This is a genomic window from Streptococcus suis (assembly GCF_046032115.1).
GTDB classification, from domain to species: domain Bacteria; phylum Bacillota; class Bacilli; order Lactobacillales; family Streptococcaceae; genus Streptococcus; species Streptococcus suis_AJ.
In genome coordinates this window covers 1-55753 of the sequence record NZ_JARQOZ010000004.1, presented here as the reverse complement: position 1 = coordinate 55753, position 55753 = coordinate 1, and the positions used below count along the sequence as shown (strand labels likewise).

Sequence of the window (55753 nt, the reverse complement as noted above, 5' to 3'; positions counted from 1 at the left end):
ACTTCTGCCTTAGCTGCGGCTTTTTCACCTGCAAGAGTTGCGGTGTTAACATCAGCTGGTGTTGCTGCTTTATCGATTGCTTCGGTAGCTTTTGCAACTTCTGCATCTAATGCATCTTTAGCAACTTGCTTCTCTTCTGGTGTCAAGTTAGGGTTGGCATCGATTGCTTTCTTAGCATCGTCGGCTGCGGCTGCAACTTCTGCTTTAGCTGCGGCTTTTTCACCTGCAAGAGTTGCTGTGTTGACATCGGCTGGTGTTGCTGCTTTATCGATAGCATCGGTAGCTTTTGCCACTTCTGCATCTAATGCATCTTTAGCAACTTTTTTCTCTTCTGGTGTCAAGTTAGGGTTGGCATCGATTGCTTTCTTAGCATCATCTGTGGCTGCTTTAAGCTCTTCTTTAGCAAGATCCTTATCAGCTTTCTCTTCCACTGCTTGAACTGCTTCTGGTGTCTCAGCAGTCATAATGTCAGATTTAGCGTCGTCAGCAAGGTCTTCTGCCTTAGCGATTGCTGCTTTTTTCTCGTCCTCTGTCAAGTTTGGATTTGCTTCGATAGCTGCAATCGTTTCTTTTGTATCATCTTCAAGCTTGTTAAGAGCATCCAATTGAGCTGCATCAAGAACATCGCTTGCGATAACATCTACACCCTTGTCTTCAGCTGTTTGAACTGCTTCTGGAGTCGTTGCAGCATTAACAGCATCCTTAGCTTTAGCAAGATCTTTTTCAAGGTCTGCGAGGGCTTTGTCTACTTCCTTATCAGACAAGTTTGGATTTGCAGCAATAGTTTCCTTAGCTTTGGCAGCATCATCTTCAAGTTTGTTCAATGCATCTTGTTTCGCTGCTTCAAGAACTGCCGCATCAACAAGTGGAGTAGCAGTGTCAATTGCTACTTTATCAGCATCTTTTTGAGCTTTCTTAGCTGTTTCAAGGTCTGCAAGTGCTTGTGCATTTTCAGCTGCTTCTGTAGCTGTCTTAGCATTATCAGCAATAGCTTTCAATGCGTCCTCTGTTGCTTCATTTACCTTATCAATTGCTGCTTGTTTCTCAGCGTCTGACAAGTTTGGATTGTCATTGATAGCTTTAATCGCATCATCAGTAAGCTTCTCTGCTGCTTTAGTAGCTTCTTCTGCTTCTGTGCGGATAGCTTCTTTAGCTAACTCTTTGTCCTTAGCCAATTCAACAGCTTTTTCAGCTTCTGAACCTTTTTCTGTCAAGTCATCTTGACCTGCTTTGGTTGCTCCTGCTACATCTGCTGGAGTTGGTGCTGCATCAATTGCGTCTGTCGCTTTCTTAGCTGCGTCTTCAAGCTTATCTTTTTCAGCATTCACAACATCTTGGAGAGCTTTCTTAGCTGCGTCTTGCTCTTCTGGTGTCATAGTTGACGCATCGATAGCTTTTTCTGCTTCTGCTTGTTTCGCTTCGAGGTCTTTGATCTCATCTGCCAACTTGTTAGCAATAACATCTTTTGCTGCTGTCTTAGCAATGATCAAGTCGATTGGCTCTTCAGCTTTTTTACCTGCTTCTGTCAAGGCAGTTTCACCTGCAATTTCAGCTGCTTTAACATCTGCTGGAGTTGTCGCTGCATCAACTGCATCTGTCGCTTTCTTAGCTGCGTCTTCAAGTTTAGCTTTCTCTGCATCTACAACATCTTGGAGAGCTTTCTTAGCTGCGTCTTTCTCTTCTGGTGTCATAGTTGACGCATCGATAGCTTTTTCTGCTTCTGCTTGTTTCGCTTCGAGTTCTTTGACCTCATCCGCTAACTTGTCAGCAATAGCATCTTTCGCTTCTGCCTTAGCAGTAATCAAGTCAAGAGCCGCTTCTGCACCATTTTCTAGATCAGCTAGAGTAGTTTCACCTGCAGTTTGTGCTGCTTTTGCTTCTTCAGGAGTAGTTGCTGCATCAACATTATCTTTAGCAACACCAGCTGCATCGTTCAATGCTTTCTTAGCAATTTCAGCTGCATCCGTGATGTCTTTAACTGCCGCATCTTTTTGATCTGGAGTCAAGTCAGGATTGTTGGTGATAGCTGCAATTTCAGCATTCTTCTTATCTTCAAGGGCTTTCGTTTCGTCAGCCAATTTCTTGTCGATTGCTTCTTTCGCTTTCAACTGAGCCGTGTCTTTTTGGTTAACCTTGAACGGTACGCTCACTGAATCTGTTGTCTTATCTGGGTAAGTCACCGTTACAGGAACAGCAATGTCCGATTCTTGACCAGCAGGTGCTACTACAGATACATTTCCATTCGCATCTACTGTAATTGTGTAACCAAGTGCTTCTTTCACAGCAAGGAAGGTTGGATCAACCGCATAAGTTGTGCCTGCAGGTGCAGTTGTTGCAGTACCTGTAGCATCATTGATAACGATTGGTTGTGTCGCAGCATTGCCACTTCCAGGTACCAAGCTAGTATTTTCATCTGCTGCTGGTTCCAAAACATCCTTATAAGCTTCAATTATCACTTTAACAGTAACATCTTTGTAGACGTTTGATGCTGTTACAACACGAACAACAACATTATGTTCACCTGGTGCTGTCGGAAGAGTTTGTCCTGGAGCCAAATCTCTACGGAAGATACCATTTTCACTGTACGGTACCACAACCGGTTGTCGGTTTGCACTTGTCAATACCTGAATTTTATCAAAAATTTCATCTTTGGTTGGAGTTTGTCCAGCTTCTTTTGTTACATCACCAGTCACTTTAGTATCTAAAATGGTAGAAACTTGGCGATTTGGACTAGCAAATACAACCTCGGTATTATTGTTAGTATCTGTCACTTGGAATGAGCGACTATATGCACCTTGAATATCAACTGATGGTACACCTGAAGCATAACCTTCTATTGTTCCATCTGTTGCATTATCTTGTTTCGTAAGTGCAATGCCATTAATTGGGGCTACTACATTGCTTGGAGTTTGATAGTAAGTAAATGCAGCTACACCGTCTTTATCCTTAACAGTCACTACTTTGACTTTATTGACACCATCTGCTTCATAAGTACCTGCTGACACTGTTTGAATAGGTGAGTTGTTAAAGGCATAAAGGTCTGATTTATCAATTCCAACTGTACGTGTATCGTTTACTGGTACCCAGTTGTAGATGGTCTGACCGTAAACATTGGTTGTTTTGACTTTAACATGGTATTCCGTACCACGAGGGAAGTTTGACAAATCTTCATTTTGAACTTCTGTCACCGCATCTCCCACACGGTAGCCTACAATGGTACGAGTGTAGTTGCTTGGGTCAACAGTGAGGTTATCATTTGAAGATCTATGAGTGATTGTATCAATAAGTAACTTGTTTTCAATTGCTGCCTTAGTCAAATCAGAAGCAGTGGCCACCGTTAGAGCGGTGGTGTCTTTCAACTTATCTGTATAAGTAACAATATAGAATGGATTGCTCTTAGTAACATTACCAGCTGCATCTGTTACGATAATGCGACGACCAACTAAATCACCTGCTGACCATGGGAAACGCCCTGTTAAATGACCGTCTTGAGTAAGGGTAGCAGTTTTTGCCATTGGTTCATCCAAATGTGCTAATTTAGCAGTACTGTTATTATTGTAAGTTGTTGCACTTGGGTCATCCAAATCATAAGTTTTAATGTCTGCTGGAATATCATATGTAATCGTTACGGTATCATTTTCTGGGTCTGTGATTGGGAAGGTTTTGGTTGCTTGAGTAGGATCGATAACTGGTGCTTTTTCCCCATTTACTCCAGTTTCTGTAGTCCCTGTAACATTACCAAAAACATGTACGACACGAAAGGCTTTGGGATCGGTTTCCTTAGCATTCACATACTGATCATTCACTTTATTAGGAAGATCACCAATTGTAGGGATAGTTGCTTTCAAGTTGTAATCAACTTTTACCCAGTTGTAGATAGTTTGACCATAAACGTTGGTTGTTTTAACTTTAACTTGGTAGTCTTTGTCAGTTGGGAATTGAGCAAGGTCAGTTTGTTCAACAAGTTCGCCCTTTGTAACGTTACCATAGGCATCTTCAGTTACAAGACGGTAACCTACGATTGTACGAGTGTATTCATCAGTAGGAACTGTTGGAATGTTTTTACCAGTATTTGGGAAACGCGTACTTGTAGTAGCGATTGCCATCTTGCCAAATACTTCATCCTGAGTTAATGTTTGGCCTTCCAATTTCTTAACTGGTTCGCTAGATGCTTTATCCGTGTAAGCATAGGTTGTGAAGTCATTACTTCTTTGAGTACCTGTATCAGTAGTCACAAGTAACTTACGAGTGTAAGCACCACCTGCTGTATGGTTGTATGAACCGTTAAGGAAGCCATCAGTGTCCATTGTCAAGTTACTTCCCAAAGTGCCATTGGTAAGGTTACTAGTACCGTCATTATAGACAATATTTGTGATTGTTCCTGCAGGTACAAGAGCACGTGATGCATTTATTTTATCAGCAACTGGTGGTGTTCCTTTCGCTCCCCAGGCATCTTCAGTATCTCCCTCTGAAGTACCGAAGACAAAGAGATATCTCGTAAGATTCGGTTTATTTTGGTGGAAAGGACCTGCCTCAGTACCAACTTCTGAGTAGCTATCTGGGCGTGACACTTGAGTCGCATCCAACATCGCCGTCAAGATTCCATCTTTATCGACTTTCAACATTTCAGCCGCAAGGTTTTGTGTGCTTGTGCGTACTGTGTCGATTTGGGCATCGAGTTCTACTTCTGTTGCAGCTGCATTTGCCAAGACTTGGTTAGCTGCTGTTGCTGCGGCTTTTGTATCGTTAGCAGCTGTTTCAAGGGCAGTGTTACCGGCTTGCTCTTTCGCTACTTGGCGTAGTGCCTCGTCCGCAAGTAAGTCTGCTTCTAAAGACAATCGCATCAAGACATCACGGTTTGACAATTGTGATTCTGCAATCTCTTCTTCTTTAGATTTTTTGGTAACAGCAAATACCAAGACGTTTGTTTGTTTTTCAACCAATTGAAGAACCACTTCTGCCTTATCTTGAGCCAATTCGTAACCAGAAGGCATATTCTCAGATGCTGAAACTGTTACTTGTTTTTTAGCAGTATCATCAGTCGTTGTTACAGCTACAAGGTGACCTCTTCTGTCAACAGTTTCGTTTGCTTCATTGACGTAATGCGTGATGTAGCTAAGGTATGCTGTACGTTCTGTTTTGTTAGGAACTGTCTCAGCGGCTGCTGCAGCAACCGCAGCAGTATTCGCTACTTCTGAAGTTGCTTTTGTTGAAGTTTCAGATGCTGCTACAGTTGTTGAGCTTACTGTTTCAGAAGTCGCTGTTGATGTCTCTTCTGAAGTTGCTGCCGTTGTCGAGGTTTCAGATGCTGAAACTGCTGCCGAATCCTCAGTTGATGCTACTTCTGAAGTTGCTTTCTCAACGACAACTGTAAATACATTTTCAGCATTTTCAGTAACTGTTTCTTGACCCAAACCTGATACAAGTGCGTACCCTTCTGGGACAAGATCAGTTGTCAAATTAGCGGTTGCTACGGCTGTTGCTTCTGTTGTTTGAACTGAAACATTTTTTGTTTGCGTATTGATAACTGTGCCTGCTTGATCCACCACATTTACTGTGTAGGACACTGAGGCTAACCGCTCGCTTGGTACAACTGTTGATGTCGGTTCTGCTGTGTTCGCATGCACAATAGGGCTACTTGCGATTGCTCCTCCAAAAATCACGTTAGCAATGACCGCCGAAGCTAAACCAAAGCTAAACTTACGAAAAGAAAAACGTTGTTCCTTTCTAAACATATCTTTACTAGACATGAATTTCCTCCAATATTATAATAAGTTATACTATGTGTAGCTATTAGGATATCATCATACTTTAAGCCAAACAAAAATACCCCCCCCTGCTTTAAAAAGTTAGCAGGGGAGGTATCTTCTGCGGTATGCTCATTTCCGAACATGGTTTGTCGGTCATCAGTAACAATTGCTCTGCAAAAATCTACATAAGTATAACGATTAAATTATAGCACAATTATATCTGAAAAAGCAAGAAAAATGCTTGGAATTCTCGTGTATTTTAACTTTTTTTGTAAAAATTTTACAGTTAGAATTTGACTTGGTTTTCTGAGCGCGTTTTCATGTTATTTTTCTGAAAATGGGTGTCTTGTTTTCTTGGGTGGTTAACATCGTTTTCCGAATGTTTTCTGTATTCTTTTGTGTATTTTCCAAAAAAGAGCGAACAAGAAGGGTCGGAGCTCCATGTAGGAAGGAGAGAGAGGGGGGTGGTGATTGGATGTATGCGTTTAAGCAGAAGAAGAATGGTGTTGCATATATATATGCTAGCAGAGGGGTGGAGCGGGGTGGTGGTGCATGGATATGTATTGACGGATGGAGGGACAGGTAGATGCTTTGATATATATGTCCAAGAAGAGTGCCGGGAGATTTAGGAGTTGTGTGTTGATGATGGAGACTTGGATATATGAGTATCTACAAAAGGGTGAGATCATGGAGGTATAGGTGGGAGTGGAAAAGATGGTGTCGCTTGGATATGTATGTTTGAGTAGAAAAAGGGGCATGGATATATTGGTTCAGATAAGGGAAGGATGTTGGTGGTTGGATATATATGTAAGTTGTATACTTTTATATCTTTACATATCGAGGTTGGTTATGGTGAATACAGGGGATTGAATTAAGAAAGGGACAGTTTTAGGTTATCGTATCAGTAGCCCACTCCCAAAATATAGTCATTTAGTTTATCTTTGATTACTTCGTTAACTCGCTTTGCCGCACTCCAGTACAGCCTGCAGCTCGTTGCCTTGTACTAAAAGAAAACTAAACGACTATAACTGTAGGATTCTCAAATTTACAAACATAGATGCGTCCTGTTTTTGATTCATCTGGCTATACTAGTACAAAACACAAAAAACCTCGAAATAAGCAGTTTCCGAGGGAGTTGATAGATTCTGTAAATTTCAGGGCATGTTCTATCTTGTCGGGTTGAATGGTAAAGTCACGATTGCCGAAAAACTCGAACCATTTTTTGACATCGTAATCGGAAATGGTTTCGGGTTATATGGAGAGCAGATGTTAGCTATTTGCGTTCAACTCACTTTGAAGTTGAAGAACTCGCTCGAGAGGGAGGTTTAAACTGTTCGATATGATATCAATATTAACTCCAGCTAACAATAAATTACGTGCAGAGGTGATTTGAAGTTCTTCTCGTGCTTCCTCCTGTGCAGTCACCAAAGTGGCGTAGCTAACCTCAAGGCTATCAATTTGCTTATCCCACATGTCTTTTTCCTCCTTTGTCCAGGTTGTAAAGTCTAGGGCGTGTTCTGCCTGGGAGATAATCTTGTCAGGCTGAATGGTAAAATCTCGGTTACCGAAAAACTCGAACCATTTTTTGACATCGTAGTCAGAAATGGTTTCGGGTTGGTATTTTTCTAGCTCCAGAAATGCCATCTTCAAGAGGCTGTGGTGTTTGGAGCTGTTTTTGGGTTTGACTGTCAGCTCTTCATTGGTCTCCTCTTCACGCAAAGAAAAAACATGGAAGGGCTTATCGTCGTCGAAATAATTTTTCTCCAAGAGAGCGATACCGTAAACGGGGTAAATTCTCTCGTGTGTGAAGTGGGTGTGACCGTGACCGTATTCTTGCCGAATTTTTTCAACATTATCATGCACCTGCGTACAAATGTAGGCCCACAAACGATTGACGAAAGTCTTTTGCTTGGCAATCTGGATTTCAATGACTACTTGGGTCCCGTCGTCCAGCTTGACTAGAATGTCGGTCACAGTGTAAAAGCCCTTGGGTAAATCATCATTTGGCAGACGAATCTGATGACCGTCCAGCAGTTCCACTTCTTGAACAGGCAAGTCCAAAATATCTGAAATAAAGGCCTTGGTCACTTCCGTGTTTTGAAAAATTTTCTTGGCAACCGTGTCTTGTGTTGGTTTTAATAGGGTATGTCTCAAAATACCACATCCTTTCATTTGATTTTTCGTGATAGAGCCAGTTTTTTGTCTCTACTTATTTATTCGAAATCAAATGAAAAAATTCTCTAGTTAGGCGTTTGTGTTCAACTCGCTTTGAAGTTGGAGAACACGATCGAGGGGGAGGTTTAGATTTTCAGCTATTGCGTCCGCTGGAAAACCAGACCTCAAGAAATTACGAGCAGAGGTGATTTGAACTTCTTCACGACCTCGCTCCAACCCCTCTTCAAATCCGTCTTCTAATGCTGTCATCAGTGTAGCATAACTAACCTCAAGGCTATCTATTTGCTTATCCCACATGTCTTGTTCCTCCTTTGTCCAGATTGTAAAGTCTAAGGCGTGTTCTGCCTGGGAGATAATCTTGTCAGGCTGAATGGTAAAATCTCGGTTGCCGAAAAACTCGAACCATTTTTTGACATCGTAATCGGAAATGGTTTCGGGCTGATATTTTTCTAACTCCAGAAAAGCCATTTTCAAGAGACCGTGCTGTTTGGAGCTGTTTTTGGGTTTGACTGTCAGCTCTTCATTGGTCTCCTCTTCACGCAAAGAAAAAATGTGGAAGGGCTTATCATCCTCGAAATAATTTTTCTCCAAGAGAGCGATACCGTAAACGGGGTAAATTCTCTCGTGTGTGAAGTGGGTGTGGCCGTATTCTTGCCGAATTTTTTCAACATTATCATGCACCTGCGTACAAATGTAGGCCCACAAACGATTGACGAAAGTCTTTTGCTTGGCAATCTGGATTTCAATGACTACTTGGGTCCCGTCGTCCAGCTTGACTAGAATGTCGGTCACAGTGTAAAAGCCCTTGGGTAAATCATCATTTGGCAGACGAATCTGATGACCGTCCAGCAGTTCCACTTCTTGAACAGGCAAGTCCAAAATATCTGAAATAAAGGCCTTGGTCACTTCCGTGTTTTGAAAAATTTTCTTGGCAACCGTATCTTGTGTTGGTTTTAATAGGGTATGTCTCAATATACCACATCCTTTCATTTGATTTTTCGTGGTAGAGCCCGTTTTTTTGTCTCTACTTACTTTATTCGAAATCAAATGAAAAAACTTTTCTATATATAGTATACCACAAATGAAAAAAGTAACCCACCACAAAATGTGATGAGTTCGTTTCTAGGTATGTACAAAATTTTCTTTACAAATTCTCAAAAGCTAGACTTGGTTTGGCATTCAAATCCCAACCAGCAAAGTTTTTCTTATTGTATTCACTAACGGCTGCCAAGGCAATCATGCCTGCATTGTCACCGCAGAGGCGAAGCGGGGGAATGATGACCTCCACATCCGTGATTTCAGCCGCCAACCGCTCTCGCAAGCCCTGATTGGCTGCCACACCGCCCGCTACGACCAAGGTTTTAACAGGGTATTGCTCCAAGGCCTTCTTGGTCTTAGCCATGAGAATGTCCATAACACAAGCTTGGAAAGAGGCTGACAGGTCCGCATTGGACAAGCTTTCCCCTTTCTGCTGGGCATTGTGGTAGAGGTTGATAAAGGCGGATTTCAAACCTGAGAAAGAAAACTCCAGATTATCCTCCTTAATCATAGCCCGAGGGAAGTCATAAATATCTTGCCCCTCATGTGCCAACTCATCAATGACCCGACCAGCTGGATAGGGCAGACCCATGACCCGCCCCACCTTATCGTAGGCCTCGCCGACCGCATCATCTCGCGTTTCACCGACAATCTTGTAGTCACCCGCCTCTGACACATAGACCAACTCCGTGTGCCCACCGCTGACCAAGAGGGCCAAGAGGGGAAACTCCAACTCCTTGACCGCCCGTGCCGCCATCAAGTGCCCTGCCATATGGTTGACAGGAATGAGCGGCAAGCCATTAGCCCAGGCAAAGGCCTTGGCAGCCGAAATCCCGACCAGCAAAGCACCGACCAAGCCAGGCCCATAGGTCACAGCCACAGCCGTCAGGTCCTCTGCCGTCACCTCCGCCTCCAACAAGGCCTCCTCGATGCAGGCCGTAATCACTTCCACATGGTGACGGCTGGCCACCTCAGGCACCACCCCACCAAACCGCTGGTGGCTGGCAATCTGGCTAGCAATGACATTGGACAAAAGCTCCGCATCATTTCGCAAAACAGCCACCGAAGTCTCGTCACACGAAGTCTCAATCGCCAAAATCAATCTATCTTTCATTCCGTTCTCTCTTCATTAGTACCGCGTCCTCGACAGGATGGCGGTAGTAGTCTTTTCGTTTTCCTATTTTGGTAAAATGCTGGCGTGCATAGAGGGCCTGAGCGACCCTATTGGACTCCCTCACTTCGAGGAAGATATCCCCATCCCAGTCCATCACAGCAGCCATCAGTTGACTGGCGATTCCCAACCTCTGAAAATCAGTCTTGACAGCAATCTGCAAGATTTCCATTTCATCCAGCACCGTCTGCACAGCCAAAAAACCGACTAGCTCCTGACCCTCATAGGCCAGATAGTAGTCCTCATCCTGACTAGCCATGCTAGAGGCAATCTGTTCCAAGGTCCATGGAGATTGGTCATAGACCGACTGCATAACTGCCAAAACAGCCTCTGCCAGATTTTCCTGACCGTCGTAGTGTTTAATCTCTATCATACACGTTTGATATAACTTTCTGAGCCAGCTTTGTTGTCCTTGAGCCAGTTCTCCTCTGCCTCTACTCGTTTGAGATAGTTGGGCTCAAAGCTGGTGACATCTGCCGCTGGCAAGTCTTGACCAAGCACCGCCAGCTGATAGGCAGACGGCAGACTGGTTTGATACTGGGCAGTTGGCAGAACTTGCTCGATTTGCTCCTTAAAGTTCTCAACTTCTCCGACAAAGGTGATGTTTGCCTTGCCAGACAGGCTAGATAGCAAGTCTTCAAAAGACCAGTAGCGGTCTGCCTCGACTGCTCTGCCATTTTCATAAACACCTGCATAGACGCAGTTACGGCGGGCATCGATGAGGGGAACCACCAGACCCGTCAGGCTGGACGGAACCAGAGACTGAAGACTGGATAGCCCCACCAAGTCGATCTTGAGGGTGTAGGCCAAGGTCTTGGCAGTCGCCACCGCCACCCGCAGACCCGTGTAGGAGCCAGGTCCCTGAGCGACCACAATCCGCTCCAAGTCTTTGGGCGTCCAGCCCACCTGTGCCACCAAAAAATCGACCACAGGCATGAGGCTGATACTATGATTTTTCTTGACGGCCAGCAGGGTTTCCGCCTGCAAACGACCGTCCTCCACCAAGGCCACCGACAAGGCTTGGTTGGAGCTGTCTAAAGCTAGTATTTTCATAAGTTTCTCTTTCCTTACAATGCTACTCTCTATTGTAAGCTAACTTGGGGAATTTTTCAAATATAGAAAACCTCCTATGAGTATAGGAGGCAAAAAAATCTCATCAAAAATGAATACTACCGAAATATCCCAGTGTAACAAACAGCATCAACCAGATTGAAAATACAATTTGAAAGAGGGACGTTACGACGACAAATCCTTTTTGTAGCTTGGAAGTAGCCTTAGCAAAGTACCTTGTCGAAAAATAGACTTGAACTCCAACAATAAGGACAACGAACACAATTGAAATTAATTCCATCTAACACCTCACATTTGAGTCGGCAAAATTAACAAGGCAAGAATAACCAGTAACACGTCCGTTACAACGATGTACCGCATATAAGCACCCCGCACCTCACTCTCTTTTCTCGCGGTGAGTATCCCTAGGATTGTCTGGAAAACAAGAAGACCTATCAGAGATAGAGAGAGCACTGTGTAGCTGTTATTTACCAAAGCTTGATGCGTTTCATAACCAGCCAACAATGGAGACTGCTTGCTCTTCACAGACCGTGCACTAAAAAAGTCATCTAGTTGCTTGGTGATTTCTGCATCGGTTTGTCCGACGGAGAGCAAGTGGGCAATTGTCCCCGAAACAAAGGCCGTGCTAAAAGAGGAACCCTCGCTTCGTACAATCCTGTTTTCCATTGACAGCGTTTCTTGAGAGTACGGTGCGTAGTAAGCAATCTCTTCCTGCGGATTCAATAACGTAAAAAATTCATTGTAGGTACCTACGGAGACAACCCCTTCAATCGTCAAAAGAGGGTTTAGGGCCTCTACCTTTTTCAAATCATAAGCTGGGACAACCATATAGCCACCTTGTTGAAGGTAGGCTTCAACCACATCTTCCAATTCTTTACTTGGATTGGTCACCACCATACTCAGATTCACAACATCAACATGATCTTCAATAGCCTGCTGAACAGCTTTGACAAGGTAGTCATTTTTTATCGTCCCGTCATCATCCGTTACCTTGTAGGAAAACAATCTTGCTTCCGGGCTCAATCCCAGCGTTAGCACATGATTATTCTTAGCACCAATGATACTGGCAATCTTTGTCCCGTGACCAATGGTATCAAAGACAGAGGTTGAAGTGGAAAAAACTTGCATATCCTCAACATAAAACTCATCTACCGCTTCTTCCCTTATACCAGAGTCAATGATAGCAACTCTGACCTCCTGAGTCGGCTTTGCTGTCGGATCAATGTTGGGATAATAACGCGATGTTCCCCAACCTGTATGCTGGTGGTTAAGTGGAAAACCCGAAAATTGACCAAGTGGATTGGAAACCAGCCCCTCTCTAAATACCACCGCACAAACCAAGGCAAGAAGACAACTAACAAGCCCAAACAGTCTTAGTATTTTTTGAATCAACCTGCAACTCCTTCTAATTTTATACAAACACATTTATTAATGTCTATGCCAATATGGACTGTGACCAATCCTAGGAGAACAATTTCTATATAAATCCGCTCTACAGTAACGCAAATTGGGATTCTTAATGATAGATTCATAAACACATTGGCTAACAACTGCCATAGCTATGTTACAATCTGAGGTAATAAAATTTTGGTATCCCCAACCATTATTATCTAAACAGTATGGAAGACCACCGCCTGAAAGAATTGCATCTGAATTTTCTGCGGTCTTATCAATATATACCATTGATAACGGTACCTTCATATCAGAATGATTGTAATCCATAGTGGCTTCAATCATACCTTTAATACTCTCCACCTCATCAGGAGTCGCATTCGGAAAAGCCTCATTTGGTAGATCTAAGATTTCTTCAAAACTATATAGAGGCTCCGTCTGTGCTGCAACCTCTATTTGTTGCTCCACAATCAACTGACCTTCAGCCATTTCACTAATAACAACAGCCTCAGAATGGTCTCCGTGACTAGAGTGGTCTCCATGAGACTCAGCAAACACTAAAGAAGCTGGAAAAACCAATGAAAACAGCATAGTAACTGCTAAGAACTTCTTTTTCATAAGACTACTCCTATCTTTTTATAGTACATCTACATTGTATCATCTTCAAAACGAAATAAAGTCCACTTACAAATCTGTAAGTCAATTTTTTAAACTTACAAATATGTAAGTCATTTTAACAAATAAAATGTTGTGCTATACTAAAAAGAAAAAGAGGTGCGTTCTATGTAAAAGAATATATCAATTATTGTACTCGCTTTGTTGCTATCAATTCCAATCGTTATTGACCCATTATCCAATCCTGTCCCCATTCTCCTAACTTCTTATTTTTAAGACTCAAATCTTAAAAAATGAACCCGGATAATCGAAGCTGTCTGATCATCTATCAATTCCTGTATAGATTGAATGTAGGTTTCGATTATCTCTTTTTCTTTGTCTGAACGACCATTTTCGATATAGTCCAATAGCAGACGATAATAGCGAGCCATTATCTTTACAAAGGTATCTTTAAAACTAATCATAGACTCCATTTTATCTAAGTAATAGGAAACTTGAGAGTATATTCCTCTATCAAATAATTCCGAAATCGTATTGAGTAACGTAGATTTTATAAGTTCCTGATGTTTCCTAAGTTTATTAAAAGATTTTTCTTCCTTACATAAGTCATGAGCAAAATACAATAACATCCGATTATTCAACAACATCTGTGCATTCATAAATAGATAAAGCTCAAAACTTGTCCACTCCTCAATAGCAAAGAGATAATCTGAGAGAAACTTCCTATCCTCCTCGTCAAAATCAGTTCGTCCATCTAAGGCAGCCAGCGCCACCTTGATGACTATTCCATTTAACCGAGCATAGAGTTCGCCCTCAGCTTTCAAGAGGTCTGACTCCAACAAAGCCTCTAGCCCATCCCTATCCTGTCGGTAATACAAATCTGAAATCAGATTAGCCAGCTCAATATGGGGCGCTTCTTTATATCCATGGTATTTGTAGGTGAACTCCTCCATGGTCATGTTAATCCCTTCAACTGCCAGTATCAACTTATCCGCTGCCAACATGGATTTCCCTGATTCAAAGCGTGATAGCTGAGCTGCTGTAAAGTCTCCACCGACAACATCCTTTTGTTTGACCAAGCGGGAACGACGGAGTTCCCTGTAAAATTCGCCTAAATTCATTTGTGGTACTGTACCCATGGCTCATCTCCTTTCTTGATGCATTGAAAATCCGCTTACATTTATTATAATATCCAAATATATTTTTGTCAATTTACATTATTATTCTATCAATTAAGCTCTAATTTCTGAAAACCATAACACTTTTCCATTTTCCTACCAAACCCTTTTACCATCAGCATATTTTATGGTATAATGAAGAGTACATTTAGACTGAATAATTTGACAACTCGAGAAAATTGAATAGGCATTACCAAACAGACCCAACTGTTTGGGGCTTTTTTCATAGTTGCCAGTCAAAAAGAAAGGAACTATACTACACATGATTTATAAAGTATTCTATCAAGAAACAAAGACCAGCCCACGCCGTGAACAAACACAAGTTCTCTATGTGGAAGTGGATGCAACTTCTGAGCGAGAGGGACGCATCAAAGTGAAGGAACTAGTTGAAACCAAATTCCCAGCCTACAATGTCGAATTTGTAGACCTTCTCTCTGATAAGCACCTCGAATACGAGAAAGAGCACGCAGATTTCAAAATTACGGAGTTTTAATCCATGTCATCAGTCAATCTAAAACCTCATGAAGTTGGCGTTTTCGCCATCGGTGGTTTGGGAGAAATCGGGAAAAATACCTACGGTATCGAGTATAAGGATGAAATTCTCATCGTCGATGCCGGTATCAAGTTCCCAGAAGATGACCTATTGGGTATCGACTACGTTATCCCAGACTACTCCTACATCGTTGAAAACCTAGACCGTGTTAAAGGTCTGGTCATTACCCACGGGCACGAAGACCACATCGGAGGCATTCCCTTCTTGCTCAAGCAAGCTAATGTCCCAATCTATGCAGGTCCATTAGCCCTCGCCCTTATCCGTGGCAAATTGGAAGAACACGGACTACTCCGTGATGCGACTTTGCATGAAATCAATCATAAGACTGAGTTGACTTTCAAGCACCTCAAGGTCAGCTTCTTCCGCACCACCCACTCCATTCCAGAACCACTTGGTATCGTCGTTGATACCCCTCAAGGAAAAATCGTCTGTACCGGTGACTTCAAGTTCGACTTCACTCCAGTTGGCGAGCCAGCAGACCTTCACCGCATGGCTGCCCTCGGTGAAGAAGGCGTTCTCTGCCTCCTCTCCGACTCGACAAATGCTGAAGTCCCAACCTTCACCAACTCGGAAAAAGTGGTCGGCCAGTCCATTATGAAACTGATTGAAGGTATCCATGGACGTATCATCTTTGCTTCCTTTGCCTCCAACATCTTCCGTCTCCAACAAGCTGCGGATGCAGCGGTTAAGACCGGACGCAAGATCGCTGTCTTTGGACGTTCCATGGAAAAAGCCATTGTTAACGGTATCGAGCTCGGATACATCAAGGTGCCTAAGGATACCTTCATCGAGCCAAACGAAATCAAAGAATACCCTGCCAGCGAGATCATGATTCTCTGTACAGGTAGCCAGGGGGAGCCAATGGCTGCCCTATCTCGCATCGCCCACGGTACTCACCGTCAGGTTCAACTCCAGCCGGGTGACACAGTTATCTTCTCGTCCAGTCCTATTCCGGGAAATACCACAGGTGTTAACAAGCTGATCAATATCTTGATTGAAGCCGGTGTTGACGTCATTCATGGTAAGATTAACAACATCCATACCTCTGGGCACGGCGGTCAGCAAGAGCAAAAACTCATGCTCCGCCTGATCAAACCAAAATACTTCATGCCTGTCCATGGTGAATACCGCATGCAAAAAATCCATGCTAGTCTGGCAGTTGATACAGGCGTGCCAAAAGACAACATCTTCATCATGGAAAACGGCGATGTCCTAGCATTGACTAAGGATTCTGCCCGCATAGCAGGGCACTTCAACGCTCAGGACATCTATGTGGACGGAAACCGTATCGGTGAAATCGGCGCAGCTGTCCTCAAAGACCGCCGTGACCTATCTGAAGACGGGGTCGTCCTTGCAGTCGCAACTGTTGACTTCAAGTCCAAGATGATTCTGGCAGGTCCAGATATTCTCAGCCGCGGTTTTATCTACATGCGTGAATCTGGTGATCTGATCCGTGAGAGTCAACGTGTCCTTTTCAATGCTATCCGAATTGCCATGCGCAACAAAGATGCCAATATCCAAACGGTCAACGGTGCCATCGTCAACGCCCTACGACCATTCCTATACGAAAAAACAGAACGTGAGCCAATCATTATCCCAATGATTCTGACGCCTGACCGATAACACACTAAAATCCCAGAGGTAAAACCTCTGGTATTTATTTTATATTAATACTCTTCGAAAATCAAAATTATCCGTTGTCAACTTGCCTTGATGAACTCCAGTTCTATCTTCGGCTTCGTTTCCTAGGCTACTTTTGATTTTCATTGAGTATAACAAGATAACCCAGCTTGAAAAAGACCGTCTTCAAGCTCATGTCCATCCTCTCGTCCTGCTATTTCTGAGCTCAAGCTGAAATAGTCTCTTCCCAGACTACTTCACTCCACTGGACCATTACTCGCTCTCTAATTTTCAAGCTCATGAACAAGAGGCTGGACAAAAAGCCCTGGCCCACTTCTCAGTGTTCGTGTCAACATCTCAGCGCAGTGGTTGATTGGCAGATTTGTTCGTGTTTCACACTCCAAATCTAACCTAATCAACTGTGCGGGGGTGGGAAGACGAACTCTTTTTGACTTAGTCGAGTTCTTTCCCACTCCCAATTCGCTATCTGGTTTTCAAACTCATGAAAAAATGGTCCACCGGACCATTACTCGTTTTCCAATTTCCGGACTCGTGAAAAAATGGTCCACTGGACCATTTTTTTAATACATATCCAAATAGTTGTCGATTTCCCATTGGGAAACGTAAGTTGCGTAGCTTGCCCATTCAATTTTCTTGGCTTCTACAAAGTTAGTATAGATATGATCACCTAGAGCTGCACGAACAACTTTATCTTTACGAAGTGCCTTCAAAGCATTGTGAAGTGTTGAAGGAAGATCTGTAATTCCTGCCTCTCGACGTTCTTCATCAGACATGGCATAAATATTAGATTCAACTGGCGCTGGAGCCTCAATTTTATTTTCAATTCCTGACAAACCAACTTCTAAGAGCACTGCCATAGCCAAATATGGGTTGGCAGTTGGATCAACCGAGCGCAATTCCAAACGAGTTCCCATTCCGCGTGATGCAGGTACGCGAACCAATGGTGAGCGGTTTTTACCAGCCCAAGCAATATACACAGGAGCTTCAAAGCCTGGAACCAAACGCTTGTAAGAGTTCACTGTCGGGTTTGTAATAGCAGTATAGTTATAAGCATGCTTAATCAAACCACCAAGGAAATGGTAAGCAGTTTGAGACAGCTGCATACCGCGAGGATCTTCTGGATCAAAGAAGGCATTATTCCCATCCTTATCAAAGAGTGACATGTTGCAGTGCATACCTGAGCCAGCAATACCAAACTTAGGCTTGGCCATAAATGTCGCATACATACCATGCTTACGAGCAATTGTTTTAACAACTAACTTGAAGATTTGAATATTGTCACAAGCTTTTAAGACATCCGCATATTTGAAGTCAATTTCATGCTGACCTACTGCCACTTCGTGATGGCTCGCTTCAACTTCAAAGCCCATCTCTGTCAAGACATTGACGATTTCGCGACGTGTATTATCAGCCAAGTCCGTTGGTGCGAGGTCAAAGTAACCACCTTTATCATTTACTTCAAGCGTTGGATTTCCTTGTTCGTCCATCTTAAAGAGGAAGAATTCTGGTTCTGGACCAAGGTTGAATGAAGAGAAACCTGCCTCTTCCATGTGACGAAGCGATTTCTTCAAATTTCCACGTGGGTCACCAGCAAAAGGCTTAGCATCTGTTGTATAAATATCACAAATCAAGCCAGCTACACGGCCATTTTCATCACCCCAAGGGAAGATAGTCCATGTATCCAAGTCTGGGTAAAGATACATATCTGATTCATTGATACGAACAAATCCTTCAATAGATGAACCATCAAACATGACCTTATTTGACAAAACCTTTTCGACCTGCTCATCAGTTGCTGGAATTTCTACGTTTTTCATCACTCCCATGATGTCTGTAAACATAAGACGTAGGAAGGTAACGTTTTTCTCTTTGATATCGCGCTTGATATCTGCCACTGTGAATGTCATTATTTTTCTCCTCTATTTTAAAAGCTAATTACGACGAACGGAAAATGGAACTAGGACTTGAAAATCGTCCCTGACGACTGAATTCATCATGTAAGATACGACGGACATCTTCATCAGTCAAGGTTTTCTGCTGTTTTTTGACCTTAGCTTTCGCTTCCCGATTTGCATATTCCTTCTTAATCGCAGCAATATTCAAACCTTCATCCAGAAAATCCTTGATTTCTAAAAGTAAGTCCATATCGTTTAGAGAATACAAGCGACGATTCCCTTCGTTGCGATCGGGCTTAATCAAGCCTTGATCTTCATAGTAACGAATTTGACGAGCAGTTAAATCTGTCAACTTCATCACACTACCGATCGGAAAGATGGCTAAGGAACGACGAAACTCTTTTTCTCTCATAATGAACTCCTTTCTGCTCACTATTATAGGGGAAATTCTTATATCGGTCAATAGGCTATGTTAGATTTTATGACATCAATTCTTTTGAAACCGTTTTTTCAAAAGATTCAAATCATAATTGACCAGAATTGCAATAAAAACGCCAATAAATGTTTCAAATACCCGTATAAAAACATATTGGATTGTATCACCTGCAGGGATCGACAAAGAAATAATAAGCAAGGCAGAGACTGCACCAATAATCCCAGCCTTGTTATTCATAGCCACATTGGTCATAATAGTCAACATGACAAAGATGGGGACAAATACTGCAGTTACCCAGAAATGATTAGAAAATAATCTATCTAGCAAAAAGAAAATCAAGGCATAGAAACCACCGATAGTATTTCCTAATACACGAGAAGTGCCGAAATGCACACTTTGGTCAAAGTCTTCACGCAGGCTAAAGACCGTTGTCAAGGCAGCAATCTGAATACCCTGCCAGCCCATATAACCAAAAAGCACTATAACTAAAAAAACAGCTAGACCGGATTTAAAGGTCCGCATTCCCAATCTAAACTTTTTCGGATCAAATGCATATTTTTTAAACATATCTCTATTCTAACATGATTTTAAGTAAAATGAACCCATTATCCCAAGAAATGCAGAAAAGAGTTGGTAACCCAACTCTTTTCGTCGTAATTTTTACTTTTCAGTCAAAGCTGCAAGTCCTGGAAGCACTTTACCTTCGAGGAGTTCCATTGATGCGCCACCACCTGTTGAGATCCATGAGAACTTGTCTGCACGGCCAAGGTTGATAGCAGCTGCTGCTGAGTCACCACCACCGATGATTGATTTCACGCCTGGTTGTTTCACGATAGCGTCCATTACACCGATTGTACCAGCTTGGAAGTCTGGGTTTTCAAATACACCCATAGGTCCATTCCAAACAACTGTTTTTGCACCAGTCAAAGCTTCGTCAAACTTAGCGATTGACTTAGGACCGATGTCAAGACCAAGGAAGCCTTCTGAAACTGCTTCGCCCTCAGTGTCACGAACTTCAGTGTATCCAGCAAATGCGTTAGCTTCTTTTGAGTCAACTGGCAAAATCAATTTACCGTTAGCTTTTTCAAGAAGTGCTTTTGCCACATCAAGCTTATCTTCTTCTACAAGTGAGTTACCGATTTCGATACCTTGAGCTTTGTAGAATGTGTAAGTCATACCACCACCGATAAGAACTTTGTCCGCTTTTTCAAGAAGGTTCTCGATAACACCGATCTTATCAGATACTTTTGAACCACCAAGGATTGCCACAAATGGACGCTCTGGAGTTTCAACAGCTTCTTGGATGTAAGCAATTTCGTTTTCCAAAAGGAAACCAGCTACTGCTTTTTCTACGTTTGCTGAGATACCAACGTTTGATGCGTGTGCACGGTGTGCAGTACCAAATGCATCGTTAACGAAGATACCATCACCAAGTGAAGCCCAGTATTTACCAAGTTCTTCGTCGTTTTTAGATTCTTTCTTACCATCAACATCTTCGAAACGAGTGTTTTCAACAAGGAGAACTTGTCCATCTTCCAAAGCATTGATAGCTGCTTCCAATTCAGCACCACGAGTAGCACCTGCGATGAAAGCAACATCTTGACCCAATTTAGCTGCCAAGTCAGCTGCTACAGGAGCCAATGATTTACCTTCTTTGTCAGCTTCTTCTTTCACACGACCAAGGTGAGAGAAAAGAATTGCACGTCCACCTTGCTCAAGAATATACTTGATAGTTGGAAGAGCTGCTGTAATACGGTTATCGTTAGTGATAACGCCATCTTTCAAAGGCACGTTGAAGTCCACGCGAACAAGAACTTTTTTGCCTTTCAATTCTACATCTTTAACAGTCAATTTTGCCATTAGATAAGAACTCCTTAAATTATATTTACTTTACCATTGTATCATATTTTCTGTATTTTTTCTTACATAAAGATATTTTTTTCACAAATCTTCAAAAAGAACGAATGAAAAAAGAGGCCGAAGCCTCTTCGATTTTCACTAAGGATTATTTAGCGATTTTTGCGAAGTACTCAAGAGTACGAACAAGTTGTGCAGTGTAAGACATTTCGTTGTCGTACCATGAAACAACTTTAACCAATTGCTCGCCATCAACTTCGATAACTTTAGTTTGAGTTGCATCAAACAATGAACCGAATGAGATACCTACGATATCTGAAGATACGAGTTGGTCTTCAGTGTAACCAAATGATTCAGTAGCAGCAGCTTTCATAGCAGCGTTTACTTCTTCAGCAGTTACTTTCTTGTCAAGAGTTGCAACCAATTCAGTTACAGAACCTGTTGGAACTGGAACACGTTGTGCAGCACCGTCAAGTTTACCGTTCAATTCTGGGATTACCAAGCCGATAGCTTTAGCAGCACCAGTTGAGTTAGGAACGATGTTTGCAGCAGCAGCACGTGCACGACGAAGGTCACCACCACGGTGTGGTCCGTCAAGAACCATTTGGTCACCAGTGTAAGCGTGGATTGTAGTCATCAAACCTTTTTGAACGCCAAATGCATCGTGAAGAGCTTTAGCCATTGGTGCCAAACAGTTTGTAGTACATGAAGCACCTGAGATAACTGTTTCAGTACCATCAAGGATGTCGTGGTTAGTGTTGAAAACAACAGTCTTAACATCGTTACCACCAGGAGCAGTGATAACAACTTTTTTAGCACCGTTAGCGTGGATGTGTTGCTCAGCTTTTTCTTTAGAAGCAAAGAAACCTGTAGCTTCCAAAACGATATCTACGCCATCAGTAGCCCAGTCGATGTTTCCTGGCTCGCGCTCAGCAGAAACTTTAACGAATTTACCGTTAACTTCGAAACCACCGTCTTTAACTTCAACAGTACCGTCGAAACGACCTTGAGTTGTGTCATATTTCAACAAGTGTGCAAGCATTACTGGATCTGTAAGGTCGTTGATACGAGTAACTTCAACACCTTCTACGTTTTGGATACGACGGAAAGCAAGACGACCGATACGTCCGAAACCGTTAATACCAACTTTAACTACCATGAATGATTTCCTCCTTATGAAAATCGAGTTCTTTATTTTAAAAGGCAAGCCTTTTAATCCTTTTGTGAAAATATTAACTTGTAAGCCTACAAGCATCTTTTCAACGTTTTTATTATATAACTATTTACCGAAAATTGCAAGAGTTTGCATACTTTAATGCAGGAACTTACATAGAAAAAGGCAGCCGAAGCTGCCTGGGTTAGCAATTAAGCATTACCACCGTTTTTCTTAATGATTTCATCTTGTACAGATTTTGGTACATCTTCGTAGTGGTCAAATACCATCATGAAAGTACCGCGACCTTGTGTTGCTGAACGAAGAACAGTTGCGTAACCGAACATTTCAGCAAGTGGCACATAAGCACGAACGATTTGTGTGTTACCACGAGCTTCCATACCATCAACGCGACCACGACGTGCAGTAACGTGCCCCATAACGTCACCAAGGTTATCTTCTGGTGCAGTGATGGTTACAAGCATCATTGGCTCAAGGATAGTTGGTTGAGCTGATTTAGCTGCTTCTTTAAGGGCAAGAGATGCTGCCACTTTGAAGGCTGTTTCAGATGAGTCGACATCGTGGTATGAACCATCGTAAAGCTTCGCTTTAACGTCAACGATTGGGTAACCAGCAAGAACACCGTTAGCCATAGATTCTACGAGACCTTTTTCAACCGCTGGGATGAATTCACGTGGAACCACACCACCGACGATAGCGTTCTCGAACTCGAAGCCTTTACCTTCTTCGTTTGGTGTGAATTCGATCCAAACGTCACCGAATTGACCTTTACCACCAGACTGGCGTTTGAAGAAACCACGAGCTTGTGTAGAAGCGCGGAATGTTTCACGGTATGATACTTGAGGAGCACCTACGTTTGCTTCAACCTTGAATTCACGACGCATACGGTCAACAAGGACATCCAAGTGCAACTCACCCATACCAGAGATAACTGTTTCACCAGTTTCAACGTTTGTTTCAACGCGGAATGTTGGATCTTCTTCAGCCAATTTAGAAAGGGCAATACCCATCTTGTCTTGGTCAGCTTTAGACTTAGGCTCAACCATCAATTGGATAACTGGTTCTGGAACGTGGATTGACTCAAGGATGATTTTTGCTTTTTCATCTGTCAATGAGTCACCAGTTGTAGTGTCTTTCAAACCAACCGCAGCGGCGATGTCACCAGCGTAAACAGTTTCAATTTCTTGACGGCTGTTTGCGTGCATTTGAAGGATACGTCCGATACGCTCACGTTTACCTTTAGAAGTGTTCAATACGTATGAACCGCTGTTAAGAACACCTGAGTATACACGGAAGAAGGTCAAACGACCTACGAATGGGTCAGTCATGATCTTGAAGGCAAGAGCTGCAAATGGCTCTTCATCAGAAGCATGACGCTCTTCTTCAGCATCTGTATCTGGGTTGATACCTTTGATAGCAGGGATATCAACTGGGCTTGGAAGGTAGTCAATAACCGCATCAAGCATTAATTGAACACCTTTGTTTTTGAAGGCAGAACCACACAATACTGGGAAGAATTCAACGTTGATAGTTGCTTTACGGATAGCAGCTTTCAATTCTTCGTTTGTGATTTCTTCACCTTCAAGGTATTTCATCATCAATTCTTCATCAGTTTCAGCAACTGCTTCAACCAATTTTTCACGGTATTCTTGAGCTTGGTCAAGGTATTCAGCTGGAATATCTTCTTCAAGAATATCTGTACCAAGGTCGTTAGTATAGATTTCAGCTTTCATCTTGATCAAGTCGATGATTCCACGGAACTCATCTTCAGAACCGATTGGCAATTGGATTGGATGAGCATTTGCTTGAAGACGCTCATGAAGTGTGCTTACAGAGTAAAGGAAGTCAGCACCGATTTTATCCATTTTGTTAGCGAATACGATACGTGGAACACCGTATTCAGTTGCTTGACGCCATACTGTTTCAGTTTGTGGCTCAACACCTGATTGTGAGTCAAGAACAGTTACCGCACCATCAAGAACGCGAAGTGAACGTTGTACTTCGATTGTGAAGTCCACGTGTCCTGGTGTGTCGATGATGTTTACACGGTGGTTGTTCCATTGAGCTGTTGTCGCAGCAGATGTGATAGTGATACCACGCTCCTGCTCTTGCTCCATCCAGTCCATTTGTGATGCACCTTCGTGAGTTTCACCGATTTTGTGGATTTTACCAGTGTAGTAAAGAATACGCTCAGTTGTCGTTGTTTTACCCGCGTCAACGTGCGCCATGATACCAATATTACGAGTTTTTTCTAATGAAAATTCGCGTGCCATGAGGTTTGTTCTCCTATATTTTTAGTTTTATACTTTAATTATACCATATTTTAAGAAAAGCGAGTGGGCAAATCCCACCCGCTTGATTTCTTACTAATGGTGTGAAGTGGTTGAGGCAAGCCTCAATCCGATTTGTGATAGATGAACGAAGTTCATTCATCTTAGATTAAATTCAGTTAACTTGCGTATATCCAATGTAGAAACTGAACTCGGACTAAACGCTTGGCAAAAAAGAGACGCAATTGTTTTGGCTTTAGCCAATTACAAGTGTGGCTACCTCTAGGTGTAAATCCTCCTAGAGTCCACAGACTCTTCGTCGCATTTCCTATTTTTACTATGCGTTTTATACGTCCTCGTATCTTAATCTTAGTTGAATTTTAGCTACAAATGTCTGCTAAAAAGAGACACAATTGTTTTGGCTTTAGCCAACTACAAGTGTGGCTACCTTTAGGTGTAAAATCTCCTAGAAACTGAAGTTTCTTCGTCACTTTTCCTATTTTGGCTAGCATTTGCTTAACGCTAAAATATCCTATCTTACCAGCGGAAGTGTGCGAATGCGCGGTTTGCTTCTGCCATTTTGTGAGTATCTTCACGTTTCTTAACAGCTGCACCTGTGTTGTTTGCTGCATCCATGATTTCTTTCGCAAGGCGATCGATCATAGTGTGCTCACCACGGTTACGAGCGATTGTTACCAACCAACGAAGACCGAGTGTTGTACGACGCTCTGGACGAACTTCAACTGGGACTTGGTAGTTAGAACCACCGACACGACGTGCACGTACTTCAAGTACAGGCATGATGTTTTCCATTGCTGTTTCAAATACTTCAAGTGCATCGTTACCAGTTGCTTCTTTGATTTGATCAAAAGCACCGTAAACGATTGATGCAGCAGTACCACGTTTACCGTCCAACATAACACGGTTAATCAAACGAGTTACCAATTTTGAGTTATACAATGGATCTGGCAATACTTCGCGCTTAGGCGCTTGATTTTTACGACTCATTTATATTTCCCCTTTCTTAGCCTTTTGGACGTTTAGTACCGTATTTAGAACGGCCTTGCTTACGATCGTTAACACCTGCAGTATCAAGTGCACCACGAACGATATGGTAACGTACCCCTGGAAGGTCTTTTACACGTCCACCACGAAGAAGAACCACACTGTGCTCTTGCAAGTTGTGACCGATACCTGGGATGTAAGCAGTAACTTCGATAAGGTTGCTCAAACGTACACGAGCAAATTTACGAAGGGCTGAGTTAGGTTTTTTAGGTGTCATTGTTCCGACACGAGTTGCAACACCGCGTTTTTGTGGTGATGAAACGTTTGTTTGAACTTTTTTACGGCTGTTGTAACCAACGTTCAAAGCTGGTGATTTAGATTTTTCTACTTTAGACTTACGTGGTTTACGTACCAACTGGTTAATTGTAGGCATCTACATTCTCCTGTATATATTTTTTATTTTTGGTGATAGGGCATTGGTGACAACCCCTATCTGTGTGTACTTTTGCAACATTTGTCAGCACGTCCCTGTACACTCTTGAGAGACCAAAAGTAAAAAGTACCGTCTAATATAGTACCACATCCCAAACCCATTGTCAAATAGATATGTTTGAAATTTTCAAGAAAAAAACACAGCCAATCAGCTGTGTCATTTTGCTATTTCTTAGTAGCCCATACCCATTCCATCCATACCTTGTGGCATAGCTGGAGCGGCTGGTTCTGGTTTGTTGGCAACGACTGCTTCAGTTGTCAAAATCAAGCTGGCTACGGAAGCCGCATTTTGAAGGGCAGAACGTGTTACTTTAACAGGGTCAATGATACCTGCATCCATCATGTTGACCCACTCGCCTGTCGCTGCGTTAAAGCCAGTGCCTAGTTCTGAATTCTTCAGTTTATCAATGATAACTGAACCCTCATAACCTGCGTTATAGGCAATCTGACGAACTGGTTCTTCCAAGGCACGAAGGACAATATTGCGTCCTGTCTCATCGTCGCCTGTCAATTCCAATTTTGCTACACTATCAATCACATTGACAAGGGCTGTACCACCACCTGCAACGATTCCTTCTTCAACTGCGGCACGTGTTGCGTTGAGGGCATCTTCGATACGGAGTTTCATTTCTTTCAACTCAGTCTCAGTAGCGGCACCGACTTTGATCACTGCAACACCGCCTGACAATTTAGCCAAACGCTCTTGCAATTTCTCACGGTCAAATTCTGAAGTTGTTCCTTCAATTTGTGACTTGATAACAGCGACACGGTTGGCAATAGCTTCTGGATTTCCAGCACCTTCAACAATGGTTGTACCATCTTTGTCGACCACAACTTTGGCAGCCTGACCAAGTGCTTCAATGGTTGCATCTTTCAGGTCCAAACCAAGGTCTTCTGTAATCACTGTACCACCTGTCAAAATCGCGATGTCTTCCAACATAGCTTTACGACGGTCTCCAAAACCTGGAGCTTTGACTGCAACAACGTTGAAGGTACCACGAATCTTGTTGAGAACAAGGGTAGGAAGAGCTTCGCCATCCACATCGTCAGCAATAATCAAGAGCGGACGACTAGTCTGGAGAATGCTTTCCAAAAGCGGCAAAATATCCTGGATATGAGAAATTTTCTTATCGGTAATCAAGATGAATGGATTTTCAAGTTCAGCTACCATCTTTTCATTATCTGTCACCATGTATTGTGACAAATAACCACGGTCGAATTGCATACCTTCAACCACATCCAATTCTGTTTCCATACCGCGAGATTCTTCAATGGTGATAACGCCGTCTGTTCCCACGCGCTCCATAGCTTCTGAAATGTACTCACCAACTTTTTCAGAACGGGAAGATACTGCTGCGACTTGAGCAATTTCAGCTTTATTCGATACAGGACTTGCTTGTGCTTTCAAGGCTTCAACTGCAGTTGCAACTGCTGCTTCAATCCCACGACGGATACCGATTGGATTGGCACCTGCAGTTACGTTTTTCAAGCCTTCGCGAACAATAGCCTGAGTCAAAACAGTTGCAGTTGTTGTACCGTCACCAGCGATGTCATTGGTTTTTGAAGCCACTTCGGATACCAATTTAGCACCCATATTTTCAAAATGGTCTTCCAACTCGATTTCTTTAGCAATGGTCACACCGTCATTGGTAATGAGGGGTGAACCGTAAGCTTTTTCCAAGACAACATTACGACCTTTTGGACCCAAGGTTACTTTGACTGTGTCAGCCAAAATATCGACACCACGGACCATGCTTTCACGTGCATCTGCTGCAAATTTAATTTCTTTTGCCATTTTTCTACCTCTATTCTACAATTGCCAAAATGTCTGCTTCACGGATGATGTGAACGGCTTGGTCTCCGTCTTTAACTTCCAATCCTGCGTGAGCATCAATCAAAACAATATCTCCAACTGCCACCGCTGGGGCAACCAAGTCACCATTCAAGGTACGAATCCCTTGTCCAATCGCTAGGACACTTGCTTCTTTTGTCTTTTCTTGGCTGGCACCTGCAAGGACAAAGCCACCAACTGTTTGTTCTTTTTCTTCAATTTTTACGACGATACGATCGCCCAATGGTTTTAACATTCTATTACCTCCTGGTCTTTTTAGCACTCTCTACACGCGAGTGCTAACTCACATTTCCTATTGTATCACTTGGTCAAAAATAGTCAAGAAAATTCTATTCTTTTTCGTGAAAATCCTTCTTAAGTATGAGATAGAATTTAGCTATTCATTATAGGTAAAGTATGCTATACTATTTTTAACAAGTTAGGGGGTATTCATGAAATTTTTTAGAGATTTAAAAACAGATTACCTTGAAAGCCGATTTTCAGCCTACGAAAGTTTTGCAGAGTGGTTTTTAAAACGTAAATTAGGATTTTGGGGGAGTGGGAAAGAACTCGACTGGTCAAAAAGAGTTCGTTTTCCCACCCCCGCACAGTTGATTAGGTCAGATTTGGAGTGTGTAGCACGAACAAAGCTGCCAATCAACCACTGCGCTGAGATGTTGACACGAACTCTGAGAAGCGAGACTGGACTTTTTGCCCCGTCGCCTATCTACTCTGGCTCGTCTGGATATTTTTCATTAGCCACCCTCACTACATCATCTTTTTCTTTTATGGCGTTATTTTGTTATCACTAATTGTTATGCTAGTAGAATGGTGGAAATATATAAAATGAACATCAAAAAAACACCAACTTTTGTCGGTGTTTTTAAGGAGATATGAAAAATATTTAGGATTGACTATAGTATAGCCTACTTTTCAACATTCTCCATCGGTCTTGGGACCGATATTAAAACGGTAATTCCTCCTCTTCCAAAACCAAATCAGCCAGGTCATCGCCAGTATTGTTTTCTCGCATGGCACGTTGGGCACGGCTTTCGAGCAACTGGAAGGTATTGCCCAAGATTTCCGTCACATAGTGGTTGCTGCCATCTTTTTCGTATTTACGGGTACGCAACTCACCGTCAATAGAAATCAGACTGCCCTTGCTACCATAAGAAACAAGTGTTTCCGCCAGTTTGCCCCAGAAGATAACATTGAGAAAATCCGCTTCACGTTCGCCATTTTCTGTCTTAAATCGTCGATTGACTGCGACGGTTACACGGGTCAGATTTTTACCGTTAGGGGTTTGAGTGAGTTCAGGTTGGGCCGTCAAGCGACCGATTAGAATAACTTTATTATACATTTTATATCCTCCTACTTATTTATTCGTAGAAAGTTCATAAAAAGAAAGAAAGAAAATCATGAAAGAATTAATAGAAAAATTGCAATCCTCTAAACCATATACCAATGATGAACTGGCTTGGTTGCTGGAAAACATCGGTCATCCAGATCCTGCTATACGCGACGAACTGGTTTATGCTAGTTTTTGCCACATCTTTCTAAATGGTTTGATTACAAGAGAACAAGCACAGGAATTACTTCAAGGTTCACAGGACACCAAGCCATTTTCCCTAGAAAGTTCCACACTAAAGCGAAGTTTTACTTGCTTGCTTTACTGTCTTCTGCTGTCTGTTGACAATGACCAAGATTCTGAGTACTCTGCATTTTTAAGCACTGACGACCACGAACTGCTTTTCCAACAGGCCTTGGATTATTTGACGATTGAAGATGACTGGTTTGGCTTTGATGAAAAACTCGGCTGGATCCACACCGCTGCCCACGGAGCAGATTTTCTTCTGGCTGCAAGCTGTCATGAGCAATTTTCCAATGAAAAAAGCAAAGAGGTATGGCAAGCTATTCTTACTTGTCTAACTAAACAAAGTAAAGTTTTCTCCGCTGGCGAGGAAATCCGTCTGGCTCAAATCCCTGTCTACCTTCTGCTGAATGAAAAAGTATCAAGCCAAGAGCTGACAGAATGGATGAACGAACTAGACTTTCCCAACCAAGAACCTCTGGACTACTTCCGATGGCTCAATCTCCAACATTTCCTATCCAGTCTCTATTTCCAACTCAAATCACAACAGGCTTTGACAGAGGAACTCCGACAAGCTATTGAAGGAAAAATTGAAACAGCATAAAAGAATTGGCCACTGACCAATTCTTCTTTTTCTATCCCTTCCAGTGTTTTGCTGGATTAAAAGCTTCTCCGACCACTGCGGAGTCGTCCAATTCAATAATGCCACGGACTTGTGGTGCGTTTGGCAGAGCCAATTCACGTGGACTGCACATCATTCCAAAGCTATCTTCACCACGCAATTTCCCTGGGAAAATCAGGCTACCGCTCGGCATCATTGCCCCCGGAAGAGCCACAATGGTTTTTAAGCCTTGGGCAGCATTTGGGGCACCAGCTACGATTTGCACTGTTTTGTCACCGACATTGACCTGGCAGATATTGAGGTGGTCGCTGTCTGGATGAGGAACCAATTCCACAATCTGACCGACTACGAACTTTGGAGCATTGTCGTTAACCAAGCTTTCAGTAAAGCCTTCTTTTGCCAATTCGGCATTCAAGGTCGCAACTTGCTCGTCTGTTAGGAAAACTTGACCATTTCCAGCAATCTCAACCAAACTTGATGCTTCAAAAATATTCCAAGCTACTGTTTTTCCTGTTTCCTCTAGGAAAACACGCGCCACTTGACCCTTGCGTTCAAACTGGACAGGCTGACCCTTGTCCTCAGCCACAATCACCATCAGAACATCGCCAACGTGTTCCTTATTATATGTAAAAATCATTTCTTTTTCATTTCTCCTTTATGCAAATAGACCGGTCAAGCCTTTCCAAAGATTTTCAAAAAAGGCACCGATTTTTTCTAAAATCCCTGAATCTTGTAGATTCTTATAGGCTTCTGAAATTTGTTGCTCCGCCTGTTGCTTGAACTGGTTGAGCTGAGCAGCAACCTCAGCCGAATCAATGGCAGAGGTTTCCTGATAGGCTTTGGCAAAGGTAACCAATTTCGAAACTTCATCTGCTGTGATGACATTTTCCAAACCGTTATTGGCCAAGACATCGTTGATAATAGTATTGAGGTCTGATTCGGAAGCTACCTGACCGTTGGACTGTTTGTAGTCGGCAAGAGCAGTCTTGATTTCCGCGACTGCCTTATCCAAGGCTGAACTATCAAAATTAGTGTCACCTGTATGGGCTGTCGCCACTTCGTTAACAGTCGTTAATTCTTGTTGGGCTACCTCTGTCCGAGCCGGGTCAACTGTTTCACCATTGGCCGCGAGAGCCTTGTAAACACCTGTCAGAGCAGACTCCCCTGTCACCTGAATCGGAGAAGCTACATCAATCAAGACATCCGTCGCACCAGCTGTGATAGCCGCATTGGCATACTGTGTCTCAGTAATCAAGGTGATGTTCTGCGGCGTCTTAATATCCACCCCAACCCCTTTTCCAGCATCCTGCTTTTGCACCAAGACAGATGAATAGAGGGAAGCTGTATCTGCTCCATATGTACCTAAATATTGGTCCATATCCGTGCCAACAACTACCTGACGACTGACATGATTAACATCCGAAATACCAAATAGATTGTTAACCTCTGTCGCCTGCGCATCTGACAAACCGCCACCGTAGACCAGGGTTGGCTTGCCCCATTTTTCATTGATAACATCCGTCTGAATTTCCGCTTGAGCCAGCGGTGCCAAACTTAAACTCAACCCTAGCACCACAGGCGCTAGAAGGATTTTTCCTAGTGATTTCTTCATGTTTTTTCCTTTCTTTTGGACATAGCAGAGCTTCTCTGCTAATCTATCTACCCAATCCAGATAAGAAGTTCATGATTTCTTCCTTGGTCTTGCGATTCTTATCGACAAAACGACCGATTTCCTTACCATTTTCCAAAACAACCAGACTTGGAATGCCTAAAATAGCCCATTCCTGCGCCAAAGGCATAAAGTCATCACGATCCAGTTGCACAAAACGGAAATCTGGAAAAGCCTCTTCGATAGCTGGCACATGCGGTTTGATATAGTGGCAATCTCCACACCAAGTCGTCACAAATAGAAAAACAGTTGGCTTGCCATCTTCAATCAAGGCAGCTACTTCTTCAAGATTTGTTGGAAAAATCATCTTTCTTCCTCCCTGTATTGAATAGAACCTTTGGTATTTTCAAATAGAAATACCTGTCCTGCCTCCATCACAACCCCTCCGATAAGAGTAGTCTGTGTAGAAGCTGTTTCATCCACATAGACCGTGGCAATCTCTCCTAAATCAGCGAAAAAGTCACGTACCTCCTGCAAGGCCTGTGCTTTTTTACGGTCTTCTTGGATTTTACGGTAAAATTGAGCACTAGCGGTGAGCACACCTGCCCCCAATAAGCCTGCTAGCAAGGCTGTCTTTTTCTTTTTCATGTTGACTATTTTATCATAATTCCTCGGAATTTTCCCAAAAATGCCATTGGACTTGTGACAGCTGAGACAAACTCTCCACAAACATATGAAAACGATTCAGTTTTCAGAAAGCATGATTTCATCATGTGTTTATTGTTTATTTTCCCATATTTTCAAGACAAGTCTAGCTCTTCGTGATAAAATAGTAGTAATCATGTCATGGAGGAAAAAGTATGACTCTTTTTGAAAAAATTAAAGAAGTTACAGAATTGCAAAGTCTACCGGGATTTGAAGGACAGGTTCGCAACCACATCCGCCAGAAAATCACACCGCATGTGGACCGCATTGAAACAGATGGACTAGGTGGAATTTTTGGTATCAGAGATACGGCTGTTGAAAACGCACCTCGTATCCTTGTAGCCGCTCATATGGATGAAGTCGGCTTTATGATCAGTCAGATTAAACCTGATGGTACTTTCCGTGTTGTCGAGTTGGGAGGCTGGAATCCGCTAGTTGTATCCAGTCAAGCCTTCACGCTTCAACTACAGGACGGTCGGACCATTCCTGCCATTTCAGGTTCAGTGCCTCCCCATCTTTCTCGTGGGGCTAACGCTCCCGGCATGCCTGCCATCGCTGATATTATTTTCGACGCTGGTTTTGCCAATTATGACGAAGCTTGGGCGTTCGGCGTTCGTCCGGGGGATGTCCTGGTTCCCAAAAACGAAACCATTCTAACAGCCAACGGAAAAAATGTCATTTCTAAGGCTTGGGACAACCGCTTCGGTGTTCTTATGGTGACTGAGTTGCTAGAAAGCCTATCCGGTCAAGCTTTGCCAAATCAGTTGATTGCTGGGGCAAATGTGCAAGAAGAGGTTGGTCTACGTGGAGCTCATGCTTCTACAACTAAGTTCAATCCAGATATTTTCCTTGCTGTTGATTGCTCGCCAGCTGGCGATATTTACGGCGACCAAGGAAAAATTGGTGACGGAACTCTGCTTCGTTTCTACGACCCAGGTCATATCATATTAAAAAACATGAAAGACTTCCTCCTCACAACTGCCGAAGAAGCTAGGGTCAAATTCCAATACTACTGTGGTAAAGGTGGAACAGATGCTGGTGCAGCCCACTTGAAAAATCATGGTGTTCCGTCGACAACTATCGGTGTCTGCGCTCGCTACATCCATTCCCATCAAACTCTCTACAGCATGGATGACTTCTTAGAGGCCCAAGCCTTCTTGCAAGCCATCGTTAAAAAGCTAGACCGCTCAACGGTTGATTTGATTAAAAACTATTAAAACAAAAGACTTTGCTAGGTAGAATGCCCGGCAAAGCCTTTTTTCTATATAGTCGAATGAATTAGCTTTCAGACAAGGAACTGAGGTGCAGACAGTACTAGAGTACGGCAAACCGAAAGTGACGATGTATCAAAGCTAATTCAAATGACTATAAACTCTTCTAAAATGTACTTCCTCACATAGGTAATGAAATACAATGAGCCTGTAATCAGGTAAAGTTTTTTGGGATTATCCAAGTCCACCCGCTCCAACCACTCTTGATAGGTCTGCACCCGTCCGTAACCTGACGGATAATCTTCTAGCTGCACCGCTCTGAAATCGTCAAAGATTGTCACGCTAACAGGTCCAAATTGGCTAAGCTGGGACAACATCTGGTCCACTGGCTTAGTATTGATGGCTGCAAAGAGGATTTCAATATCTCTGTCCGCATATTTTTCCTCTAGGAGCTGGGTCAGGACGGCGATGCTTTCATTATTGTGGGCTCCGTCAATCATGAGCGTGGGTTTGATTAATTCTAAACGGCCCGGCCAGATGGCTTGGGACAAGCCCTGGCTAATGGTTTCTTTGGTAATCTTTGGAAAATCAGGGCTGATGAGCTGAGCTGTGGTCACCGCCAAGGCTGCGTTGACCTCCTGGTGATGCCCCTGCATAAGCAATATTAAATCCTCAACTCGGCCGAAGGGGCTTGAAACCGCAAAACCTGCTCTGCTATTTTCCAAAAGAATCTCCCGCCCTACCGCATAGGTCGGACTCTGAAGCTGACGGGCGTACTCCTCAAATACTGCCAGCACTTCTAGCTGGTCGGTCGCATAGAGGAATGGGACCCGCTCACGTAAGACAGCAATCTTGTGACGGGCTATGGCAGCGTGGGTCTCTCCCAAAAAAGCCTGATGGTCCAAGCCGATAGAAGGGCAAACTACTGCTAGAGGATTAAGGACATTGGTCGCATCATGCAAACCGCCCATGCCCGCCTCCACCAAGAGAATGTCGGGACGCTGGTAGTGAGCAAAGTAGACAAACATAGCCACTACTACAATCTCAAATTCCGAGATGGCATCCAGACCAGCCGTCTGGTCCAAATCCTCAATCAAGGGTTGCAGGTCTGTCACAATCCTCGCAAAATCGTCCTCCGAAATCATCTCCTGCTCAAAGACAATCTGCTCTCGAAAATCAATGATAGACGGTGACGTAAAGCGACCGACGGTGTAATCCGAAAACCGTAAGATAGACTGTAAGGCATTCAAGGTCGAACCCTTGCCATTTGTTCCAACAAAGTGAATAGTCGGCACTTGAAGCTGGGGATTGTCCAAGCGTTCCAAGAGCCAGTTGACACGCGCAACCCCGTTTTCTAAATCTGATGCAGGGCGATTCGATAACCACTGACGAGTTTCTTGATAATTCATGATTCCCTCTCTACAAAAGCAGCAACAGGGGGATGACCTGTTGCTAGATACTGTTTTATTTAATACCCATTAACTTGGCCAATTCAGGTATTTTTTGTAAACTTGGCAAGACAAGCATGGTCACGACAATGCGTAATGGAATTTCAAAAATAGCTTTTATGAAACGACTGCTATACAAGACAATCCAAGGTGTTCCAAAATGGAAATGGAGGGCAATCGGTGTCATGATAAAGGAAATCACAACCTGAATCAAGACAACTACACCAGCCACATAGAGCCAATCAGCTTTGTTTTTAATATTCAGCGGCTTCTGATAAAAGAACCAGCCGTAGATAAAAGCAGATACCGCCTCAATCAAAATCCAAGTGAAGAGGACAGTTTGCCCGCTAAACAAGACAAAGACTGGGTCTGAAATAGCCGCAAAAATAGCTGCCCAAATCGGACCAGCAATAGCTCCCAAAATAGTATTGGGAATGAAGGTAAACTGGACCTGCAAGGTTTCTGAAATCCGAATGGAGAAATAGTTCTCCACAACCATAACCAAGGCAAGGGTCATCGCAATAGCAGTCAACAACTGCACCGTTAGTTTTGGAATCTTCTTTTCCATAAAAAATGCTCCTTTTTCAAAAAATGGAGCTGTCGTGTGTATTCGACAGCGGATGCAATGGTTTACCGCGCTAGTCTCAGCCAGACCCCAATGTTCCTACTCTAGGAGACATTAGAGACAAGCAAAGATATAGTCTTTTAGTTTACTTTTAGTACTCGCTCCAAAGGTTCGGGGAACCTTTGGAGGTTGGAGATAAAGCGAACAAAGTTAGCATCAAAAACCGCAGGCATAACTCAATGCTTTCTTGTTTCTAGGCATTGACTTGAAACAGTCCCCCAGACTGTTTCAATCAGGCAAGGCGAGTTCAAACACTCCAGTGGAGTGTTTGAAGTTGGAAATAAGGAAACAAAGTTTCCTCGCTCGTCGAAGTAATAAAAGAAAAACTAAATGACGATAAGCTTCGTTATGTAGCAACATCCCATCCACATACACTTGACGCAAACCATCTACTCTGTGCAAATTTCTTTGCCAGTCTATTGTATCACACACTATATATTTTGACCACTTGCTAAAAACTATACCTTTCTAAAGATATAAACTATAAGAGAAACAGGCAGTCTCCGACTGCCTGTTAGTTTTTCTTATTTCAATCGTTCCACTTCACGCGCAATAACCAACTCTTCATCCGTCGGGATAACCAAGACACGAACTTTTGATTCTGGCGTTGAAATGTCACCATAGTTGCCAAATACATTTTTTGCTGGGTCCAACTCAATACCAAACCAAGACAAACCTGCTATTACATCATTGCGCATAAGCGGTGCATTTTCACCCATACCTGCCGTGAAGACAATAGCATCCGCACCATTCAGAACCGCAAAGTATTGACCAATGAATTTCTTGATACGGTCGATAAAAATATTATAAGCCAAAACAGCATCTGGGTTCTTAGCTTCCAAACCTGATTCAATGTCACGCATATCACTTGAATAACCCGATACACCAAGCAAACCTGATTGTTTATTCAGCATGTTCACAACATCCGCAGCATCCTTCAACTCATCAACATTTGCAATCAAGTAAGGAATAATCGCTGGATCAATATCACCTGAACGAGTTCCCATCATAGGACCAGCAAGCGGAGTGAAGCCCATAGAAGTGTCAACTGATTGACCGTGGTAGTTGGCAGTAATAGATACACCATTTCCGATGTGAGCCGTAATCAATTTTAATTCCTCAATCGGACGTCCCAATACTTTTGCTGCCTCATGCGCTACATAATAGTGGCTAGTTCCGTGAGCACCATACTTACGAACCTTGTGGTCGGTATAGTACTTTTGTGGAATCGGATAAAGATAGGCATGCTTTGGCATCGTAGTGTGAAAGGCTGTATCAAAAACAGCTACATTCAAAACTTCTGGTAGTACTTCCTCAAATGCACGCATTGCTGCTACGTGAGCAGGGTTATGAAGCGGTGCCAAAGCACTTAGTTCTTCAATTTGCTCAACCTCTTTTGGTCCAATAACAGCTGATTCTTTGAAAATCTCTCCACCTGCAACAACACGGTGTCCGATACCAGTAATTTCCTCGTAAGCAGCGATGATGTTGTGTTTAAGCAAGTCTTCTAGGAGAATCTTAACCGCAACCGTATGATTAGGAATATCTAAAACTTCACTTTCTTTCTTCCCATCATACTTAACTGTTGAGATGGAATCATTCAAACCGATACGCTCAACAATCCCTTTTGCTAAGACAGTTTCTTCTGGCATTTGATATAATTGCCATTTTAAACTTGAGCTACCTGCGTTAATCGCAATTGTTTTTGACATAGTGTTCCCCTTTAAAAGCGTTTTCCTAATTAGTATAACAGATTTTTACTTAAATTGCATTTTCTTGCTTCCAATTTTTGAAATTGACCATGAACTTCTGAATAGCTTCTGGTTCTTGCAAGCTCTGCAAGGGATAGACAAAGGGTGCTAGTGGTCTAGCCGCTTTCTTTTGCAGGACAAAAATGGACTTGGCCATGGCAGCTTTTCCAAAGAGACTTGGTGGCAGGGCAATCATGGCAACGATATTGGCTTGTTCTTGTAACCAGCCTTTCAGTAAATCGCTTTGCGGACTAGTCAACAAATCATTTGGAGCCAAGAGAATAGCAAAGCCATCTTTTTCCAGATATTTGAGGGACTGTTCCATGAGTAAATGGTGAGCGTAGGTATGCTCGGTCTGACTAGCAACCTGATAACGACTGGCAACCTGATCATCTGGATAGTAGCCAATCGGCAAATCCGCAAGAATGACTTGACTTTCCTTCAAAATCTGCGGACGTACCGCATCGCCCTGGGCAAATGAAATCTCTGCCTGCATGACATCTGCCATACTGGCTGACAAATCAATCAAGAGGTCATCCACTTCGATCCCCAAGTAATCCAATTCTTTCTGACTGGCATTGAGAATGGTCTGAGCCAAATTGCCTGTCCCCGAACCAATTTCCAGAACCGTTACTTTTGGAGTAGAAACCAACTGATCCACTAGAAAAGATAGGATAAAGCCGATAGAGTCTGGCGTAAACTGGTGATTGTACTGCATAGGCTCTGTCTGATTGGCCTTGATGAGCAGGAATTGGAAGGCACGGCGCCATTCTTCCTTGGTTAAATCTAGTTGTTTCAAGATCTTGTTGTTGTTGACAATAAGGTCCGTCTCATGCTGACCAGCTACATAAGCAGCATTTTGCTCAATCATGGCATCATAGATATTGGTGCCTAGCTGGTTTTGGATAGTCTGTACGTTTTCTAATAGCAGGTCGTAAGCCTGTTCGATTTTTTCAAAATTCATACTCCTATCTTATCAAAAATTCACCAACTTTGCACCAAAAAGGGAGCGACTAGCCACTCCCCTCGGGTACTATAGTCGTTTAGTTTGCTTTTAGTACAAGGCAACGAGCTGCAAGCTGTACTGGAGTACGGCAAAGCGAGTTCAAATCACTCCTGTGGAGTGTTTGAAGTTGGAAATAAGGAAACGACGTTTCCTCGCTCGTCGAAGTAATCAAAGATAAACTAAATGTCTATATTTTAACCGGAAATTGATAGTGATACTCCCCTCCATTTCTTAGATTCACGTTAACCGATACAGTTCTATTTTTAACATGATAGCTGGCCTGACCCTCTCGAAACAACATGCTTCCCTCGGTCTCTATTGGTTTACTTTCCTCCTTTTTCTTAGAACTCATTTGAGCTGGTTTTTCAGCGTTTTCTTGACTTTCTCTAGTTGATTGAGCCTCCTTTTCTTCCTTCTCATCAACAGTCTCACTAGCGACTACTTCATCCCCTTTCTTATCTTCTGTTTGGCTAGCCACCTTTTCAGCAACTACTTGACGCTTCTGCAAGTCCTCTTCAACCTGGTCCAAGACCATCTGAACCATGATATAAGCCGTCGCTTCTTGCCTTGCCACCTGAACTAAGCGACTTTCGGCTTCTTGGCGGTGGAGATAAAACTGAAGCAAGAGACTAAAAACTGCCAGCATCAAGAGGGCGTAGAGCAGGATACCAGCCCTAACTTTTTTCTTTAAAAGCATAGATAAAGGTCCGCTCCTCTCCGTTTTTAAAGCTAAAGTCGATGCGCACCAACTGGTTTTCTTGGGAAATAGCTGCACTATCCACCTGATAGAGCATGGGCTGGTAGCCCTGTCCCCTGTCATTTGTTTTCCGAAAATCATCCGACCGTGACTTGCCAAAGGCCAAAGCCTGACCATCCTTGTCTACATAGACCTTGCCATTTTCAACCTTGACCAAGTCCGATTGGTCCCATTCCGACCGCAATTGACTAGAGAAGACCAACCATTCCTTTTGAATGGTTTGATTTTGATAATGCACCTCTTGAACCAGCAGTTTTGACAAGCCTTCAAAGACCAGAAGACTTCCTGATAGGATGACTAAGGCTACCAAGCATTCCAAGAGAGTAAAAGCAGGAATTTTACTTTTTAACAACCGATAGAACCTCCTTTCCCTCGTGGAAAACAATGATCTTATCCGCTGTTCGTTGAACCTGAACTGTAACACCGTTTAATGATAATTGACTTTGGTCAGTCTGGACAGCCATCTGTGCTAGATTGAGAACCTCCTGTTGTTCCAATTCCCAAGCCTGTTGCCTACGACCTGCATCCACAGCTGATAAAATCAAGCTGCAAATAGTCACTAAGGTCGCAAGGGCAACCAGACTTTCTAGCAAAATATAAGCCTTATTCTTCTGTTTTCTTATAACGACCACTCCCTATATATAATTGATACGTGACTGTTTTTTGACTAAGCCGAAAACGAATCTTGGTCAGAGAAGAATTTCCACCATTTTCTTCAAATTGAATAGTTTTCTCCTCCAATACTTCTACATTTCTGGGTACCTGTACAGCTTGATGACCATTTGTAACCTCCTGTCCACCGATAGCAAGGTTCACTTTTTGATGGGAACTGGCTGCCAATTTCTGACTGTCTTTATAGATGCCCTCAAATTCCCAGAGAAAAATCTCTTCCTGGACAGACTGAAAGGCCGTTTGTACCGTTCCTGATAAGGAAACTACTAAAAAACTGACAACAAACAAGGTCAGCAGGCTTTCCAGAAGAGTAAAGGCCTTATTTTTTCGCCGTAGCATACTGCTCCGCTTGTTTTGGCGTAATATAACCAGCCTTTTGCAAGTCCTCCACCGTTGCTTCCTTGTCATGTTCCAATTCATAGAGTTCCATTTGACTCTCCACCACTTTGATAACAGCCGCATTCCCCTTCTTCTGAATAGCATCCTTTTGCTTACTCAAATTTGGCACAAAAATGAGCAAGAGCAGGCTAATAATACCCAAAACAACTAACATTTCCACCAGAGTGAACGCTTTTACCTTCATTTCAATTAATTTTTTCATTTTATAACTCCATATTTTGATAAATTGGCAGCAACATGGCTGCGTAGATAAGAACGACCATTAAGGCCACAAAGAGAAAGACCAGCGGTTGAATCAGCTGCATGGCTCTATTGACCCGAGAGAAAAAATCCTCCCAACATTCAGCCGCATAAACTGTCAACTCGCTCCCCAACTTGGACTTGACCTGACCGTACTCGACAATCAAACTCAACTCTCGCTTAAAAAAAGCGTAATTCTTAATGTGTTCGTGAAAGCTCTGACCATTGGAAAGCGACTGCTCCAGGTCCTGGCCAATCTCCCGAAAGAGTTGCGATTGCTGCGATTGCATCAAGCCCACAATCTGCGGCAGGTCCAAACCTTGCCCAATCAAACTCCCCCACTCCCTGGCGTAATAGGCCGTCAGGTAGGTTTGGATGAGTTTTCCGAAAAATGGCAGAGCTGCTAAGCAGGAAAAGACCTTGATTTTGTTAGTTTTGCGAAACCAAAACATACCAGCTAAGACCGCCACCAAACTAAGTCCACAGAAAGATAAAAAGATAGTCGGCAAATGGTTAATTAGCATAGTCGCTGCATTGCCTTCCTCCAACTGGGGCAGAAGATAGTTTTTCAAGCCCAGCATAATCAAGAGCAGAAAACCAAGCAAGATTATCGGATAGGTTGCCACCTCAATCAGCTTTTTACGAACCTTGCTGACATTTTCCAGATAGGACTGGATATGGCTCAAACTCAGGCTGGTATTGCCATGAACCTCTGCCAGAGCCACCTGTGTGACCACCGCATCTGAAAACCGCAAATCCGCTAAGAGGCTTGAAAATGGCTTTCCTGCAAGAAGACCGTCCGACAAGACCTGGGTGTAAGGATCTGCCAAAAGCTGACTACGCTTGAGGAAGTCAACAATCTCTCCTAGATGAAAGCCACTAGCAAAAAGATTATTGAAAAGCTCAATGACCTTACGCTGGCGAGCCAAGGGTAATTTTTTCTGTTTCTGCCTGCCGAAGACTGATATGTCCTGCTGCAAAAAGGCGATCAATTTGTTCATTCCACTGGTCTGCGGAATGGTTTTGGTAATTTCCCTTTGCAAAATCTACCACACCTCCTCCCCCGATCAAGCGTTGATAGGCAATGCCTTGAAGGGCATTGTTTAACTCCTCAGGGCTGACCCCCAATTCCAACATACGGGCATAGACACCTGAAATAGACCTTGCATGAACTGTTGAGAAAACGGTAGCTCCCGTCAGACTGGATCGAATGACTGCTCGAGCGGTTTCCGCATCCCGAATTTCACCGATGATGAGCAAGTCTGGCCGATGACGGAGGGACAGTTTAATCAGATTGTCGTAGGTGGCTCCGATGGCTTCATTGAGCTGGAGTTGCAGCATGTCCTCCTGTTTGATTTCGACAGGATCCTCGATGGTCAAAATCTGCTTGTCTGGGAATTTCAGCCTGGCAAGATGGTACATAAGTGTGGTCTTACCAGAGCCGACTGGACCCGAAAAAAGGTAGAGCCCTCGTCCCTTGATTTCTTCTGCAAGCCGCTCGGCCGCCTCAAACCAGAACTTGAGTTCCTTGTCATTGTCATAGAGCAGGCGGATGACCAGACTTTCCTTGCCACGATAATCGCCGACAGTTGATAAGCGAAGCGAAATCTCTCCGCTACCATAATCATAATCACAGGAACCCTGCTGACTACGGCGTTTTTCACCGACATTTAAGCCTGCTAAAAACTTGAAATGGCTGATAATGGCTGTTACTTCCTCCTCAGCCAAGTCTTGCACAAACTCTCGCTCGTCCATGATACGATGGTAGACTTGGTAGCCCTGACCACGAGGAACCAGATAGATGTCACTGATCCTATCTGCCACCGCCTCTTCAATCATCTTTCTTGCTTTTTCTTGAATCATAAAACCTCCTCACCCTATCTATTCGCAAGGAAACTTGATTTTCCATACTTTTTTGTTAAAATAATAAAAAAGCTTGGAGGTTCTTATGAAAAGATTAAAAAAAGGCGACCACATACGCGTAGTCAGCCCCTCTTCATCTATTGAAAGAATTGGTGGTTTTGAAGCCAATCTTGCCGCCAAGGAAAAATTGGAAGAACTGGGCTTCAAACTCTCTTTCTCAAAACATTATTTTGAAAACGATATGTTCGATTCGGCTCCGATTGCCAGTCGTGTTGCGGACTTGGAAGCAGCCTTTGCGGATGAGTCGGTCGATGCCATTCTGACAACCATTGGCGGTTTCAACTCTAACGAACTGCTACCTTATCTGGATTTTGACCTAATTGCCCGCCATCCGAAAATTTTCTGCGGTTATTCGGATACAACTGCCCTGCTCAATGCCATCTACGCCAAGACAGGCATGCAAACCTACATGGGGCCAGCTTATTCAAGCTTTAAAATGGTGCAAGCCCAAGAGTATCAAACAGAAGCCTGGCTCAAGGCCGTGACACAAGATTCCTATGAACTGACCCCGAGTCCAGAATGGTCTAGCGATGCTTGGTACCTACCAGACGCCCCTCGCACCTTTTACCCAACAGAGTGGAAAGTCTACAATCCAGGCCAGGCTAGCGGAACAGCTATTGGAGGAAATCTCTCTACTTTTGCGCTCTTACATGGTACTGAGTTCGCTCCAAAACCCGAAAAGTACATCTTGTTTCTTGAAGAAGCTGAAGAAGATCACTATACCGAATTTACAAGGCATTTTGCTGCGCTCTTACAAAACTATCCCAATCCCCAAGCCGTCCTCATTGGTCGTTTTCCTAAGGAAACCAAGATGACCGAGGAGATTTTACTGGCGATTTTGGACAAGCACCCTATTCTCAAAAAAGTTCCTGTTCTCTATGATTTGGACTTTGCCCATACCCAGCCTCTTTTCACCATTACCATCGGTGGACAGGTGGAGCTGGATAGCCAGACCATGACCCTGTATTTTCAGACAAGAAAAAGCTCGGGTTAGCCGAGCTTTTTCTTGTTATTATAATTCTACTTGCTTGTCTGCCATTTTTACAAATGGAATATAGGTTAGTGTCCCTATTGCCAAACAAACAACTGAAAGAATAATCGAACGCCAATCGAATGCTGTCGAGAAGAATCCATACAATATCGGAGGCATAACCCAAGTAACATTTTGAGTTACAGGGGCAACCAAGCCCCAAGCTGACGCAAGATAAGCAACCGCTGTCATCAAACATGGTCCTAGAAGATATGGAATAAACATAATCGGGTTCAGAACAATAGGGAGACCGTAGTTAACCGGCTCACCGATATTAAAGAGAACAGGACCAAGACCCAACTTCGCAACTTCTCTATAATGCTTGTTTTTAGATACAATAAAGATTGCCAAGACCAGTGCCAGCCCATCAAACCAGACATAAGCTCCAAACGAGCCGCTGTTCCAGAAATATGGAATGGCCTCTCCCGCTTGATAGGCTTCTAGGTTCGCAAGCATGGCTACCCCAAACAAACCCTCCATGACAGGTGCCAATACATTTCCTCCATGAAGCCCAAAGAACCAGAACAACTTGTTCAGCAGTACAATCAGAATCACTGCGAAGAAACTTTGTGATAAGCCTAGGAGAGGCACTTGTAACACCTTGTAAACCCATTCAATAAAGGTATCTTGACTCAACAAATTGAAGACATAAGTGAAAATCCCCACGGTATACATAGCTAGGAAACCAGGAATAATGGACATAAAGGGCTTGACAATACCTGGCGGAACAGAATCTGGCAATTTGATGACCCACTCTTTGTTCATGGCTTTACAGAAAACAATTGAGGCTACAAAACCAATGAAGATTGCTGTGAAATATCCTCTTGCATTAATCTGTGCACCAGATAGGACACCGCCAATGGTAACTGTTAAATCTGACCCCGATACTTCTAAGCCCGCCACTCCTTCTACGATACTTGCTAAATCAACATCTCCAAGATTTTCTAACGTAAAGGTCTTGGTAATGGAATTGCCAATCGAAATAACAAAGGATGCTAAAGCCACCAAACCTGCTGAGGTAGTATCTGTTTTGTAAATTTTAGCAATATTTACACCTAAACAAAAGATAAAGAGTAAGGAAACAATGGGGATACTTCCCTTAAACACCAACCAGTTGATATCTACCAACCACTGGAACATCTCTGTAATTTGAGGCATCCCAAACTGGTCTGGTAGGTCAACTAAAAAGGCATTGATCAGTAAAGCAATAGAACCTGTCATAATAACAGGCATGGTTCCCACAAACGAGTCCCTAAGTGCCACTAAAAACTTCTGATTTCCAATCTTGGCTGCAATTGGTGTCAGTTTTTCCTGCAATCGATCCAAACTATTTTTCATCAGTCTGTCCTTTCTTTTTTATTGTTTTCTACAATTTCCTTCCGCAGAGCAATAATTTCCTTTGCTAAGTCAACAAAGCAGATGCTGGTCATCAGATGGTCTTGACCATGAATCATCAGCAAACCAGTCTTCATTTCCTGACCCGACGCCTCTTGACTCAACAAGCTTGTCTGTACCTTGTGAGCTTGCAATAAAGCCTGTTCTGCTTGGGCAATTCGGGACTGAGCTACTGTAAAATCTTCCTCTTTTGCAGCAGTTATCGCCTCAAAAGCACAACTTTTTGCCTCCCCACCATAGGCAATCAATGACATAATAACTTCTAATTCTGTTTCCTGATACATCTTTTATCCTCCCATTAAGGATTCCGCAGTTTCCAGAACCTTATCACCTCGCATCATTCCATAGTCAGTCATAGAAATCGCCACGACTGGAATCCCTAAAGGAGCTAGTTTTGCTTCGAATTCTGCTAACATATACCGCACTTGTGGTCCTAACATGAGAATATCTACTGTTTTATCGGCAAGAATTTCTTCTGCTTCCATGGCAGATACGGCAAAAATTTCCCGTTCTAAATCGGCTGCTGTTGCCGCTTGTTGCATTTTAGTCACCAAAAGACTAGTACTCATACCCGCTGCACAGACTAGCATAATTGTCTTTTTCACTATCGTTCTCCTTATCGTTTGATTGAACGAGCCATACGCGATACGGTATGCCGAATACCTCTAATCGCCTTGCTCAGGGCATAAATATTTTCAACCGGAGCTAGACCACCATAGCCTGCATCGCCTATATGTTGTATGTCCACTCCACACATTTTATTTTGAAGAGCAATCGTCTTAATCGTATCAGGATCCGAACTTTCCTGACTGGTTCCGATGGCACTCATTGCCAAACCTCCCTGCTGATGAACACGCTCTACAATCATCCGCATATCTGCTTCAGATAGGGAAGGAACCGTACCGACAGCTGGAATAAGAATAATATCTGCCCCAGCAGCTAAAAACTCGTCTGCCAAGTCTGGCGTCATCAAAGTTTCACCAATACCCGCTCCATGCATTTTCCCTGCAATAATAAGCCCTGAGAAAATTTGCCTTGCTTCTACCAATATCTCTCTAATGGTCTGGTTGCTGACACCTGAACCTGGATTACCTGTTAGACAGATAAAATCAAAGCCCAACTCCTCAGCCCTTTGAAGGCTTTCTACTGTTGCCTGACGCCCCTTCACGAGACCATTGTTTTTTAAGCTCTCATAACTTGCATCTACTGGTTCTAAATTGACCCCAATAGGACAGGCAACCAAGGAGCGTAAGTCTGCTACAAATGTATCTGTTACAGTTCCCATTCCACTAACAAAAGGGGAAAACACATCAACTCCATTCAGCAAGATAAGATCTGCACCAAAAGCTCTAGCAATCTCTGCATTGGTTAAGTCATCAACGAATGCTTCGCGAAACGCTACATTTTCCGATAATACTACTCTCCCTTCACTTTCCAAGATACTCTGTTTTAATTCTTTAGCAGACATCTTGACAATCTCCGAAGGATTAGCACTAATCAACCGTGTCATTTAATCTCCTCCTTTAATTACAATTTGAAATCAATTACTACTTTTATTTCCTTTTATTTGTTTTATTTGATTATATTTTATAATTTTATGAAAAGATTGTCAATACATTTGCTATTTTTTTGATAATTTTTTATAATCAATTTGCATCATGTAGTTAAGGAGTTATTTTTTATATGCACTCAAAAAATCAATTAAAACTCCGTTCAAAAATTTTAGAACAAATTTATGTCCAGGGGCCAATCTCCCGTATTGACATCGCTAAAAATACTTCCATTACACCTGCTACAACCAGCAGTATTACGGCTGACTTAATACAAGAAGGTTACATCAGGGAAATTGGCGAAGAAGAGACTTCGATTATCAAAGCGGGACGGAAAAAAATCCTTCTACGGATTGAAGAAGATAAAGCGTGCCTCATTGGCGTTGAACTCTCTGAAAAATACTTGTCTATCGTGGCAACAGATAGCAAAGGAAATCTTCTGAGGGAACAGACTGCTACCTTATCAAATAAAAAGATAAGAGAAGAAGGAAGCCAACTAATCCTCGACCTCCTTCTCCCTTTTATTGATTCCCTACCAGAAAAAGCAAAGCTAACCGCAATTGGTATGGGCTTGCCAGGGCGTTATCTTAATGATTTCCGCATCACAACAGACAATCCTCTCTGGCAACATTTTAACTTAAAAGTAGTAGCTGATGCCCTTCCCTATCCTATTTATTTTTCAAACAATGTGAATTGCATGAGTTTAGCCCAGCGCCTATTCTTCAATCAAGGAAAAGACCTTAATTTTGTCTTCTTTCATTTTGGAAGAGGCATGCATTGCTCCTACATGTACAATGGAGCTATCTATGGCAAGCATAATAGTATTATTGGAGAAATCGGCCATACTGTTGTGCAGCCAGATGGCGAACTGTGTTCCTGTGGTAAACGCGGTTGTCTCCAAACCTACGCCGGGGAAACTTGGCTTATCAGAAAAGCTCAACTTTTGTATCAAAACGCAGACCAGAGTTTATTACCAAATCTTGTTCAGGATCCAGAAGACATTCGTTTAGAAACCTTATTAACAGCTTATGAACTAGGGGATGCGGCTACTATACACCTACTCAATACCGCCTTAAAATATCTCGCACAGTCTATTTTAAACCTTAATATGCTCATTGATAGTCAGGTTATTTATCTACACAGCCCCCTCCTTCTGAATGAACAATTGGTAAACCTACTCAAACACCTTATCCACTTAGAACCAAAGGTATTAGCTACCCAAGAAACGCCCCCTGTCCACATTGTCCCGTATAGTGTTCTAACAGGCGCACGGGCCGCGACTGCCCTAGCTCTATATAAGGGATTGCTAGAATATTAACTGTTGCTATGCAAAAAGCTCGGATTAACCGAGCTTTTCTTTGTTTCTAATCTTACACGAACGAACTTTAGCCTGGAGGGACTGCTTGATAAAACCAGCAGGTAAATTTTCTCTCGCTTCTACCAACATCAGCGAATGATACCGCTGCAAATATTCATCGCATTCCTCACACCAATGCTGGTCTGATTCGTCCCAAAAAGCCACCATTGTGCCATTTTTACTCTGCTTTTTAGGGAACTTTTCTGACAACCGTACCCATTCTTTTTGAAAGGCAATATAGGCATCTTCATAACGGTCAAAGGCTACCTTACTAACAATATCTTCTTCCCAACCGTCTAAAAACCACCAGGGTTCAAAATCTCCATACATTCTAATAACTTGATACATAACACATACTTCCTTTTTCGTACACATTATATCGAAATCATCTGATTTAAGAAAACATTCTGCTTGTTAATTCCTTATCAAGTAATGTATGCGCTTCATTTCCGAATATCAAAAAGCACATCCCTAGAAAAGAGAGATGTGCCATCTTAATTTATTCAGTTACAGCTTCAAGCTCTGCTTCTGCTGCAAGCTCTTCTGCTACTGTGTCTTCAATGATTTCAACTTCATTGATGGCTTGTGGTTCAAGATTACGGTAGCGGGCCATACCTGTACCTGCTGGGATAATCTTACCGATAATAACGTTCTCTTTAAGACCGAGAAGGTTGTCACGTTTACCACGGATAGCAGCATCTGTAAGGACACGAGTTGTTTCCTGGAAGGATGCAGCAGACAAGAATGAGTTGGTTTCAAGGGAAGCCTTAGTGATACCCATAAGAACTGGACGAGCTGTTGCCGGAATGCCACCTGCAATAACTACTTCCGCATTGGCATCTGTAAAGTCTGTAATATCCATGAGGGTACCCATGAGAAGATCTGTGTCACCTGGATCCATGACACGAACTTTACGAAGCATTTGACGAACCATTACCTCGATGTGCTTGTCGCCGATTTCTACACCCTGGCTACGGTAAACTTTTTGAACTTCAGAAAGAAGATAAGTTTCAACCGCCAAGACATCACGGACTTCAAGCAAGCGTTTTGGTTGGATGGAACCTTCAGTCAGGGCTGCTCCACGTGCAACTTGGTCACCAACTTCAACCTTCATACGGGCTGTAAATGGTACCACGTATTCGCCTTCGCCAGTTACACCCTTAACAAAGACTTTCTTGGTACGAGTAGAAGCATCTTCTTCAATAGCGATAACTTCCCCTTTGACCTCAGTGATAACCGCTTCCCCTTTCGGATTGCGAGCTTCAAAGATCTCTTGGACACGAGGAAGACCCTGCGTGATATCGCTGTTTGAGGCTACACCACCCGTGTGGAAGGTACGCATTGTAAGCTGTGTACCAGGCTCACCGATAGATTGGGCAGCGATTGTACCAACTGCTTCACCCACTTCAACCGCATCACCTGTTGCCAAGTTGATACCGTAACAATGACGGCAGACACCGTGACGGGTGTTACATGTAAATACGCTACGGATGGTTACTTGTTCAACACCTGCATTGACGATTTCACGGGCAATATCTTCCGTAATCAATTGGTTTGGACCAATGATAACGGCACCCGTTTCAGGATGTTTAACAGTTTTCTTAGTGTAACGACCTTGCAAACGCTCTTCAAGTGGCTCGATCATTTCCTTGCCATCTGTGATGGAACGGATGTCTAGACCACGGTCTGTTCCACAGTCGTCTTCACGGATAATAACGTCTTGGGCAACGTCAACCAAACGACGAGTCAGATAACCTGAGTCGGCTGTCTTCAAGGCCGTATCCGTCATACCCTTACGGGCACCGTGAGTTGAGAAGAACATTTCCAATACAGAAAGACCTTCACGGAAGTTAGACAAGATAGGCAATTCCATGATACGTCCGTTCGGAGCTGACATCAGACCACGCATACCGGCCAACTGGGAGAAGTTGGAAATGTTACCACGGGCACCAGAGTCCATCATCATAACGATTGGGTTCTTCGGATCTTGTTTTTCAACCAGACGTTTTTCCAATTTTTCCTTAGCTGAACGCCATTCATCTGTAACAGCTGCATAACGCTCATCGTCAGTAATCATACCACGACGGAATTGTTTCTTGATTTGTTCTACACGTTCGTGAGATTCTTCAATGATTTCAGCCTTGTTGTCGATGACCGGAATATCGGCAATACCCACTGTCAAACCAGCAAGTGTTGAGTGATAGTAACCCAAGTCTTTCAAACGGTCTAGTAGGGCTGATGTTTCAGTTGTACGGAAACGCTTGAAGATTTCAGCAATGATGTTACCAAGATTCTTCTTCTTGAATGGTGGGTTGATTGGCAATTCTGCAATGGCAGCCTTGATATCTGAACCTGGTTCCAAGAAGTATTTATCTGGAGTTCCTTCTGTCAAGTTAGCATTATTTGGCTCTTGCAAGTATGGGAGACCTTCAGGCATGATCGCGTTGAAGAAGATTTTACCAACAGTTGTCATCATGACCTTGTGTTTTTGGTTGTCTTTCCAAGGCTTGTCCAGGCTATCTGTTGCAATACCAACACGGGTATGCAAGTGAACATAGCCGTTGCGGTAAGCCATAACAGCCTCATCCGCATCCTTGAAGACCATACCTTCACCTTCACGACCAGCATCTTCCATGGTCAAGTAGTAGTTCCCCAAAACCATATCCTGAGATGGTGTTACGACTGGTTTACCATCTTTAGGGTTAAGGATGTGTTCTGCCGCAAGCATAAGGATACGTGCTTCTGCTTGTGCTTCTTCTGACAATGGAACGTGAATCGCCATCTGGTCACCGTCGAAGTCGGCGTTGTAGGCTTCACAGACAAGCGGGTGCAAACGAAGGGCTTTACCGTCGATCAGAACTGGCTCAAAGGCCTGGATACCCAAACGGTGAAGGGTAGGTGCGCGGTTCAAAAGAACTGGGTGTTCTTTGATCACTTCTTCCAAGATGTCCCAAATGCGATCATCACCACGTTCAATCAAACGTTTCGCGGCTTTGACGTTACCAGCAATATCACGGGCAACGATTTCGCGCATGACAAACGGTTTGAAGAGCTCGATAGCCATTTCGCGTGGCACACCACATTGGTACATTTTAAGCGTTGGACCAACGGCGATAACGGAACGTCCTGAGAAGTCAACACGCTTACCAAGCAAGTTTTGACGGAAACGTCCTTGCTTACCTTTAAGCATGTGGCTGAGTGATTTAAGTGGACGGCTACCTGGTCCAGTGATTGGACGACCACGGCGACCGTTGTCAATCAAAGCATCCACAGCTTCTTGGAGCATACGTTTTTCGTTTTGTACGATAATCCCTGGGGCATTAAGTTCCAAGAGACGAGCCAAACGGTTGTTACGGTTGATTACACGGCGATAGAGTTCGTTCAAGTCAGATGCGGCAAAACGGCCACCATCCAACTGAACCATTGGACGCAAATCTGGCGGAATAACTGGAAGGATATTGAGAATCATCCATTCTGGCTTGTTACCAGATTTGTAGAAGGCATCCAATACATCCAAGCGACGAACTGCTTTAATGCGTTTTTGACCAGAAGCTGTTTTCAATTCTTCTTTCAAAGCTGCGATTTCTTTTGGAAGATCGACTTGCTTCAAGAGGTCTTGAATCGCTTCTGCCCCCATTTTGGCAACGAATGAACCATAGCCGAATTCACGCAAACGCTCGCGGTATTCGCGCTCTGTCATGATAGACTTGTGCTCAAGCGGTGTATCTTTCGGATCAATCACCACATAAGCTGCGAAGTAAATAACTTCTTCAAGCGCACGTGGGCTCATATCCAAGGTCAAGCCCATACGGCTTGGAATACCTTTGAAATACCAGATGTGTGAGATTGGAGCTTTCAACTCAATATGGCCCATACGCTCACGGCGGACTTTTGCACGAGTTACTTCCACACCACAGCGGTCACAAGTGATCCCTTTATAACGGATACGCTTGTATTTACCACATGAACACTCCCAGTCTTTTGTTGGACCAAAGATCACTTCATCAAAAAGTCCATCACGTTCTGGTTTTAGTGTACGATAGTTGATTGTTTCAGGTTTTTTAACCTCACCGTAAGACCATGAACGAACCTTACTTGGTGAAGCTAACGTGATTTGCATACTTTTAAATCGATTTACGTCAACCACTAATAATCCCTTTCTTTTCTTGTGAGAGGTGGATGAGTCACACCTCGGATTCTTGAATAACCGACAAAGTTGCTAGACTGACTAGCACCAGACAGACTAGGCGATCCCAGTTGATACAAAATCAAGCAAGGACCTCCCCCTAGTCTCCTATCTGATTATTCTTTGTCTTCTGCTTCTTCTGCTGCAAAGGCTGCCGCTGCGTCAGCTGCTGCTTTTGCACGTGCTTTTTCAAGATCATCTACGTGGATGATATCATCATCTTCACCTTCATCAAGGTCACGCAATTCTACTTCGTTATCATCTTCATCAAGGACACGCATATCCAAACCAAGTGATTGCAATTCTTTGACAAGAACGCGGAATGATTCTGGAACACCTGGTTTTGGAATTGGTTTACCTTTTGTGATGGCTTCATAGGCTTTCAGACGACCTGTCACATCATCTGACTTGTAAGTCAAGATTTCTTGAAGGACGTTTGAAGCACCGTAGGCTTCAAGGGCCCAAACCTCCATCTCACCGAAACGCTGACCACCAAACTGAGCCTTACCTCCGAGTGGCTGTTGGGTAACGAGTGAGTATGGTCCGACTGAACGGGCATGAAGTTTATCATCAACCATGTGGTGAAGCTTGATCATGTACATGACACCGACAGACACACGGTTATCAAATGGCTCACCGGTACGTCCATCGTAAAGAATGGTCTTGGCATCTGAATCCATACCCGCTTCTTTAACGGTTGACCAAAGATCTTCTGAACTTGCACCATCGAAAACTGGTGTTGCAATATGGATACCCAAGTTACGAGCCGCCATACCCAAGTGGAGTTCCATAACCTGACCGATGTTCATACGAGATGGCACCCCGAGTGGGTTCAACATGATATCAACTGGCGTTCCATCTGGAAGATATGGCATATCTTCAACCGGTACAATACGTGAAACGACACCCTTGTTACCGTGACGACCGGCCATCTTATCTCCGACCTTGATCTTACGTTTTTGAGCGATGTAGACACGAACCAGCATGTTAACACCTGATTGCAATTCATCACCGTTGGCACGAGTAAAGATTTTCACATCACGAACGACACCATCGGCACCGTGAGGTACACGAAGAGAGGTGTCACGCACTTCACGTGACTTGTCACCGAAGATTGCATGCAAGAGGCGCTCTTCAGCAGAAAGATCTTTTTCACCCTTAGGTGTGACCTTACCAACAAGAATATCGCCTTCTTTAACTTCCGCACCGATACGTATGATACCCATTTCATCCAACTGACGAAGGGCATCCTCACCAACGTTTGGAATTTCGCGTGTGATTTCTTCAGGGCCTAACTTGGTATCGCGGGTTTCTGATTCGTATTCTTCCAAGTGAACAGATGTATAGACATCTTCTTTCACCAGACGCTCAGACATGATAACCGCATCCTCGAAGTTATAACCTTCCCACGTCATGTAGGCAACGATAGGGTTTTGACCAAGAGCCATTTCCCCACGTTCCATAGAAGGGCCATCTGCGATAAAGTCACCTTTTTCAACGACATCACCCAATTTCACAAGGGTACGTTGGTTGTAGGCTGTACCTGAGTTTGAACGACGGAATTTCTGAATGCTGTAAATATCCAAGGAACCATCTTCACGACGAACTTCAACCTTATCCGCATCTGCGTAAACAACCTTACCATCATGTTGGGCAATAACTGCCGCACCTGAGTCATGGGCAGCCTGGTATTCCATACCCGTACCAACGTAAGGTGCTTTCGGATCAATCAATGGAACAGCCTGACGTTGCATGTTGGCACCCATGAGGGCACGGTTGGAGTCATCGTTTTCCAAGAAAGGAATACATGCTGTCGCAACGGCAACTACCTGCTTAGGAGAAACATCCATGAAGTCTGCTGAATCTGCTGGGAACTCTTGGTTATTACCTTGGTGACGTCCCATAACAATCTTATCAACGAAACGGTTGTTTTCATCAAGTGGTGAAGTTGATTGTGCTACGATGTAGGCATCTTCTTCATCGGCTGTCAACCAAACGATTTCGTTGGTTACTGTACCTGTTGCACGGTCAATCTTGCGGTATGGTGTTTGAATGAAACCATACTTGTTGAGGTGTCCATAGGTTGACAAGTTATTGATCAAACCGATGTTTGGTCCCTCAGGCGTTTCAATCGGACACATACGACCATAGTGAGTGTAGTGCACGTCTCGAACTTCATAGCCCGCACGGTCACGGGTCAAACCACCAGGTCCCAAGGCTGACAAACGGCGTTTGTTAGACAACTCAGAAAGTGGGTTGTGTTGGTCCATGAACACTGACAACTGAGATGAACCAAAGAATTCTTTGATTGCGGCTGTAACAGGACGGATATTGATGATTTGTTTTGGCGTCAATACTTCATTGTCTTGAACAGACATACGCTCACGCAAGTTACGTTCCATACGAGTCAAACCGATACGTACTTGGTTGGCAAGCAATTCACCAACGGCACGGATACGACGGTTACCCAAGTGGTCAATATCGTCAACGCGACCAAGACCCTCAGCCAAGTTGAGGAAGTAGCTCATCTCTGCCAAGATGTCCGCAGGTGTTACTGTACGTACGTTTTCCGCCGGATTAGCATTACCAATCACAGTGACTACACGATCTGGATCTTTTGGTGCAACAATCTTGAATTTCTGCAAAAGAACTGGCTCAGTTAAAACAGCGGAATCATTTGGAATATATTCCACCAAGTTGAGCTCGTCAAACTGATCTTCAATACGGTCCAAAACATCACGGCTCAAGACTGTACCTGCTTCCAAGACGATTTCGCCTGTTTCACCGTTAATCACATGCTCAGCAAGTGTTTGGTTGAGCAAACGAGTACGGAGGTTGAGTTTTTTATTAATCTTGTAACGACCAACAGGTGCTAGGTCGTAACGACGTGGGTCAAAGAAACGAGCTGTCAAAAGGCTACGAGAGCTTTCAGCTGTCTTTGGTTCTCCTGGACGAAGACGCTCATAGATTTCCTTGAGGGCTTCATCTGTACGTGAATCCGCTGGATTTTTATGAATATCTTTCTCAATAGTGTTGCGAACCAATTCGCTATCACCGAAGATATCAAAGATTTCATCGTCACCTGAGAAACCAAGAGCACGCACAAGCGTTGTGAACGGAATCTTACGCGTACGGTCGATACGAGTATAGGCAATATCCTTAGAATCAGTTTCCAATTCTAACCAAGCTCCACGGTTAGGGATAACCGTTGAACCATAACCTACTTTACCGTTCTTATCTACTTTGTCATTAAAGTAAACACCCGGTGAACGCACCAACTGAGAAACGATGATACGCTCTGCACCGTTGATGATGAAGGTACCCATTTCAGTCATGATTGGGAATTCGCCAAAGAAAACTTCCTGGGTCTTGATTTCACCCGTTTCCTTGTTGACCAAGCGGAATGTCACATAGATAGGCGCAGAATAGTTGGCATCGTGCGAACGTGCCTCTTCCAAAGTGTATTTTGGAGTCTTCAATTCGTAGCCAACAAATTCCAATTCCATGGTATCTGTGAAGTTTGATACTGGAAGTACATCTTCAAAGACTTCCTTCAAACCAGAATCCAAGAAATCTTTGAAAGAATCTGTCTGGATTTCGATCAAATTTGGTAAATCAAGAACTTCCTTGATTCTTGAAAAACTACGACGGGTACGGTGCTTACCGTACTGAACTTCATGTCCTGCCAAAAGTTTTCTCCTTTGTAATAAGATACTAAGCCGTAAGCAACTCAAAGAAAAATAGGAAACACGACGACGGAGGCAAGCCTCCGAGGAGGTGTTTATCTTTTTTCACAGAGTTGTAAGCGAGTTCAATTATCAGCCAATAAGCTGGCTCCATTCATCCTTTTTCTGAATATTTAGAATCTTTAAGAATACATTACAATTCCTAAAAATCCATCAAATAGACACAAAAAGAGCAGCTAAATCTTCCTTTGAAAAGTGTGATTTAACTGCTGCAAGTCTTGTTTGGACAAGATTTCAAACAAGACAGACGACAAATAATTTACACTATTATAGCACAAGTACTAGGAAAAATCAAGGTGAATCATTATTCAAATCATTCCCGTAGTTCGTATTTTATCCAATTTGTTATCATCCAAAAGAAGATTCTAACGACTTTCCTTATCTCA

49 protein-coding genes are annotated in these 55753 nt (G+C 43.2%); 7 read left to right on the top strand and 42 right to left on the bottom strand.

The window, feature by feature from the left end:
• The 9 genes from P7J36_RS02505 to P7J36_RS02465 all read right to left on the bottom strand — a co-directional run.
• Positions 1-5750 (bottom strand): DUF1542 domain-containing protein (locus tag P7J36_RS02505; RefSeq protein ID WP_408551198.1); only part of this gene is annotated, 5750 nt, incomplete at its 3' end.
• A gap of 1269 nt (positions 5751-7019) precedes the next feature.
• Positions 7020-7904, bottom strand: coding sequence for an Rpn family recombination-promoting nuclease/putative transposase (locus P7J36_RS02500; RefSeq protein WP_408551197.1), 885 nt, complete (start codon positions 7902-7904; stop codon positions 7020-7022).
• A 90-nt stretch (positions 7905-7994) separates the two neighbouring features.
• The gene (locus P7J36_RS02495; protein WP_408551196.1) at positions 7995-8897 is read right to left on the bottom strand and encodes an Rpn family recombination-promoting nuclease/putative transposase; all 903 of its coding nucleotides are present in this window, start codon (positions 8895-8897) and stop codon (positions 7995-7997) included.
• A 172-nt stretch (positions 8898-9069) separates the two neighbouring features.
• Positions 9070-10077 (bottom strand): tRNA (adenosine(37)-N6)-threonylcarbamoyltransferase complex transferase subunit TsaD, encoded by a 1008-nt coding sequence (gene tsaD, locus P7J36_RS02490; protein WP_408551195.1) that lies wholly within the window; start codon positions 10075-10077, stop codon positions 9070-9072.
• On the bottom strand, positions 10067-10507 hold the full coding sequence (gene rimI / locus P7J36_RS02485) for a ribosomal protein S18-alanine N-acetyltransferase (protein WP_408551194.1): 441 nt from the start codon (positions 10505-10507) through the stop codon (positions 10067-10069). Before rimI ends, tsaD begins: the two co-directional genes overlap by 11 nt.
• Positions 10504-11187 carry a tRNA (adenosine(37)-N6)-threonylcarbamoyltransferase complex dimerization subunit type 1 TsaB gene (gene tsaB / locus P7J36_RS02480; protein WP_408551192.1) on the bottom strand — a complete coding sequence of 228 codons (684 nt, stop codon included), beginning with the start codon at positions 11185-11187 and terminating at the stop codon, positions 10504-10506. The genes rimI and tsaB overlap by 4 nt, the downstream gene beginning before the upstream one ends.
• A 306-nt stretch (positions 11188-11493) precedes the next feature.
• A complete protein-coding gene (locus tag P7J36_RS02475; RefSeq protein ID WP_073259261.1) occupies positions 11494-12597 on the bottom strand; it encodes a S8/S53 family peptidase in 1104 nt (367 codons plus the stop codon).
• A gap of 36 nt (positions 12598-12633) precedes the next feature.
• On the bottom strand, positions 12634-13215 hold the full coding sequence (locus P7J36_RS02470; RefSeq protein ID WP_024377814.1) for a hypothetical protein: 582 nt from the start codon (positions 13213-13215) through the stop codon (positions 12634-12636).
• A 269-nt stretch (positions 13216-13484) separates the two neighbouring features.
• Positions 13485-14351, bottom strand: coding sequence for an Rgg/GadR/MutR family transcriptional regulator (locus P7J36_RS02465; RefSeq protein WP_408551191.1), 867 nt, complete (start codon positions 14349-14351; stop codon positions 13485-13487).
• A gap of 301 nt (positions 14352-14652) precedes the next feature.
• On the opposite strand from P7J36_RS02465, the gene P7J36_RS02460 reads away from it, so the two are divergent.
• Complete coding sequence (locus P7J36_RS02460; RefSeq protein ID WP_398581717.1) at positions 14653-14883, top strand: RNA polymerase epsilon subunit; 231 nt, start codon at positions 14653-14655, stop codon at positions 14881-14883.
• A gap of 3 nt (positions 14884-14886) precedes the next feature.
• The gene (gene rnjA, locus P7J36_RS02455) at positions 14887-16566 is read left to right on the top strand and encodes a ribonuclease J1 (RefSeq protein WP_408551190.1); all 1680 of its coding nucleotides are present in this window, start codon (positions 14887-14889) and stop codon (positions 16564-16566) included.
• Positions 16567-17144: 578 nt separating this feature from the next.
• Here rnjA and glnA read toward each other — a convergent pair.
• From glnA to groES, 10 genes are all read right to left on the bottom strand, one after another.
• A complete protein-coding gene (gene glnA / locus P7J36_RS02450) occupies positions 17145-18491 on the bottom strand; it encodes a type I glutamate--ammonia ligase (protein ID WP_398582482.1) in 1347 nt (448 codons plus the stop codon).
• 28 nt (positions 18492-18519) lie between these two features.
• Entirely contained in the window at positions 18520-18891 is a 372-nt protein-coding gene (locus tag P7J36_RS02445; RefSeq protein ID WP_408551189.1) for a MerR family transcriptional regulator, read from the bottom strand.
• Positions 18892-18966: 75 nt separating this feature from the next.
• Positions 18967-19482, bottom strand: coding sequence for an FUSC family protein (locus tag P7J36_RS02440; RefSeq protein WP_099811449.1), 516 nt, complete (start codon positions 19480-19482; stop codon positions 18967-18969).
• 93 nt (positions 19483-19575) lie between these two features.
• Positions 19576-20775 (bottom strand): phosphoglycerate kinase, encoded by a 1200-nt coding sequence (locus tag P7J36_RS02435; protein ID WP_014637337.1) that lies wholly within the window; start codon positions 20773-20775, stop codon positions 19576-19578.
• 145 nt (positions 20776-20920) lie between these two features.
• Entirely contained in the window at positions 20921-21931 is a 1011-nt protein-coding gene (gene gap, locus P7J36_RS02430) for a type I glyceraldehyde-3-phosphate dehydrogenase (protein ID WP_002940037.1), read from the bottom strand.
• Between the two features lie 206 nt (positions 21932-22137).
• A complete protein-coding gene (fusA, locus tag P7J36_RS02425; RefSeq protein ID WP_408551188.1) occupies positions 22138-24219 on the bottom strand; it encodes an elongation factor G in 2082 nt (693 codons plus the stop codon).
• A 534-nt stretch (positions 24220-24753) separates the two neighbouring features.
• Entirely contained in the window at positions 24754-25224 is a 471-nt protein-coding gene (rpsG, locus tag P7J36_RS02420; RefSeq protein ID WP_002940031.1) for a 30S ribosomal protein S7, read from the bottom strand.
• A 16-nt stretch (positions 25225-25240) separates the two neighbouring features.
• Complete coding sequence (rpsL, locus tag P7J36_RS02415; protein WP_002940030.1) at positions 25241-25654, bottom strand: 30S ribosomal protein S12; 414 nt, start codon at positions 25652-25654, stop codon at positions 25241-25243.
• 231 nt (positions 25655-25885) lie between these two features.
• Positions 25886-27508: a chaperonin GroEL gene (groL, locus tag P7J36_RS02410; RefSeq protein WP_099832326.1), complete on the bottom strand. Its 1623-nt coding sequence runs from the start codon at positions 27506-27508 to the stop codon at positions 25886-25888.
• A 10-nt stretch (positions 27509-27518) separates the two neighbouring features.
• Positions 27519-27800 (bottom strand): co-chaperone GroES, encoded by a 282-nt coding sequence (gene groES, locus P7J36_RS02405; protein ID WP_408551187.1) that lies wholly within the window; start codon positions 27798-27800, stop codon positions 27519-27521.
• Between the two features lie 196 nt (positions 27801-27996).
• Between groES and P7J36_RS02400 the strand changes: the two genes are divergently transcribed.
• The gene (locus P7J36_RS02400; RefSeq protein WP_408551186.1) at positions 27997-28356 is read left to right on the top strand and encodes a hypothetical protein; all 360 of its coding nucleotides are present in this window, start codon (positions 27997-27999) and stop codon (positions 28354-28356) included.
• 152 nt (positions 28357-28508) lie between these two features.
• Here P7J36_RS02400 and P7J36_RS02395 read toward each other — a convergent pair whose 3' ends face one another.
• Entirely contained in the window at positions 28509-28904 is a 396-nt protein-coding gene (locus P7J36_RS02395; RefSeq protein ID WP_099811371.1) for a single-stranded DNA-binding protein, read from the bottom strand.
• Positions 28905-28962: 58 nt separating this feature from the next.
• Between P7J36_RS02395 and P7J36_RS02390 the strand changes: the two genes are divergently transcribed.
• Positions 28963-29739, top strand: a complete 777-nt coding sequence (locus P7J36_RS02390; protein WP_408551185.1) for a DUF2785 domain-containing protein — start codon at positions 28963-28965, stop codon at positions 29737-29739.
• Between the two features lie 31 nt (positions 29740-29770).
• Here the strand turns inward: P7J36_RS02390 and ytpR are convergent, their stop codons facing one another.
• The 4 genes from ytpR to P7J36_RS02370 are packed head-to-tail and all read right to left on the bottom strand — an operon-like array spanning position 29771 to position 32014.
• Entirely contained in the window at positions 29771-30394 is a 624-nt protein-coding gene (gene ytpR / locus P7J36_RS02385; protein ID WP_408551184.1) for a YtpR family tRNA-binding protein, read from the bottom strand.
• Positions 30395-30412: 18 nt separating this feature from the next.
• Positions 30413-31369, bottom strand: coding sequence for a DUF1002 domain-containing protein (locus P7J36_RS02380; RefSeq protein WP_408551183.1), 957 nt, complete (start codon positions 31367-31369; stop codon positions 30413-30415).
• 43 nt (positions 31370-31412) lie between these two features.
• Complete coding sequence (locus P7J36_RS02375) at positions 31413-31733, bottom strand: thioredoxin family protein (RefSeq protein ID WP_024388908.1); 321 nt, start codon at positions 31731-31733, stop codon at positions 31413-31415.
• Positions 31730-32014, bottom strand: a complete 285-nt coding sequence (locus P7J36_RS02370; RefSeq protein WP_012774909.1) for a DUF4651 domain-containing protein — start codon at positions 32012-32014, stop codon at positions 31730-31732. Before P7J36_RS02370 ends, P7J36_RS02375 begins: the two co-directional genes overlap by 4 nt.
• A gap of 212 nt (positions 32015-32226) precedes the next feature.
• Between P7J36_RS02370 and pepA the strand changes: the two genes are divergently transcribed.
• On the top strand, positions 32227-33288 hold the full coding sequence (gene pepA, locus P7J36_RS02365; protein ID WP_408551182.1) for a glutamyl aminopeptidase: 1062 nt from the start codon (positions 32227-32229) through the stop codon (positions 33286-33288).
• Between the two features lie 140 nt (positions 33289-33428).
• Here the strand turns inward: pepA and P7J36_RS02360 are convergent, their stop codons facing one another.
• The 11 genes from P7J36_RS02360 to comGA form a co-directional block, all read right to left on the bottom strand.
• Entirely contained in the window at positions 33429-34691 is a 1263-nt protein-coding gene (locus tag P7J36_RS02360; RefSeq protein ID WP_408551181.1) for a bifunctional folylpolyglutamate synthase/dihydrofolate synthase, read from the bottom strand.
• A gap of 55 nt (positions 34692-34746) precedes the next feature.
• The gene (locus P7J36_RS02355; protein WP_398582470.1) at positions 34747-35298 is read right to left on the bottom strand and encodes a folate family ECF transporter S component; all 552 of its coding nucleotides are present in this window, start codon (positions 35296-35298) and stop codon (positions 34747-34749) included.
• Between the two features lie 581 nt (positions 35299-35879).
• Complete coding sequence (locus tag P7J36_RS02350; protein ID WP_408551180.1) at positions 35880-37067, bottom strand: acetate kinase; 1188 nt, start codon at positions 37065-37067, stop codon at positions 35880-35882.
• Positions 37068-37116: 49 nt separating this feature from the next.
• Positions 37117-38070: a class I SAM-dependent methyltransferase gene (locus P7J36_RS02345; RefSeq protein ID WP_408551179.1), complete on the bottom strand. Its 954-nt coding sequence runs from the start codon at positions 38068-38070 to the stop codon at positions 37117-37119.
• Positions 38071-38299: 229 nt separating this feature from the next.
• Complete coding sequence (gene comGG, locus P7J36_RS02340; protein WP_408551178.1) at positions 38300-38809, bottom strand: competence type IV pilus minor pilin ComGG; 510 nt, start codon at positions 38807-38809, stop codon at positions 38300-38302.
• Positions 38787-39221: a competence type IV pilus minor pilin ComGF gene (gene comGF, locus P7J36_RS02335; RefSeq protein WP_408551177.1), complete on the bottom strand. Its 435-nt coding sequence runs from the start codon at positions 39219-39221 to the stop codon at positions 38787-38789. Before comGF ends, comGG begins: the two co-directional genes overlap by 23 nt.
• A complete protein-coding gene (comGE, locus tag P7J36_RS02330; RefSeq protein WP_408551176.1) occupies positions 39208-39501 on the bottom strand; it encodes a competence type IV pilus minor pilin ComGE in 294 nt (97 codons plus the stop codon). The genes comGF and comGE overlap by 14 nt, the downstream gene beginning before the upstream one ends.
• Positions 39473-39880 (bottom strand): competence type IV pilus minor pilin ComGD, encoded by a 408-nt coding sequence (comGD, locus tag P7J36_RS02325; RefSeq protein WP_408551175.1) that lies wholly within the window; start codon positions 39878-39880, stop codon positions 39473-39475. Before comGD ends, comGE begins: the two co-directional genes overlap by 29 nt.
• Positions 39861-40142: a competence type IV pilus major pilin ComGC gene (comGC, locus tag P7J36_RS02320; RefSeq protein ID WP_408551174.1), complete on the bottom strand. Its 282-nt coding sequence runs from the start codon at positions 40140-40142 to the stop codon at positions 39861-39863. The genes comGD and comGC overlap by 20 nt, the downstream gene beginning before the upstream one ends.
• Position 40143: 1 nt before the next feature.
• The gene (comGB, locus tag P7J36_RS02315) at positions 40144-41181 is read right to left on the bottom strand and encodes a competence type IV pilus assembly protein ComGB (RefSeq protein ID WP_408551173.1); all 1038 of its coding nucleotides are present in this window, start codon (positions 41179-41181) and stop codon (positions 40144-40146) included.
• The gene (gene comGA, locus P7J36_RS02310; protein ID WP_408551172.1) at positions 41093-42043 is read right to left on the bottom strand and encodes a competence type IV pilus ATPase ComGA; all 951 of its coding nucleotides are present in this window, start codon (positions 42041-42043) and stop codon (positions 41093-41095) included. Before comGA ends, comGB begins: the two co-directional genes overlap by 89 nt.
• A gap of 85 nt (positions 42044-42128) precedes the next feature.
• On the opposite strand from comGA, the gene P7J36_RS02305 reads away from it, so the two are divergent.
• Positions 42129-43097: a S66 family peptidase gene (locus P7J36_RS02305; protein WP_408551171.1), complete on the top strand. Its 969-nt coding sequence runs from the start codon at positions 42129-42131 to the stop codon at positions 43095-43097.
• A gap of 18 nt (positions 43098-43115) precedes the next feature.
• Here P7J36_RS02305 and P7J36_RS02300 read toward each other — a convergent pair whose 3' ends face one another.
• From P7J36_RS02300 to P7J36_RS02285, 4 genes are read right to left on the bottom strand one after another with little or no spacing between them, the layout of a single operon-like run.
• Positions 43116-44471 carry a PTS sugar transporter subunit IIC gene (locus P7J36_RS02300; protein WP_398582460.1) on the bottom strand — a complete coding sequence of 452 codons (1356 nt, stop codon included), beginning with the start codon at positions 44469-44471 and terminating at the stop codon, positions 43116-43118.
• Positions 44471-44812 carry a PTS sugar transporter subunit IIA gene (locus tag P7J36_RS02295; RefSeq protein ID WP_029173982.1) on the bottom strand — a complete coding sequence of 114 codons (342 nt, stop codon included), beginning with the start codon at positions 44810-44812 and terminating at the stop codon, positions 44471-44473. Before P7J36_RS02295 ends, P7J36_RS02300 begins: the two co-directional genes overlap by 1 nt.
• 3 nt (positions 44813-44815) lie before the next feature.
• The gene (locus tag P7J36_RS02290; protein WP_408551228.1) at positions 44816-45136 is read right to left on the bottom strand and encodes a PTS sugar transporter subunit IIB; all 321 of its coding nucleotides are present in this window, start codon (positions 45134-45136) and stop codon (positions 44816-44818) included.
• An 8-nt stretch (positions 45137-45144) separates the two neighbouring features.
• Positions 45145-46038: a DUF7916 family protein gene (locus P7J36_RS02285; RefSeq protein ID WP_408551170.1), complete on the bottom strand. Its 894-nt coding sequence runs from the start codon at positions 46036-46038 to the stop codon at positions 45145-45147.
• Positions 46039-46211: 173 nt separating this feature from the next.
• Between P7J36_RS02285 and P7J36_RS02280 the strand changes: the two genes are divergently transcribed.
• Positions 46212-47396 carry an ROK family transcriptional regulator gene (locus P7J36_RS02280; RefSeq protein ID WP_408551169.1) on the top strand — a complete coding sequence of 395 codons (1185 nt, stop codon included), beginning with the start codon at positions 46212-46214 and terminating at the stop codon, positions 47394-47396.
• 24 nt (positions 47397-47420) lie between these two features.
• Here P7J36_RS02280 and P7J36_RS02275 read toward each other — a convergent pair whose 3' ends face one another.
• From P7J36_RS02275 to rpoB, 3 genes are all read right to left on the bottom strand, one after another.
• A complete protein-coding gene (locus tag P7J36_RS02275) occupies positions 47421-47783 on the bottom strand; it encodes a DUF1033 family protein (RefSeq protein ID WP_408551168.1) in 363 nt (120 codons plus the stop codon).
• A gap of 151 nt (positions 47784-47934) precedes the next feature.
• A complete protein-coding gene (rpoC, locus tag P7J36_RS02270) occupies positions 47935-51582 on the bottom strand; it encodes a DNA-directed RNA polymerase subunit beta' (protein WP_408551167.1) in 3648 nt (1215 codons plus the stop codon).
• Positions 51583-51737: 155 nt separating this feature from the next.
• Complete coding sequence (gene rpoB / locus P7J36_RS02265; RefSeq protein WP_408551166.1) at positions 51738-55310, bottom strand: DNA-directed RNA polymerase subunit beta; 3573 nt, start codon at positions 55308-55310, stop codon at positions 51738-51740.
• Between the last annotated feature and the right edge of the window lie 443 nt (positions 55311-55753).

Excerpts from the sequence above, each read along its gene's own strand:
- gap (WP_002940037.1), bottom strand. The coding sequence starts at position 21,931 with ATGGTAGTTAAAGTTGGTATTAACGGTTTCGGACGTATCGGTCGTCTT.
- pepA (WP_408551182.1), top strand. The coding sequence starts at position 32,227 with ATGACTCTTTTTGAAAAAATTAAAGAAGTTACAGAATTGCAAAGTCTA.
- P7J36_RS02345 (WP_408551179.1), bottom strand. The coding sequence starts at position 38,070 with ATGAATTTTGAAAAAATCGAACAGGCTTACGACCTGCTATTAGAAAAC.
- P7J36_RS02275 (WP_408551168.1), bottom strand. The coding sequence starts at position 47,783 with ATGTATCAAGTTATTAGAATGTATGGAGATTTTGAACCCTGGTGGTTT.
- P7J36_RS02355 (WP_398582470.1), bottom strand. The coding sequence starts at position 35,298 with ATGGAAAAGAAGATTCCAAAACTAACGGTGCAGTTGTTGACTGCTATT.
- P7J36_RS02295 (WP_029173982.1), bottom strand. The coding sequence starts at position 44,812 with ATGTATCAGGAAACAGAATTAGAAGTTATTATGTCATTGATTGCCTAT.
- P7J36_RS02390 (WP_408551185.1), top strand. The coding sequence starts at position 28,963 with ATGAAAGAATTAATAGAAAAATTGCAATCCTCTAAACCATATACCAAT.
- P7J36_RS02400 (WP_408551186.1), top strand. The coding sequence starts at position 27,997 with ATGAAATTTTTTAGAGATTTAAAAACAGATTACCTTGAAAGCCGATTT.
- fusA (WP_408551188.1), bottom strand. The coding sequence starts at position 24,219 with ATGGCACGCGAATTTTCATTAGAAAAAACTCGTAATATTGGTATCATG.
- comGG (WP_408551178.1), bottom strand. The coding sequence starts at position 38,809 with ATGCTTTTAAAGAAAAAAGTTAGGGCTGGTATCCTGCTCTACGCCCTC.
- comGA (WP_408551172.1), bottom strand. The coding sequence starts at position 42,043 with ATGATTCAAGAAAAAGCAAGAAAGATGATTGAAGAGGCGGTGGCAGAT.
- glnA (WP_398582482.1), bottom strand. The coding sequence starts at position 18,491 with ATGACATTCACAGTGGCAGATATCAAGCGCGATATCAAAGAGAAAAAC.
- rpsL (WP_002940030.1), bottom strand. The coding sequence starts at position 25,654 with ATGCCTACAATTAACCAGTTGGTACGTAAACCACGTAAGTCTAAAGTA.
- comGC (WP_408551174.1), bottom strand. The coding sequence starts at position 40,142 with ATGAAAAAATTAATTGAAATGAAGGTAAAAGCGTTCACTCTGGTGGAA.
- groES (WP_408551187.1), bottom strand. The coding sequence starts at position 27,800 with ATGTTAAAACCATTGGGCGATCGTATCGTCGTAAAAATTGAAGAAAAA.
- comGB (WP_408551173.1), bottom strand. The coding sequence starts at position 41,181 with ATGAACAAATTGATCGCCTTTTTGCAGCAGGACATATCAGTCTTCGGC.
- P7J36_RS02440 (WP_099811449.1), bottom strand. The coding sequence starts at position 19,482 with ATGTTTAAAAAATATGCATTTGATCCGAAAAAGTTTAGATTGGGAATG.
- P7J36_RS02465 (WP_408551191.1), bottom strand. The coding sequence starts at position 14,351 with ATGGGTACAGTACCACAAATGAATTTAGGCGAATTTTACAGGGAACTC.
- P7J36_RS02375 (WP_024388908.1), bottom strand. The coding sequence starts at position 31,733 with ATGATTTTTCCAACAAATCTTGAAGAAGTAGCTGCCTTGATTGAAGAT.
- P7J36_RS02305 (WP_408551171.1), top strand. The coding sequence starts at position 42,129 with ATGAAAAGATTAAAAAAAGGCGACCACATACGCGTAGTCAGCCCCTCT.
- P7J36_RS02460 (WP_398581717.1), top strand. The coding sequence starts at position 14,653 with ATGATTTATAAAGTATTCTATCAAGAAACAAAGACCAGCCCACGCCGT.
- rimI (WP_408551194.1), bottom strand. The coding sequence starts at position 10,507 with ATGATAGAGATTAAACACTACGACGGTCAGGAAAATCTGGCAGAGGCT.
- P7J36_RS02300 (WP_398582460.1), bottom strand. The coding sequence starts at position 44,471 with ATGAAAAATAGTTTGGATCGATTGCAGGAAAAACTGACACCAATTGCA.
- P7J36_RS02350 (WP_408551180.1), bottom strand. The coding sequence starts at position 37,067 with ATGTCAAAAACAATTGCGATTAACGCAGGTAGCTCAAGTTTAAAATGG.
- rpsG (WP_002940031.1), bottom strand. The coding sequence starts at position 25,224 with ATGAGTCGTAAAAATCAAGCGCCTAAGCGCGAAGTATTGCCAGATCCA.
- groL (WP_099832326.1), bottom strand. The coding sequence starts at position 27,508 with ATGGCAAAAGAAATTAAATTTGCAGCAGATGCACGTGAAAGCATGGTC.
- P7J36_RS02435 (WP_014637337.1), bottom strand. The coding sequence starts at position 20,775 with ATGGCAAAATTGACTGTTAAAGATGTAGAATTGAAAGGCAAAAAAGTT.
- P7J36_RS02445 (WP_408551189.1), bottom strand. The coding sequence starts at position 18,891 with ATGAGAGAAAAAGAGTTTCGTCGTTCCTTAGCCATCTTTCCGATCGGT.
- P7J36_RS02285 (WP_408551170.1), bottom strand. The coding sequence starts at position 46,038 with ATGACACGGTTGATTAGTGCTAATCCTTCGGAGATTGTCAAGATGTCT.
- P7J36_RS02395 (WP_099811371.1), bottom strand. The coding sequence starts at position 28,904 with ATGTATAATAAAGTTATTCTAATCGGTCGCTTGACGGCCCAACCTGAA.
- tsaD (WP_408551195.1), bottom strand. The coding sequence starts at position 10,077 with ATGAAAGATAGATTGATTTTGGCGATTGAGACTTCGTGTGACGAGACT.
- P7J36_RS02470 (WP_024377814.1), bottom strand. The coding sequence starts at position 13,215 with ATGAAAAAGAAGTTCTTAGCAGTTACTATGCTGTTTTCATTGGTTTTT.
- tsaB (WP_408551192.1), bottom strand. The coding sequence starts at position 11,187 with ATGAAAATACTAGCTTTAGACAGCTCCAACCAAGCCTTGTCGGTGGCC.
- comGD (WP_408551175.1), bottom strand. The coding sequence starts at position 39,880 with ATGCTACGGCGAAAAAATAAGGCCTTTACTCTTCTGGAAAGCCTGCTG.
- P7J36_RS02380 (WP_408551183.1), bottom strand. The coding sequence starts at position 31,369 with ATGAAGAAATCACTAGGAAAAATCCTTCTAGCGCCTGTGGTGCTAGGG.
- ytpR (WP_408551184.1), bottom strand. The coding sequence starts at position 30,394 with ATGATTTTTACATATAATAAGGAACACGTTGGCGATGTTCTGATGGTG.
- rnjA (WP_408551190.1), top strand. The coding sequence starts at position 14,887 with ATGTCATCAGTCAATCTAAAACCTCATGAAGTTGGCGTTTTCGCCATC.
- P7J36_RS02280 (WP_408551169.1), top strand. The coding sequence starts at position 46,212 with ATGCACTCAAAAAATCAATTAAAACTCCGTTCAAAAATTTTAGAACAA.
- P7J36_RS02360 (WP_408551181.1), bottom strand. The coding sequence starts at position 34,691 with ATGAATTATCAAGAAACTCGTCAGTGGTTATCGAATCGCCCTGCATCA.
- P7J36_RS02370 (WP_012774909.1), bottom strand. The coding sequence starts at position 32,014 with ATGAAAAAGAAAAAGACAGCCTTGCTAGCAGGCTTATTGGGGGCAGGT.